47 protein-coding genes and 1 tRNA gene are annotated in these 57,671 nt (G+C 65.0%); 15 read left to right on the plus strand and 33 right to left on the minus strand.

The window, feature by feature from the left end:
• Positions 1-125 precede the first annotated feature (125 nt).
• Genes CKW39_RS11435 through CKW39_RS11450 form a run of 4 tightly spaced genes read left to right on the plus strand, consistent with a single transcriptional unit; the run spans position 126 to position 8,259 of the window.
• Positions 126-1,595 carry a pyridoxal-dependent decarboxylase gene (locus tag CKW39_RS11435; RefSeq protein ID WP_095798238.1) on the plus strand — a complete coding sequence of 490 codons (1,470 nt, stop codon included), beginning with the start codon at positions 126-128 and terminating at the stop codon, positions 1,593-1,595.
• Entirely contained in the window at positions 1,592-3,598 is a 2,007-nt protein-coding gene (locus tag CKW39_RS11440) for a GNAT family N-acetyltransferase (RefSeq protein ID WP_095798239.1), read from the plus strand. Before CKW39_RS11435 ends, CKW39_RS11440 begins: the two co-directional genes overlap by 4 nt.
• A 36-nt stretch (positions 3,599-3,634) precedes the next feature.
• Positions 3,635-5,458, plus strand: coding sequence for an IucA/IucC family siderophore biosynthesis protein (locus CKW39_RS11445; protein WP_095798240.1), 1,824 nt, complete (start codon positions 3,635-3,637; stop codon positions 5,456-5,458).
• On the plus strand, positions 5,455-8,259 hold the full coding sequence (locus tag CKW39_RS11450; protein WP_095798241.1) for a GNAT family N-acetyltransferase: 2,805 nt from the start codon (positions 5,455-5,457) through the stop codon (positions 8,257-8,259). The genes CKW39_RS11445 and CKW39_RS11450 overlap by 4 nt, the downstream gene beginning before the upstream one ends.
• 83 nt (positions 8,260-8,342) lie before the next feature.
• Here CKW39_RS11450 and ettA read toward each other — a convergent pair whose 3' ends face one another.
• On the minus strand, positions 8,343-10,025 hold the full coding sequence (ettA, locus tag CKW39_RS11455; protein ID WP_095798242.1) for an energy-dependent translational throttle protein EttA: 1,683 nt from the start codon (positions 10,023-10,025) through the stop codon (positions 8,343-8,345).
• A 146-nt stretch (positions 10,026-10,171) separates the two neighbouring features.
• Positions 10,172-10,777, minus strand: a complete 606-nt coding sequence (locus tag CKW39_RS11460; RefSeq protein WP_095798243.1) for a single-stranded DNA-binding protein — start codon at positions 10,775-10,777, stop codon at positions 10,172-10,174.
• A 299-nt stretch (positions 10,778-11,076) separates the two neighbouring features.
• Here CKW39_RS11460 and CKW39_RS11465 point away from each other — a divergent pair.
• Positions 11,077-11,152, plus strand: a tRNA-Arg gene (locus CKW39_RS11465).
• Between the two features lie 850 nt (positions 11,153-12,002).
• Here the strand turns inward: CKW39_RS11465 and CKW39_RS11470 are convergent.
• A complete protein-coding gene (locus tag CKW39_RS11470; RefSeq protein WP_095798317.1) occupies positions 12,003-15,074 on the minus strand; it encodes a bifunctional [glutamine synthetase] adenylyltransferase/[glutamine synthetase]-adenylyl-L-tyrosine phosphorylase in 3,072 nt (1,023 codons plus the stop codon).
• 11 nt (positions 15,075-15,085) lie between these two features.
• Positions 15,086-16,429 (minus strand): type I glutamate--ammonia ligase, encoded by a 1,344-nt coding sequence (gene glnA, locus CKW39_RS11475; RefSeq protein WP_095798244.1) that lies wholly within the window; start codon positions 16,427-16,429, stop codon positions 15,086-15,088.
• Positions 16,430-16,595: 166 nt separating this feature from the next.
• On the opposite strand from glnA, the gene panB reads away from it, so the two are divergent.
• Positions 16,596-17,450 carry a 3-methyl-2-oxobutanoate hydroxymethyltransferase gene (gene panB, locus CKW39_RS11480; protein ID WP_095798245.1) on the plus strand — a complete coding sequence of 285 codons (855 nt, stop codon included), beginning with the start codon at positions 16,596-16,598 and terminating at the stop codon, positions 17,448-17,450.
• 68 nt (positions 17,451-17,518) lie between these two features.
• On the opposite strand, the gene CKW39_RS15315 is transcribed toward panB, so the two are convergent.
• The gene (locus tag CKW39_RS15315; RefSeq protein WP_143469992.1) at positions 17,519-17,695 is read right to left on the minus strand and encodes an SPOR domain-containing protein; all 177 of its coding nucleotides are present in this window, start codon (positions 17,693-17,695) and stop codon (positions 17,519-17,521) included.
• A 188-nt stretch (positions 17,696-17,883) separates the two neighbouring features.
• Here CKW39_RS15315 and map point away from each other — a divergent pair, with 188 nt between their 5' ends.
• The gene (map, locus tag CKW39_RS11485; RefSeq protein WP_095798246.1) at positions 17,884-18,780 is read left to right on the plus strand and encodes a type I methionyl aminopeptidase; all 897 of its coding nucleotides are present in this window, start codon (positions 17,884-17,886) and stop codon (positions 18,778-18,780) included.
• A gap of 72 nt (positions 18,781-18,852) precedes the next feature.
• A complete protein-coding gene (gene ppgK, locus CKW39_RS11490; protein ID WP_095798247.1) occupies positions 18,853-19,689 on the plus strand; it encodes a polyphosphate--glucose phosphotransferase in 837 nt (278 codons plus the stop codon).
• A gap of 97 nt (positions 19,690-19,786) precedes the next feature.
• Here the strand turns inward: ppgK and CKW39_RS11495 are convergent, their stop codons facing one another.
• From CKW39_RS11495 to CKW39_RS11505, 3 genes are read right to left on the minus strand one after another with little or no spacing between them, the layout of a single operon-like run.
• A complete protein-coding gene (locus CKW39_RS11495; RefSeq protein ID WP_095798248.1) occupies positions 19,787-20,701 on the minus strand; it encodes a Sir2 family NAD-dependent protein deacetylase in 915 nt (304 codons plus the stop codon).
• Positions 20,701-21,162, minus strand: a complete 462-nt coding sequence (locus CKW39_RS11500) for a peroxiredoxin (protein ID WP_095798249.1) — start codon at positions 21,160-21,162, stop codon at positions 20,701-20,703. Before CKW39_RS11500 ends, CKW39_RS11495 begins: the two co-directional genes overlap by 1 nt.
• Before the next feature lie 43 nt (positions 21,163-21,205).
• Complete coding sequence (locus CKW39_RS11505; RefSeq protein WP_095798250.1) at positions 21,206-21,622, minus strand: DUF3052 domain-containing protein; 417 nt, start codon at positions 21,620-21,622, stop codon at positions 21,206-21,208.
• Positions 21,623-21,955: 333 nt separating this feature from the next.
• Between CKW39_RS11505 and aceE the strand changes: the two genes are divergently transcribed.
• The 6 genes from aceE to CKW39_RS11535 all read left to right on the plus strand — a co-directional run bounded on the left by aceE (position 21,956) and on the right by CKW39_RS11535 (position 29,983).
• Positions 21,956-24,694, plus strand: coding sequence for a pyruvate dehydrogenase (acetyl-transferring), homodimeric type (aceE, locus tag CKW39_RS11510; protein ID WP_095798251.1), 2,739 nt, complete (start codon positions 21,956-21,958; stop codon positions 24,692-24,694).
• Between the two features lie 127 nt (positions 24,695-24,821).
• The gene (locus tag CKW39_RS11515; protein ID WP_095798252.1) at positions 24,822-26,057 is read left to right on the plus strand and encodes a CdaR family transcriptional regulator; all 1,236 of its coding nucleotides are present in this window, start codon (positions 24,822-24,824) and stop codon (positions 26,055-26,057) included.
• A 91-nt stretch (positions 26,058-26,148) separates the two neighbouring features.
• A complete protein-coding gene (locus tag CKW39_RS11520; RefSeq protein ID WP_173674318.1) occupies positions 26,149-27,060 on the plus strand; it encodes an ACP S-malonyltransferase in 912 nt (303 codons plus the stop codon).
• Between the two features lie 63 nt (positions 27,061-27,123).
• Complete coding sequence (locus CKW39_RS11525) at positions 27,124-28,191, plus strand: beta-ketoacyl-ACP synthase III (RefSeq protein ID WP_095798254.1); 1,068 nt, start codon at positions 27,124-27,126, stop codon at positions 28,189-28,191.
• Between the two features lie 152 nt (positions 28,192-28,343).
• Positions 28,344-28,589, plus strand: a complete 246-nt coding sequence (locus CKW39_RS11530) for an acyl carrier protein (protein ID WP_016996935.1) — start codon at positions 28,344-28,346, stop codon at positions 28,587-28,589.
• A 131-nt stretch (positions 28,590-28,720) separates the two neighbouring features.
• A complete protein-coding gene (locus CKW39_RS11535; protein ID WP_095798255.1) occupies positions 28,721-29,983 on the plus strand; it encodes a beta-ketoacyl synthase in 1,263 nt (420 codons plus the stop codon).
• Positions 29,984-30,172: 189 nt separating this feature from the next.
• Here the strand turns inward: CKW39_RS11535 and CKW39_RS11540 are convergent, their stop codons facing one another.
• The 24 genes from CKW39_RS11540 to ftsY all read right to left on the minus strand — a co-directional run bounded on the left by CKW39_RS11540 (position 30,173) and on the right by ftsY (position 52,281).
• Positions 30,173-30,676, minus strand: a complete 504-nt coding sequence (locus CKW39_RS11540) for a DUF3145 domain-containing protein (protein ID WP_095798256.1) — start codon at positions 30,674-30,676, stop codon at positions 30,173-30,175.
• A gap of 211 nt (positions 30,677-30,887) precedes the next feature.
• Positions 30,888-31,859 carry a tyrosine recombinase XerC gene (locus tag CKW39_RS11545; protein ID WP_095798257.1) on the minus strand — a complete coding sequence of 324 codons (972 nt, stop codon included), beginning with the start codon at positions 31,857-31,859 and terminating at the stop codon, positions 30,888-30,890.
• Complete coding sequence (gene dprA / locus CKW39_RS11550) at positions 31,834-33,096, minus strand: DNA-processing protein DprA (protein ID WP_095798258.1); 1,263 nt, start codon at positions 33,094-33,096, stop codon at positions 31,834-31,836. The genes CKW39_RS11545 and dprA overlap by 26 nt, the downstream gene beginning before the upstream one ends.
• Entirely contained in the window at positions 33,093-34,637 is a 1,545-nt protein-coding gene (locus tag CKW39_RS11555) for a YifB family Mg chelatase-like AAA ATPase (RefSeq protein ID WP_095798259.1), read from the minus strand. The genes dprA and CKW39_RS11555 overlap by 4 nt, the downstream gene beginning before the upstream one ends.
• Before the next feature lie 266 nt (positions 34,638-34,903).
• A complete protein-coding gene (locus CKW39_RS11560; protein ID WP_143469993.1) occupies positions 34,904-35,851 on the minus strand; it encodes a hypothetical protein in 948 nt (315 codons plus the stop codon).
• A 155-nt stretch (positions 35,852-36,006) separates the two neighbouring features.
• Entirely contained in the window at positions 36,007-36,423 is a 417-nt protein-coding gene (locus CKW39_RS11565; protein ID WP_238663101.1) for a YraN family protein, read from the minus strand.
• 102 nt (positions 36,424-36,525) lie between these two features.
• Positions 36,526-37,212 (minus strand): ribonuclease HII, encoded by a 687-nt coding sequence (locus CKW39_RS11570; RefSeq protein ID WP_238663100.1) that lies wholly within the window; start codon positions 37,210-37,212, stop codon positions 36,526-36,528.
• Positions 37,213-37,214: 2 nt separating this feature from the next.
• Entirely contained in the window at positions 37,215-38,009 is a 795-nt protein-coding gene (gene lepB, locus CKW39_RS11575; protein ID WP_238663099.1) for a signal peptidase I, read from the minus strand.
• 49 nt (positions 38,010-38,058) lie between these two features.
• Positions 38,059-38,742 (minus strand): signal peptidase I, encoded by a 684-nt coding sequence (lepB, locus tag CKW39_RS11580; RefSeq protein ID WP_095798264.1) that lies wholly within the window; start codon positions 38,740-38,742, stop codon positions 38,059-38,061.
• Between the two features lie 11 nt (positions 38,743-38,753).
• Positions 38,754-39,116, minus strand: a complete 363-nt coding sequence (gene rplS / locus CKW39_RS11585; protein ID WP_095798265.1) for a 50S ribosomal protein L19 — start codon at positions 39,114-39,116, stop codon at positions 38,754-38,756.
• 199 nt (positions 39,117-39,315) lie between these two features.
• Positions 39,316-40,128: a tRNA (guanosine(37)-N1)-methyltransferase TrmD gene (gene trmD, locus CKW39_RS11590; protein WP_095798266.1), complete on the minus strand. Its 813-nt coding sequence runs from the start codon at positions 40,126-40,128 to the stop codon at positions 39,316-39,318.
• A 4-nt stretch (positions 40,129-40,132) separates the two neighbouring features.
• Positions 40,133-40,684, minus strand: coding sequence for a ribosome maturation factor RimM (gene rimM / locus CKW39_RS11595; RefSeq protein WP_095798267.1), 552 nt, complete (start codon positions 40,682-40,684; stop codon positions 40,133-40,135).
• 108 nt (positions 40,685-40,792) lie between these two features.
• Entirely contained in the window at positions 40,793-41,038 is a 246-nt protein-coding gene (locus tag CKW39_RS11600) for an RNA-binding protein (RefSeq protein ID WP_031273282.1), read from the minus strand.
• Between the two features lie 2 nt (positions 41,039-41,040).
• Positions 41,041-41,505: a 30S ribosomal protein S16 gene (gene rpsP / locus CKW39_RS11605; RefSeq protein WP_095798268.1), complete on the minus strand. Its 465-nt coding sequence runs from the start codon at positions 41,503-41,505 to the stop codon at positions 41,041-41,043.
• 178 nt (positions 41,506-41,683) lie between these two features.
• On the minus strand, positions 41,684-42,892 hold the full coding sequence (locus CKW39_RS11610) for an ABC transporter permease (protein ID WP_095798269.1): 1,209 nt from the start codon (positions 42,890-42,892) through the stop codon (positions 41,684-41,686).
• Positions 42,889-43,833 carry an ABC transporter ATP-binding protein gene (locus tag CKW39_RS11615; protein WP_095798270.1) on the minus strand — a complete coding sequence of 315 codons (945 nt, stop codon included), beginning with the start codon at positions 43,831-43,833 and terminating at the stop codon, positions 42,889-42,891. The genes CKW39_RS11610 and CKW39_RS11615 overlap by 4 nt, the downstream gene beginning before the upstream one ends.
• 235 nt (positions 43,834-44,068) lie before the next feature.
• Positions 44,069-44,788, minus strand: coding sequence for a response regulator transcription factor (locus CKW39_RS11620; protein WP_095798271.1), 720 nt, complete (start codon positions 44,786-44,788; stop codon positions 44,069-44,071).
• Positions 44,785-46,170 (minus strand): sensor histidine kinase, encoded by a 1,386-nt coding sequence (locus CKW39_RS11625; RefSeq protein ID WP_095798272.1) that lies wholly within the window; start codon positions 46,168-46,170, stop codon positions 44,785-44,787. Before CKW39_RS11625 ends, CKW39_RS11620 begins: the two co-directional genes overlap by 4 nt.
• A complete protein-coding gene (locus CKW39_RS11630) occupies positions 46,170-47,051 on the minus strand; it encodes a hypothetical protein (RefSeq protein WP_095798273.1) in 882 nt (293 codons plus the stop codon). The genes CKW39_RS11625 and CKW39_RS11630 overlap by 1 nt, the downstream gene beginning before the upstream one ends.
• Positions 47,048-47,542: an NUDIX hydrolase gene (locus CKW39_RS11635; RefSeq protein ID WP_095798274.1), complete on the minus strand. Its 495-nt coding sequence runs from the start codon at positions 47,540-47,542 to the stop codon at positions 47,048-47,050. The genes CKW39_RS11630 and CKW39_RS11635 overlap by 4 nt, the downstream gene beginning before the upstream one ends.
• 7 nt (positions 47,543-47,549) lie before the next feature.
• Positions 47,550-49,133, minus strand: coding sequence for a signal recognition particle protein (ffh, locus tag CKW39_RS11640; protein WP_095798275.1), 1,584 nt, complete (start codon positions 49,131-49,133; stop codon positions 47,550-47,552).
• 155 nt (positions 49,134-49,288) lie between these two features.
• Complete coding sequence (locus CKW39_RS11645) at positions 49,289-49,627, minus strand: P-II family nitrogen regulator (protein WP_095798276.1); 339 nt, start codon at positions 49,625-49,627, stop codon at positions 49,289-49,291.
• Positions 49,624-50,940 carry an ammonium transporter gene (locus CKW39_RS11650; RefSeq protein ID WP_095798277.1) on the minus strand — a complete coding sequence of 439 codons (1,317 nt, stop codon included), beginning with the start codon at positions 50,938-50,940 and terminating at the stop codon, positions 49,624-49,626. The genes CKW39_RS11645 and CKW39_RS11650 overlap by 4 nt, the downstream gene beginning before the upstream one ends.
• Before the next feature lie 273 nt (positions 50,941-51,213).
• A complete protein-coding gene (gene ftsY / locus CKW39_RS11655; RefSeq protein ID WP_095798318.1) occupies positions 51,214-52,281 on the minus strand; it encodes a signal recognition particle-docking protein FtsY in 1,068 nt (355 codons plus the stop codon).
• Between the two features lie 85 nt (positions 52,282-52,366).
• On the opposite strand from ftsY, the gene CKW39_RS11660 reads away from it, so the two are divergent.
• The gene (locus tag CKW39_RS11660) at positions 52,367-53,695 is read left to right on the plus strand and encodes an MFS transporter (protein WP_254049391.1); all 1,329 of its coding nucleotides are present in this window, start codon (positions 52,367-52,369) and stop codon (positions 53,693-53,695) included.
• A 168-nt stretch (positions 53,696-53,863) separates the two neighbouring features.
• On the opposite strand, the gene smc is transcribed toward CKW39_RS11660, so the two are convergent.
• Positions 53,864-57,517 (minus strand): chromosome segregation protein SMC, encoded by a 3,654-nt coding sequence (gene smc, locus CKW39_RS11665; RefSeq protein WP_095798279.1) that lies wholly within the window; start codon positions 57,515-57,517, stop codon positions 53,864-53,866.
• Between the last annotated feature and the right edge of the window lie 154 nt (positions 57,518-57,671).

The following is a 57,671-nucleotide window of genomic DNA, read 5'->3' on the forward strand; positions in this document are numbered from 1 at the left end:
GACTCCTTTAGTTCGTGTTCGACGGATCACACAAGCAATGTTAGGTTAGCCTAACCTATTCGATATTAGAGCATAGTCGTATGCCCTAATTCATGTTTTTGACCCCTACGGGAAGACGCACCTTCATGAGCTCACCGTTGCTGAATGGCTCAACCGTCCCTCACCTCATGCGGGCCGTCACCACGGCCACCGCCGCCGGCGCCGCCCGGTTGGCCGCAGCCGACATCCCCCACAGTCCGGCCGACCATGACCAGCTGCGCAGCATGTTCGACCGGGTTGACCTCAACGAACACCTGCGCGATTTGGATTCCGCCATCGACGAGATCGACCGGTTGTGGTTGCAGCACGCCGTGTGGTTCCACCACCCCCAAACCATCGCCCACCTGAACTGTCCCGTGGCCCTTCCGGCCGTCGCTGCCGACGCACTGGCCGCGACCGTCAACACCTCGATGGATACGTGGGACCAGTCCAAGGGAGCAACGTTGATCGAACGAAAAATTCTGGCGTGGACCGCAGAGCAGATCGGATTCCCCCGCGAGGCGGACGGAATGTTCACCCCCGGCGGCACCACGTCCAATTTGCAGGCGCTCATGCTGGCCCGGGACGAATCGCTGGAGGCGAGCGGGCGGATTCCCGGAGCGGCTCCCCGCCCCGTCCGCGCGGCCCGGCTGCGGATCCTGGCGAGCGCCGAGAGTCATTTCTCGGTGGTCACGGCCGCGCGCATCCTGGGTCTCGACGACGACGCCGTGGTCACCGTTCCCGTCGACGCGGACGGCCGCATGTGCGTTGCCGCGCTGAACGAGTTGGTCAACGGTCTCGAACAGCAAGGTCTCACTGCGCTGGCCGTGGTCGCCACGGCCGGTACCACGGACCGCGGTGTGGTGGATCCGCTCGATGAGATTGCCGCGCTGTGCCGCACCCACAAGGTGTGGTTGCACGTGGACGGGGCCTACGGCGGAGGGTTGCTCGCCAGTACCCGTCATCGCGGAAAGCTCGCGGGCATCCAGCACGCGGATTCGGTGACCATCGACTTCCACAAGACGTGGTTCCAACCGGTGAGCTGCTCGGTGGTGATGGTTCGGGAGGGCCGTACGCTGCGGCACTGCACCCACCACGCGGCATATCTCAACCCCGCGGACACCCCCGAGCCCAATCAGGTGGACCGTTCGCTGCAGACCACGCGCCGCTTCGACGCGCTCAAGATCTGGCTCACCCTGCGCACTCTGGGTGCCGAGGTGATCGGGGACATGCTCGATCAGGTCATCGAGTTGGCCCAGCAGGTCGCGGACACCTTGGAACAAGACCCGCGCTTCGAACTCGTGTGCCGTCCTTCATTGAGCACCGTGTTGTTCCGCTGGCTCCCATCGGACGGCACCCCGCCGGACGACCTGGTCCGCGCGATCAGGCGCCGGGTGTGGGAATCGGGCCACGCCACGATTGCCGAAACCGTGATCGAGGGCCGCCCGTGCCTGAAGATCACGCTGCTCAATCCTGAGGCAACCCATGCGGACGTCATGAGCGTCATGACACTCATCCACCGCGCCGGCCAATCCCTGCTCGCACCCTCCGCCACCTACCGGGAGGCCGCGGTATGACTTCGCAGCATTGTTCTCCCGCCACACCGACTGCGACGACTCACGGAGCGGAAGACGAACCGCTCGATATTCTGTGCGTTGGTATCGGGCCGTTCGGCCTGGGTCTCGCGTGTCTCGCGGACCCACTCGACAACCTGTCGGTCGCGTTCCTGGACCGGGCACCAGAATTCAACTGGCACCCCGGTCTGCTCTTCGACCGAGCGACCCTGCAGGTTCCGTTCCTTGCCGACCTGGTCACCATGGCGGACCCCACTTCGCGGTTCTCGTTCTTGGCCTGGCTCAAGGAGACGGGCAAGCTCTACCCGTTCTACGTGCGCGAATCCTTCTACCCATTGCGCCGCGAGTACAACGACTACTGCCGCTGGGCCGCCCATAACGTGCGCGGACTGCACTGGGGCCAGAACGTCGTGGCCGTCACCCGATCTGCCACCGGGGACCCGTGGCGAGTGACTTCTGATGGGCCGGACGGGCCCACCACGTGGTGGACCCGTCACCTGGTGATCGGCACCGGAACCAGTGCCACGGTGCCTCCTCAGCTCGACGGCGTCGGCCGGGCTGCCGTGCACGCCGGCGAGTACCTGACCCATCGCGAGCGCCTGGCCGCCGAGAACCACGTGACCGTCGTGGGTTCCGGTCAGTCGGCGGCGGAGGTCGTGCTGGACCTTCTCAACACCGAGGACGGACCCGCGGTCGACTGGATCACTCGGTCTCCGCGTTTCTTCCCCATGGAGTACTCCAAGCTGAGCTTGGAACTCACCTCGCCCGAGTACCTGGATCATTTCCGCGCCCTGCCGGAGCAGACGCGCGATCGTGTCAATGCCTGCCAACCACAACTGCACCGGGGCATTTCCGACGAGACCATCAGTGAGTTGCACGAGGCGTTGTACGTGCGCCGTAACTCCGGTTCGCACGCTCCGGTTCGGTTGCTCGCCGCCACGGAACTGACCCGGTCACAATCCCACGATGGCAGAGTGCTGCTGTCCTGGCGGAACACCGAGAACGGCCACGAGCGGGAGACGATCACGGACGCCGTGGTGGCCGGCACCGGGTACGCCCCGTCCTCACTGCCGTGGCTGGAAGAGGCGCGGGACCAGCTGTTCCTGGATTCTGCAGGTCGCATTTCGCCGGACCGCTACCACCGCGCCAGCGCGGACGGCACCGTGCACGTGCTCAACCACGGTGAACACACTCACGCTCTCACCGCTCCCGACCTGGGAATGGGACCGCTGCGCAACGCCCACATCCTCAATCGCATCGTTGGCTCGAAGCAGTACAGAACCGAGGAGCGCACCACCTTCCAGAGCTTCGGGAGGCTCCCCCAAGCGCGACCAGTGCCGTGTCTGGACGGGGCGCCCGGTGCCGTCGGTAATGGTGACGATATTCGGTTCACGACCGAGTGCCAGGGGCGGCGCTTCGAGTTCCGGCATGTGGCCGTCGACCGTGACCTTCCGGTGCTGCATGACTGGTTGAGCCAGCCGCGCGCGGCCGCGTGGCACCTGGTGGACGCATCGCAGCAAGCAGTGGCCACCGAGTATCGCCGCATGGCCGAAGCCCCCTCGGAAACAGCGTGGTTGGTCCACGAAAATGGTCACCCGTTGGCGCTCGTAGAAACCTACGACCCGGCATGCAGTCCGTTGACTGAGGTGTTCCCCGTGCGCGACGGAGACGCCGGACTGCACCTGTTCCTGGCACCCACCTCCGAACCGGTGAGTGGCACGACCGGCGCGGTCATGGCCGCCGCCCTGGACCTGCTGTGGGCGGACCCGGTGGTTCAGCGAGTGCTCGTGGAACCCGATGTACACAATCACGCGGTGCGAGCGGTCAACCGCAAAGCAGGATTCCGGGAGCTGGAGCACGTGGTCCTCCCGGACAAGACAGCGTGTCTGTCCGTGCTGGAACGGCCGCTTGCGTCCCAAAACTCTTGGCGCGACGTCGGCGGAGCGAACACCACGCGATGGGAACCCGCCGAGCAGCGGCCCGCCGTCCTGGACTCATCGATCTGAACCCGTCGTACTGACCTCGACACACCAAGGATTCTCATGACTTTCGATCACACAACCGACAGCATTACGTCACCTGTCGATCCGTGGGTCACGCCCACGGCCCCGCCGGAACTCACCGCTGCGGCAACGGACGCTCTGCACCGAGCCGTGCTGGCCAAATTGTTCTCCGAATTCACCCACGAACGCATGCTCAGCCCCCAACCCGATGGCGACGGCTGGTCCGTCAGCGATGACAGTGGGCGCATCCGGTGGTGGTTCCGGGCAACTCGACATCCCCTGAACCACTGGGAGGTTGAACCGGAATCGATTCGGCGGCTGCCCGCCGGTGAGAACCGGGACCCGCAGCAGGCCATCCTGGACCTGCGCAGCACGCTGGGTATCGCGGACGCCGTTCTTCCGCTGTACCTGGAGGATCTCTCGGCCACCATGCTCACGATGGCCCGCCGACGGGCCGGCCGGGCGCCGTCGTCGTGGGAACTGGCTCATAGCCCGCTGGCCGAGGTGGAGCGGTACCTGGACCGGGGACACCCAGGTTTCGTCGCCAGTTCCGGGCGCGTGGGCATGGGCGCGAACGAACAGGAGGCGTGGTCCCCAGAGGCTGCAAACCCCACGCGGCTCGTGTGGCTCGCGGCTCGTAAATCCTTGTGCACCGTGTCCCTGTCGAGCGAACTGACCGAGCGCGAACACCTCGATCTGCACCTGCTGCCGACCGAACAGGAACAGGTCGACCGCGCGGTGCGCGCCGCGGGTGAAAATCCCCGTGAGTACACGCCGATCCCCGTGCACCCGTGGCAGTGGGAACATCGCATCCTGCCGGGAATGCTTCCCGACGTACTGCGGCACGACCTGATCCTGGCCGGTCCGAGCGCGCACGGCTGGCGGGCCCAGCAATCGTTGCGCACGTTCCTGGACGTGGACGACCCCTCTCGGGACTACGCCAAGACCGCGCTGGGCGTGCACAGCATGGGGTTTTTGCGCGGGCTCTCCCCTGCGTACATGCGCACCATGCCCGCGATCAGCGACTGGCTGCACCAGACCGTGACCTCGGACCCGTTTCTGATGGAATCCGGGATCCGGGTGCTGCGAGAACGATCGTCGGTCGGGTGGACCGGGGATGCGCATCACCGATCGGGAGTCTCTTCCGATCACACGAAACAGCTCGCGGCGCTGTGGCGGGAATCGACGATTTCGCTGCTGCGCATCGACGAACACGCGGCCAGCCTGGCCGGGGTGCTGCACACCGATCCGTTCGGTGGCACGTTGATCGGGGCCTGGATCGAGCGTTCGGGGGCCACCGCTCACGACTGGGTTCGAGCCCTCCTGAACGTGTACCTCGTGCCGGTCTCGCACCTGCTGCTGGCCCACGACATAGCGCTCATGCCACACGGCGAGAACGTGATTCTGCGGCTACGCAACGGATTCCCGGTCGGAGTGTTCTGGAAGGACCTGGGCGAGGAACTCGCCGTGCTCAGTGACCGCCCGGTGCCCGAGGAGCTTGAGCGGATTCGCACGGTGGTTCCGCCCGAGACGCGCGAGTTGTCCATTCATACGGACGTCGTCGACGGCGTGTTGCGTCACCTGGCCGTGCTCCTGGATGGCCACGGGCTGCTGCCAGAAGCCGAGTTCTGGTCACTGGCCGCAGAGGTCCTGGATGAGCACCGCGATCGTTTTCCCGGCCACTGGCGTGAGCTGGACTTGTTCCGAGACCGCTTTGTGCATTCGTGCCTCAACCGGTTGCAGCTTCGCAATCCGCAGCACATGGTGGACCTCACGGATCCGGCCGGGTCATTGGCCCTCGCGGGTCGTTTGGAGAACCCCTTGGCGCGCTACCGGACGGCCCGAGTGGGTGGCACCCCATGACACCAGAACTGTCAGGAGCCGGGTGGCGGGTGTTCCGCGACCCGGCCGGTGTGCCCCACGTCCAAGGTTCGGACCTCAAGAGCTTGGCCACGGGCCACGGGGCGATCACAGCGGTGGATCGGCCGTGGCAGCTGGAGGTACTGCGGCGTCGGGCGGAAGGGCGATCGGCGGAACTGTTGGGCCCCGATCAGGTGGACGCCGATCACCTGTCCCTGGCCATGGAGATCGAGCTCACGGCACTGCGGTGGTGGAAGGCCGCTGGCACGGAGGACCAGCAATTTCTCGCGGCCTACGCGGACGGGGTCAACGGCTCGATCGGGTCCGCATGGGCCGAGTGCCCGGAAGCGCTGGAGCTCGGGTTGGCCGATCTGGAACCGCGACCGTGGCAGCCGTGGACGCCTCTGGCCGTGCACCTTGATGCGCATCTGCTGTCCGGTTCACTGCCGGAGCAGGTATGGCGGCACCGGGTACGAACCACGCTGGGTGACGAGTGGGTGGCCGTGCTCGATGCGGAAACTCCACGCGGTTCCGGTTCCAATGCATGGCTCGTGCCCGCGGACCTCTCGGTGTCAGGAGCGCCGTTGATCGCCGCGGATCCCCACCGCGTGGTCGAGGAATCCGGACCGTACCAGCCCGTGTGTTTCTCGGCTCCCGGTCTGCGGGTCCGTGGCCTGGCGCTCGTGGGACTGCCCGGCGTGCCGCATTTCGGACGCACCGAGTCCGCCGCCTGGGCGATCACCGCGGCCATGACCACCACCGAAACCCTGTGTGAGGTGACGGTGCAACGCCGTACCGACGGGCTCGTCGCGGTGGATACCGGCGAGTCTTTGGATGAGCGCGCCGTCGATCTGAGGTCAGCGCATTGCGGCACCCAGACGCGCTGGGTGCGCCGGTGCTCGGGCGGGTTTGTGCTCCCCGGGGACGCCGGCGCCGAGCAACGGCTTCTCGCGCTTGCCGAGGGCGAGTGCGCCCGGGTTCTCGTAGTTCGCCCGGCTGTACCGTGCGCGCCCGAACGAGCCGTTTCTGCATGTCGGGAACTATTGGGCGCGATATCCGTGGCGGACGTTGCGGCCGCGTGGCAGGGCTGGGTGGTCCCCGTCAACGATGTGATCACCGCCGACCGCACCGGCGCGTGCCTACACACGGTCGCGGGCAGCTACCTGCCTGCGCCGTGCAACGACGACGCCGCCGCGCCTGTGGGTGCCTTTGGTTCCGTTGGATCCCGGGAGCCGTCCGGGGCCACTCATGCACGTGGCTCTCGTGGCTCTTGTGGCTCTCGTGGCTCTCGTGGCTCTCGTGGCGAGCATCTCGACCACGTCATGGTCAGGGCCAATCAGCGGCCGGCCGATGAGCATGAGTCCGCGGCGAGGCTCGGCTGCGCTCCCCCGCACCGAGCGCGACGGGCAACCCAGCTGCTCGAGCAAGCCATTGCGGAGCGTGGCGTCGTGAGCCATGAGGATCTGCTGGCCGCGCAAGTGGACACCCACCTGGGCACTTGGCCGGGGCTGTTGGCGCAGCTTTTGGGAGACCGCGGACCTGTCGCGAAGACTCTCCGCGACTGGTTATTGGCCTGGGACGGCGACATGTCCGCCGATTCCGAAGTCGCGGCGCTGTTTGCTCGGTGGCGTGATGCCTTCGCCCGGGAACTGGCCGCCTCGGAGGTCCTCACACCGCTGCTTGCCTCCAGCCGACTACCCGCCCTGTGGCAACCGTTCCTCGACCCGGTGGCTCGGGTGGGACTGGCGCTGGAGAGCATCGTGGTGCGCGGTCAACGGGTTGGCTTTGATCCGCGAGTCGCGGCCGTCAGGGCCTTGGACAGTGTGGCGGCCGAACACCCCGAAGCAATGGACGCCGCCGGTAGTCGCTCGGTTGAGAACCAGCCGAGTTGGGGTCTTTTGCACGCCTTCGCACCCCACCGCGCCCACCCGGACCTTCCACCCTTCACTGCTGTTCCGGTCGGTGGAGATACCGATTGTCTACTGTCCGCGGGAACCATCCCCGGCTGGGGTCCGGCGTGTGCCCGTGTCCCGGCGGCCAGGGTGTTGTGGGATCTGGCCGACCCGGCGGCGTCGTGGTGGATCACACCGGACCCCGTGGATCGTGGCTCACTCGGGTCCGCGCCGGTACTTCGCTGGGCCGCGGGCGAAATGGACCACGCCCTTCCCTGGGTTCCCGCCGGCGGACTTGAGCCGACCGATGCGCCTCTGGGCCTCGGAAGGCTGTCGGACGGTCTCGCGGCGGTGGGGCGGCCCTTCGTGCCCGTGGTCGGTTCCGCCCAGGATGTGAACGATGTGGTGAGCGGTCACCTCTCGCTGCGCCCGGTGGATGCCGCCCGGGACTGCGAATTGATCTACTCATGGGTCCAGGAGGAACGTGCCCGGTTCTGGGGCATGAACGATCTCACGTTCGAGCAGGTCCGCGACCTCTACGCGTTCCTTTCCACCACGACCACGCACCACGCGTGGCTCATCGAACTCAACCAACGACCGCTCGGACTGTTCCAGACCTACGAACCGCACGCTGACATCACCGGCGCGTTCTACACGGTGGAGCCGGGAGATCTGGGAATTCACGTGCTCCTGGCGCCGGTCCGGAACCGGGTCCCCGGCATGACCGACGCGATCAGCGCACTGATCCAATGCGAAATCATCAAGCAGGGCCGCACGCGCCGGATCGTGGCGGAACCCGATGCGTCCAACGACCTCGCGCTCGCGCGACTGCAGGCCATCGGATTCACCCTCGGCCCGGTCATCGACCTTCCCCACAAGACCGGGCGGCTCGCGTTCTTCACGCTGCCCTAGAACACCCGCGAGAACGACGACGCCGCCCCGGCACCTTTCGTGCGAAAGGTGCCGGGGCGGCGTCGTCGAACTGGTGCTCGCCCTTAGTCGCGAGTGAGGCGACGGTGGGTGAGGCGACGGGGACGTGCGGCCTCCGGGCCGAGACGCTCCATCTTGTTCTCCTCGTAGGATTCGAAGTTGCCCTCGAACCAGTACCAGTTGTCCGGGTTCTCCTCGGTACCTTCCCAGGCGAGGATGTGGGTGGCCACGCGGTCCAGGAACCAACGATCGTGAGAGACCACCACGGCGCAGCCGGGGAATTCCAGCAACGCGTTCTCCAGGGAACCGAGGGTTTCCACGTCCAGATCGTTGGTGGGCTCATCCAGCAGCAACAGGTTGCCGCCCTGCTTGAGGGTCAGCGCCAGGTTGAGGCGGTTGCGCTCACCACCGGAGAGCACACCGGCCTTCTTCTGCTGATCCGGGCCCTTGAAGCCGAACGCGGAGACGTACGCGCGGGACGGCATTTCGACCTTGCCCACGTTAATGTAGTCCAGGCCGTCCGAGACGACCTCCCACAGGGTCTTCTCCGGGTCGAGATTCTCGCGGTTCTGGTCAACGTAGGAGATCTGGACCGAGTCGCCCACCTTGAGCTCGCCGTCGTCGAGTGGTTCCAGGCCCACGATGGTCTTGAACAGCGTGGACTTACCGACACCGTTGGGGCCGATCACGCCCACGATGCCGTTGCGCGGCAGGGAGAACGAGAGATCCTTGATGAGCGATCGATCGCCGAAGCCCTTCACCAGGTCCTCGGCCTCGATCACCAGGTTGCCCAGGCGGGGTCCCGGCGGGATCTGGATTTCCTCGAAGTCCAACTTGCGGGTCTTCTCGGCTTCCGAGGCCATTTCCTCGTAGCGCGCCAGACGCGCCTTGGACTTGGCCTGACGACCCTTGGCGTTGGAGCGCACCCAGTCGAGTTCTTCCTTCAGACGCTTGGCCTGCTTGGCGTCCTTCTTGCCCTGGACTTCCATGCGCTTGGCCTTGGTGTCCAGGTAGGTGGAGTAGTTGCCCTCGTAGGGGTACAGGCGACCGCGGTCGACCTCACAGATCCACTCGGCCACGTGATCCAGGAAGTACCGGTCGTGGGTCACGGCCAGGACGGCACCGTGGTAAGCAGCCAGGTGCTGCTCGAGCCACAGCACGGACTCTGCGTCCAGGTGGTTGGTGGGCTCATCGAGGAGCAGCAGGTCGGGCTTCTGCAGCAGCAGCTTGCACAGCGCGACACGACGACGCTCACCACCGGAAAGGACCTTCACGTCCGTTTCGGGCGGCGGGCAGCGCAGCGCATCCATGGCCTGCTCGAGCTGGGAGTCGAGGTCCCACGCGTTCGCGGCGTCGATCTCTTCCTGGAGCTTGCCCATTTCTTCCATGAGCGCGTCGAAGTCAGCGTCGGGCTCGGCCATTTCGGCGGAGATCTCGTTGAAGCGATCGAGCTTGCCCTTGATCTCGCCAACGCCTTCCTCGACGTTGCCCAGAACGGTCTTCTCTTCGTTCAGCGGCGGCTCCTGCAGCAGGATGCCCACGGAGTAACCGGGGGTCAGCCGCGCCTCGCCGTTGGAGGGCTGGTCGATGCCAGCCATGATCTTCAGGATGGTCGATTTACCAGCACCGTTGGGACCCACAACGCCGATCTTGGCGCCGGGGTAGAACGACATGGTGACATCGTCCAGAATGACTTTGTCGCCCACTTTCTTGCGGGCTTTGGACATGGTGTAAATGAATTCCGCCATACCCTCCAGGCTACCGCGCCCGCGCGCCTCTTCCAGCCACGTTCAACTCCCAGCGCGCAGCTCCCCCGACGACGCCGCTCCGTTGCGTTACCGGGGTCACACGTGGGCCCCGGTAACGCGCGGCTGATGTCTTGGGTGGTTCGTTTTCAGTCGCTCCCCACTCCGACCGGGGTGCGCTCCTCGGAATCCTCCTCCACGGAGTCCTCATCGGCGTCCAGGCCCTGGGTCAGATCACTCAAGGGTGTGAAGGTGTCGTCGGGATCGGATTGGATGATTTCTCCGTGACCGTGCGCGTCCAGTCGCTCGTTGTCCTCGAGTCCCGCGATCTTGGCGCCGATTTCATCCTGGGTGGCTTCATCTGCTCCGCCGGCTGCATTATGCGGACGTTGGCCCTGACCACCAATGCGGGAGAAGTTGGCCGTACCGAAGTTGAGGTCATGGCCGATGGCTGTGGCGTCGACCTGCACGGTGGTGCGCGGGCCGTTGTCCGACATCCATTCCTGAATCTGAAGCTTTCCGGTCACGATGACCGGTTGCCCGCAGCGCACGCTGTTCATCACGTGCATGGCCAATCCGCGGAAGCACCGTACGGAATACCAGTTGGTGCTGATATCCACCCACGTGTTCTTCTCCGCGTCGAAACGGCGTGTGGTGGTGGCCAAGCGGAAGCGCGCGGCAACGGTGCCGTCGTCGAACAGATGGGACTCGGGGTCTTTGCCGACGAATCCTCGGAGGGTGATGTGCTCAGGCATGGGATGCTCCTTCGGGTGAGCCATCCCCGCGGCTCGTGGAACGGCGAGGACGGAACCGGTGCCCCAGAAATGAGGGGTGTCTCCACCGTGCCTCTCGTGATGCGCTGCCGATCCAGCAGATCCCCCAAATGTGGATGAACGGGGTGATGGAGCTCTTGGGCGCCAGCTGTGCAGTGCAAGCGCCGTGGCTGATGTCCCCAGGCCAGGACATAACCGCCCAACGACATGGTCCGAGCCGGTCTCTGACGTGAGCCAGCGGCCCAAGCGTTGCTACACTGTATTGGCGCTTCACGCGCTCCGCCTCGGTAGCTCAGTGGATAGAGCAGGAGCCTTCTAATCTCTTGGTCGGGGGTTCGATTCCCTCTCGGGGCACCAAAAACCTGCCGATACATCTGAGGGGCCGTTGGAACCTTTTTTCCCAGTGGGAAGGGATCCAGCGGCCCCCCGGATGTGGTTGGCGGTCCTGGTAACGCCTAGCGTGCGTCCGGACCCCAAGCCCAATATCTCGCGCCTTGTGCTCAGTGCCCAGTGCGTTTCGGTCTGTGTCCTTTGACTTGAGTCTTGTGTCTTGTGTCTTCTGTCTTGTGCCAGCCACCTGGGTCCACGTACCCCGGGTGTCGCCCACCCTGCGATTCCGCTGCCCGAGCCGCGTGTCTGCATTCTGATTGACGTCGGGACCACGATGACTGATCCCCCGCATTCTGATCGACGCCGAAACCACGATGACTGATCCCCCGCATTCTGATCGACGCCGAAACCACGATGACTGATCCCACGCATTCTGATTGACCGTGGAGCCAAGAATCGAAAGAGTTGAGGCTTTATTGTCGATCAGTTTGCACCGATGTCTTCGGCCCGGGTCCTACCGTCGACCGAAATGCACCGGCTGCCCGGGCCAGGGTCTCACCGTCGACTCGTGTCGGCACCTCCGGCCGCCAAGCGCCGAAAAATCCTGCAGATACGTCTGAGGGGCCGGTGGAACCCTTTTTCCCAGTGGGAAGGGTTCCACCGGCCCCTCAGGTGTTGCAGATGGTTCTATCAGCCCCCGGCGTGCGCGCGCTACGTTGCCACAGACCTCATCGCCTCTTGCCTCTTGCCTCTTGCCTCTTGCCTCTTGCCTCTTGCCTCTGCGAGTGTCCACGCCTATTGCCAATGCGACTGCCCATGCCAATCCCAACGTCAATGGCAATCGCAATCGCAATCGCAATGCCAAGAGAGCACACGCCTAGTGCCCGTAGAACACCCGCTCGAACACGGTGCGGGACTGCCGGGTGATCCGTAGGTAATCCTCTTCCAGCTGTGATGCCGAACCGGGTTCGTACCCGATCCACCGGGCCACGGCTTCCAGGTCCACACGACGCGACGGCACGGAGTCCGAGGAACGGCCCGAGCGCAATACGTTGCCGTTTCTGATGGCCGTCGCCAGTGTCCACGCGCTCTTGAGCACCTGGGCGTCCTGGGGTGCCAAGAGATCGGCCTCGACCGCAGCTTCCAGCGCAGCCAGGGTCGATGTGGTGCGCAGGCCCTCGACCTTGTGACCGTGCTGCAACTGCAGCAGTTGAACCAGCCACTCGACATCCGAGAGCCCGCCACGACCGAGCTTCAGCTGGCGATTGGGGTCTGCACCGCGCGGCATGCGTTCACTCTCCACGCGGGCCTTCATACGGCGCACGTCGATGAGCTGACGGTCGGTGAAATCCGCCGGATACCGGAAACGGTCGAACACTCGAACGAGCGCCGTGGCGACGTCCTCGTTGCCCGCCATGTATCGAGCCCGCGTGAGCGCCTGGAACTCCCAGGTCTGACCCCACCGGTCGTAGTACTGGGCGAAGGACTCCACCGAGCGAGCCATGGGACCCTGCTTGCCCTCGGGCCGCAGATCGTTGTCGATCTCCAACGTGCGCTCGGCAATGATGGGCGGCTTGCACGGCATCTTGAGCAGCTGCACCATGCGCGCGAAAATCTTCTCGGCCTGGGAACGTGCATCGCTGGATTCGGCTCCGTCGCGCGGCTCGAAGGCGTACATCACGTCCGCATCCGACCCGTATCCGATCTCCCGGCCACCTTGACGACCCATGGCCACGACCATCAGATCGGCCAGGTTCTCCTTGTCATCGCCCTCGCAGAGCTCTCGCTGCGCAATGTACAGAGCCCCCATCACGGTGGCCTGATCCACGTTGGACAGCCCGGTCACGACCGATTCGACCGAAGCCAAACCGCTGGTGTCCGCGAGCGCAATGCGCAACTGTTCGCGGCGTCGAATTTGCCGGATGGCGCGAATGGCCTCCTCGGGCTCGGGGTGCCGTTGCAACTGGGTGCGCATTTCCTTGGCGAGTTCATCCAGGGCGCGCGGTCGCAACTGCGGATCATCACCCAGCCAGGCAATTGCCTGCGGCGAGGTTTCCAGCAGGTCCGAGACGTACCGGGAGCTGGACAGGATCTGGCACAGTCGCTCGGCTGCGGCGTTCGAGTCGCGCAGCAGGCGCAGGAACCATGGGGTGTTGCCCATGGCCTCGGAGATTTTCCGGAAGTTGAGCAGACCGGCGTCCGGGTCCACACCCTGCGCGATCCAGTCCAACAACACCGGCAGCAGAGTTCGTAGGATCTCCGCACGTCGGCTGACCCCACGGGACAGCGCCTCGATGTGACGCATGGCCGCCTTGGTGTCCTGATAACCCAGGGCCGCCAAGCGGTCCAGCGCGGATTCGGTGGTGAGCGTCGTATCCGTGGGTGCGTTGGCCAGCGCAGCCAGCATGGGGCGGTAGAAAATCCGCTCGTGCATGGTGCGCACGGTGCGTTTGACCTTGGTCCAGTCCTCCGTGAGTACCTTGCCCGTCGGGTGACGGTTCTCCCCCGCGCCATCCACGGAGCGCGCGACCACGGACAGTTCCCGTTCGTCCCGCGGCATGAGGTGGGTACGGCGCATCCGGAACAGTTGGATGCGATGCTCGAGCAGGCGCAGCCACCGGTAGCTGCGGTGGAATTCCTCACCGTCGCTGCGGGAAATGTACCCACCGGCGGAGAGCGCCACGAGCGAATCGGTGGTGGCCTTGGTGCGCACGGTTTCATCGCTGCGACCGTGCACGAGCTGCAGCAACTGCACGGTGAATTCGACATCGCGCAAACCACCCGGGCCAAGCTTGATCTGGCGGTCCCGGTCTGCTTCGGGAATATTGTCGGTGACTCGTCGTCGCATGGCTTGGACGGATTCCACGAATCCCTCGCGCTCGGCAGAGGACCACACGAACGGTGCAATGGCGTCCTCGTAGCGCTCCCCCAGCTCGCTGTCGCCGGCAATGGCTCGGGCCTTGAGTAATGCTTGGAACTCCCACGACTTGGCCCAGCGCTTGTAGTAGCGCACGTGCGAATCCAGCGTGCGGACGAGTGGCCCGTCCTTGCCCTCGGGCCGGAGGTTGGCGTCCACTTCCCACAGCGCCGGCTCCGGACCGGACGTCATGATTGCGCGTGCCATGCCGGAGGCCAGACTCGTGGCAATCTCCGTAGCCAGCTGTTCGTCCGGCGCCTCGCCCTGGTCAGCGGCCTTGACGTCGACGACGTACACCACGTCCACGTCGGAAATATAGTTCAGCTCGCGGGCACCACACTTGCCCATTCCGATCACGGCCAAGCGCACCTGATCAACCAGGGATTGATCCCATTGTTCATTGGCCTCCGCGCGGGCCACGGCCAAACCCGCCTCTATGGCGGCTCCGGCCAGATCTGCGAGCTGTCGGCCCACGGACGGCATGTAGTCCACGGGATCCAGCGCGCCGACGTCGCGAATGGCCACCTTGGTGATGCCCCGCCGGTACGCGACCCGCAGCGCCTTGTAGGCTTCTGCGCCGGTTTCGGTGGCGGTGGGAATTTCGGACTCGGGATCCGCGCCGACCGATTCCAGTAGGGCGTCCCGGAAGACGTCCGCGTTGTCATGACCGGGTTTGTCCTGGGGTTCGATATCCAGCAGATCCAGGTTGTGCGGGGCCCGCAGCAAGAATTCACCGAGGGCTTCGGAGGCACCCAATAAGCGGAACATGGTTTCGGACTTCCGCGGATCACCGTTGACCCGTTTCGCGATCTCCGGATGCTGTTCGATCAAACGCACGATCAACTGCAACGCCGCATCCGGTGACGCGGCATGGGCCAGCCCGTCGAGCAGCAGCTCCAGATCGACGTCGTCGAGTTCACGGAAGCCCAGCCAGCGCCTGGCGTTGGTGACGTCCGCGAACCCGATGGAGATCAGCCGCTTGGCCGAGATCTTCTCCGCGCGTTCCTTGGCAGTTCCTTCCGTTGCCCCCATGGCCCCCACGCCTACAGGATTCCCAGGTTGGTACGCAGCTCGTAGGGGCTGACCTCCACCCGGTAGTTGTCCCAATCGCGGCGCTTGTTCCGCAGGAAGTAGTCGAAGACCTGCTCGCCCAGCAGCTCCGCCATGAATTCCGATTCCTCGGTCTGGCGGATGGCTTCGTGCAGGCTCGTGGGCAACGGCTGGTGGCCCACTGCACGGCGTTCGGCACTGCTCATGGCGAAGACGTCGTCCATTTCAACCGGTGGCAGCTCGTACTCGTTCTCGATGCCTTTGAGACCGGCACCCAGTAGCGCGGCGTAAGACAGGTACGGGTTGGTCGCGGAGTCGATGCCGCGGTACTCGATGCGGGAGGACTGCACCTTGTCCGGCTTGTACAGCGGTACGCGCACCAGGGCCGAGCGGTTGTTGTGTCCCCAGGACATGTAGGACGGTGCTTCGTCACCGGCCCAGAGTCGCTTGTAGGAGTTCACGAACTGATTGGTCACGGAGGTGAACTCGGGTGCGTGGCGCAACAAGCCGGCGATGAAGTGCCGGCCGGTCTTGGACAGTCGGAACTCCGCGCCGGCCTCGTAGAACGCGTTGGTGTCACCCTCGAAGAGGGAGAAGTGGGTGTGCATGCCCGAACCGGGCTGGCGGGAGAACGGTTTAGGCATGAAGGTCGCGTAGATGCCCTGGGACAACGCCACTTCTTTGACGATCGTGCGGAACGTCATGATGTTGTCCGCGGTCTGCAGCGCATCCGCGTAGCGCAGGTCGATTTCGTTCTGGCCGGGCCCGGCCTCGTGGTGGGAGAACTCCACGGAGATCCCCACGGACTCGAGCATATTCACCGCGGTGCGGCGGAAATCCTGTACAACGCCGCCGGGGACGTGATCGAAATAGCCTTCGTAGTCCACGGGGGTGGGTTCACCGGTCTTGGGATCCAGCTCCGAGGATCGCAGCAGGTAGAACTCGATCTCCGGGGCGGTGTAACACGTGAAGCCCATGTCCGCGGCCTTGTTCAGGACTCGCCGGAGCACGCCACGCGGATCGGAGGCGGAGGGCTCACCGTCAGGGGTCTTGAGGTCGCAGAACATACGGGAGGTGGGTTCATCGTCCCCGCGCCACGGCAGCAACTGGAACGTGGAGGGGTCCGGCTGCAGCAGCATGTCGGATTCGTAGACGCGTGAGAGTCCCTCGATCGACGAGCCGTCAAAGCCCAAGCCCTCATCGAACGCGGCTTCGACCTCGGCGGGAGCCAGCGCGACAGACTTCAACGTTCCCACGACATCCGTGAACCACAGACGCACGAATCGCACGTCACGATCCTCAATGGTTCGCAAAACGAATTCTTGCTGCCGATCCATGTGGAGCCACCTCGGGTATCTCGACCGTGTTGCGGATGTGGTCGCGGCACCGTGACGTCCCCGTCACAGGTGAGCCGCTACCCCAACTCTAACGGCAGGTACCCACACGCAGACGCGACGCACGAGCTCCCGGGGCGTGCGGCGTCGCCGGCGGTACCCTGGAGCAATGACCGCTACGCCCCAGTCAGACCAGGCCTCGACGACCCCCTCGCTGAGTGAGGTGACCCGCGTGCGCACGGTGCATTTGCAGCGTGCCAAGGCGCAGGGTGAGAAATTCGCGATGCTCACCAGCTACGACTCCCTGACGGCAGCCATTTTCGACGGCGCCGGCGTGGACGTCCTGCTCGTGGGAGACTCCGCAGGTAACAACGTGCTGGGTTACGAAACCACCATCCCGGTCACCGTCGACCAGATGATCCCCTTGGCCGCCGCCGTGGCTCGCGCAACTCAGCGCGCTCTTGTGGTCGTGGATCTGCCCTTCGGTTCCTACGAGGAATCCCCCGAACAAGCGGTTCGCACCTCGGTGCGCATCATGAAAGAAACCGGCGCGCACGCCGTGAAACTTGAGGCCGGCGAGGAATTGGCCGATCACGTGGCCGCCGTGGTGCGGGCGGGCATTCCCGTGATGGGCCACGTGGGATTCACGCCCCAGTCCGAACACGCGCTGGGTGGCTACCGGGTCCAGGGCAAGGGCGACGCCGCCGCCAAGCTGATTGCCGATGCTCAAGCCGTGCAGGCGGCCGGGGCCTTCGCCGTGGTCCTTGAAATGGTCTCCGCGGACGCCGCGGAGGAGGTCGAGGACATCCTCTCGATTCCCACCGTGGGCATCGGTGCCGGCAACTCCACCACGGGTCAGGTGCTCGTGTGGCAAGACATGTTGGGGCTGAGGACCGGACGCATGCCGCGATTCGTCAAGCAGTACGCCCAGCTGTCCGAGACCATCGGTGACGCCGTGGGCAGCTACGTGGCCGAGGTGAAGTCCGGCACGTTCCCCGCCGAGGAGCACAGCTTCCGCGGCTGACCTCGATCCAGACAATGCAATGGCCCGGACGTTGACGTCCGGGCCATTGGCATGTGCGGAAGGTGGCGTCACTCGCCCTTGTAGGCGGCGTCCTCATCGTCCCAGCGCTTGGTGTTCTCCGCGGCAGTCTTCAGCGCACGCGAAGCTTCCTCACGAGTGGCATACGGCCCCATGAGCTGGCGATAGTCGTCCTTAGGCCCCTCCTCGACCTGCTTGGTGTACAGGTTGTACCAGTACTCAGCCATGACATTCCCTCACTCTCACGGCGCTGCGCGCCCTTCGACAGTTCAATCCACGGGACGTGAAACCCAGGACCTCTGCCCGGCTCTGCTCCGAGCGTCTAAGGATTAGGCTAGTGCCAAGACCCGCGCAGTGCCCGCATACCGCCCGGCAGCTGCCCTTCGTTTCAACCCGTTGGAGGCAACGACCCACCGTGACATCGCACAACCTGGCCCCAGCTCCCGGATCCACCGCTCCCGTCGGGGACCTCAAACCGGGGATCATCGGACCCTCACGGACGGTCCCCGCCTCGATCACCCGCCCCGAATATGTGGGCCGCATGGATGCCAATGAAGGCAATGACTCCAACATGTACACCCCGGAGGAGATCGAGCTGGTCCGCGAAGCCGGTCGCATTGCGGCCCGCGCCCTCGAACTGGCCGGTGCCGCGGCGCAGCCGGGAGTCACCACGGACGAGCTGGACCGCATCGCCCACGAGTACATGTGCGATCATGGTGCCTACCCCTCGTGCCTGGACTACCGCGGTTTCCGCAAGTCGATCTGCACCTCTCTCAATGAGGTCATCTGTCATGGAATCCCGGACTCCACCGTGCTCGAGGACGGGGACATCGTGAACCTGGATGTCACCGCGTACAAGAACGGGATGCACGGCGACACCAACGCCACCTTCCTGGTGGGCGACGTGGACGAGGACTCCCGGCTCCTGGTGGAACGCACCCGCGAAGCCACCAACCGCGCGATCAAGGCCGTCCGCCCGGGCCGCGAGATCAACGTGATCGGTCGGGTCATCGAGAAGTACGCCAAGCGCTTCAACTACGGCGTGGTCCGCGACTTCACCGGTCACGGCGTAGGGCGCGAGTTCCACTCCGGGCTGATCATCCCGCATTACGACGCCGCCCCCGGCTACAGCACCGAGATGAAGCCGGGCATGATCTTCACGATCGAGCCCATGCTCACCCTGGGATCGATTGCGTGGGACCAGTGGGAGGACGACTGGACCATCACCACGTCCGACAAGCGCCGCACCGCCCAATTCGAACACACCATGGCTGTGACAGAAGACGGCGTGGACGTACTCACCCTGCCGTAAACTAACCGCACATTCGGGGGTAGAACACTGCCCCTGACCACCTGGTTTCACCGTGAACCGAGAGGACCGTTCATGAGCCCCACCAACCCTTCGAAGGCCCCTTCGACGCTCGGCATCGGAGTTGATATCGGCGGTACCGGCACCAAGGGCGGGATCGTCGATCTCAGGACCGGGGAGCTCGTGGGCGACCGGTTCCGCATCCCCACGCCCAAGCCGGCCACCCCGGAGGCCGTGGCCACCGTGGTCAAGCAGATCGTGGACGAACTGCAGTCCCGCCCCGACGCCCCGGCTCCGGACTCGCACGTGGGCATCGTGTTCCCGGCCATCATCAAGGACGGCGTGGCGCTCTCGGCCGCCAACGTGGACAAGTCATGGATCAACACCAACGTGGATGCGCTCATGACCGAAACCCTGGGCCGTGAAGTGGAGGCTCTCAATGACGCCGACGGCGCCGGGTTGGCGGAGGCGTACTACGGCGCGGGCCGCGACAAGACCGGTTTGGTCATGGTCATCACCCTGGGCACCGGCATCGGATCCGCAATGATCCTCAACGGCCAGCTGGTTCCCAACGCCGAGCTAGGCCACCTGGAAATCGACGGCCACGACGCCGAGACCCAGGCATCGGCGGCGGCTCGCGAACGCGAGGATCTACCATGGAAGAAATGGGCCAAGAAGCGACTGCAGCGGTATTTCTCCCACGTGGAGTTCCTGTTCTCCCCGTCCCTGTTCATCATAGGCGGCGGTGTGTCCAAGAACTCCGAGAAGTTCGTGCCGTACCTGGACCTGAAGACCCCGGTAGAGATTGCCTCACTGCGCAATAACGCGGGAATCGTGGGTGCTGCCCTGTGGGCCCAGCAGTGCCGTGATGCACAGGCGGCCAAGGCAGTGATCGACCCCGAGAAGAAGTAGCACGAACCCCGAACGCAAAGAATCCCGTTGGTACCGCGGCTTCCCCTCCGCAGTCCCAACGGGATCTTCGTGTTCTAGTTTATGTAGCTCTGGCGATTCAATCAACACCACGGAGCAGTTCATCTGTGAGCGATCGCAGGAACCCGCCCACGAACGCGTCCACCTTGACCGTGGCCAGGTGATCGGAGCCCGTGACCCCGTGATTGACGATGACCACGGGAATCCCGTTGCTCACCGCCCGACGCACATACCGTTTGCCGGAATTGACTGTCAATGACGTGCCCGCGACAAGAAGTGCCTCGGCCCTGTCGACCACCAGTTTTGCGTAACGCACCCGCTCCGCCGGCGCGTTCTCGCCGAAGAACACCACGTCGGGTTTGAGGATCCCGCTGCACACCGGGCAGTCCAGGATGTTGAAGTGCTCGGTGTGTTCAATGGTGGCGTCCGCGTCCGGCGCGTATTCGATGTCGTGGCGCGTGGCGACGTCGTCGTAGAACCCGGGATTCAACGCATCCAAGCGATCCGACAACACCGCACGGGGAATGGTGGAGCGGCAACGGGTGCAGATCACCCGTTGATGGGTGCCGTGCAGGTCCAGGACGTCGATACATCCGGCTTTTTGATGCAACCGGTCGATGTTCTGGGTGATGATTCCGCAGAGCGAGCCCCGGTGTTCCAATTCCGCCAGGGCCGCGTGCGCCTCGGAAGGTTTAGCCTGGGCGACGAAGTGCCATCCGAACTGGTTACGCGCCCAGTAATGACGACGCATCCGTTTCGAGCCCATAAATTGCTGGTAGGTCATGGGCGTTCGTGGTTTCGCCCCGGGGCCCCGATAGTCCGGGATACCGGAATCGGTGCTGACGCCCGCGCCCGTGAGGACCGCCAACCGCCGTCCCGACAACGCGGAAACCGCCGCTGGCAGTCCAGCGGCGGCATCGAGGGCATGAGGATCCGGAAACTGTGTCGCGTCCAGGGGCGCCCCGTAGCCGGCGCGAATCACCCGAACGGGCATCAGTGCTGCTCGAGTTGGGCCAGCGCCTGTTCGAGGCGCTCCAATTGCCGGGGTTCCGTGACCTCGGACTCGATAGCGTCCACGATCACGCCCTGGGAATCAAGGACAAACGTCTGCCGCTTGGCGTAACCGCCGTCCTCGGACAGAACGCCGAAGCGCCGGCTGACATTACCGTGGGGCCAGAAATCTGACAGCAACTCGAAGTCATAGGATTCCTGGCGTGCGAAAGCGTCCAGGGTGAAAGAACTGTCGGTGGAGATCCCCAGCACCTTGGCGTTGCTCATCTCGAACACCTCGGGGTGGTCCTGCAGATAGCACAGCTCACTGGTGCACACGGGTGAGAACGCGAACGGGAAGAAGATCAACACCGCGGGGTTGCCGCGCAGCTGTGAGAGCGTCGCCGCGGTGCCGCGCTGGTTGGGCAGGGTGAAATCCGGTGCGGAAGACCCGACGGAGATCATGGGAGCAGCTCCTGGCGTGGCTGGTGGGTGATCGCGCACATGGTCAGAAATTGCGCTTGGGTGCCAACCGGGTGACGGACCAGTCCGCGGAAACCCGCGCGGTGGTGGTCACGTGCAACCCCGCGGTGGGGGCAGCATCTTGCACGTCGGCCGGGGAAACGTGGCCTTCGCGGCCGGCCTTGGGGGTCAGCAGCCAGACCACACCGCCCTCGTCAAGGGTCGTCTGGACGTCCACGAGTTCGTCCACCAGGTCTCCGTCGCCGTCGCGCCACCACAGAATGACGGCGTCCACCACTTCCTGGGCCTCGTCATCGAACAGCTCAGAGCCGATGGTGGCTTCGATCTGGTCCCGCAACTGAGCGTCGACGTCGTCGTCGTAACCGAACTCCTGGACGTAGTCGCCGTCCTTAAAATTGAGCTGGTCCACCGCGGACTCGTCGGGGGCCTTTGCCTCGCTCACCGTATATACTCCTTCTCGATGTAGACGTGCAACCGCCCACAGTGCCGATGCACTGACGGATGTCGTGGCCGACGGGTGCCGGACCGAACATATAAACGGTGCGATACAAGACAACACCGGATTCGAGTCTCGTTCAAGCTCCACCGCATGGAAAGCGCGGATTCAAATTGTTGTGACGACTTCTATGTGACGCGCGGAACCAGAGCCTGCCGGTATGATCACTGACCATTTATGACACGATATAGAGCAAAGCGGTACGTCCCACAGCGGGCACCGATGACGCTCCTCGCCGGGCCACCCCCGATTCACGGAGCCGATGATAGAGAGGTTGAAGTGTCTTCATCCAGCAACCACCACATTCTCAGTGGCTTGACCAATAATCTGGAGGACGCCAACTCCGAGGAAACCCAAGAGTGGATCGAATCCTTCAAGGGTCTGATCGAGACTCAGGGCACCGAACGCGCGCAGTACATCATGCGCGCCATGTTGCAGTACGCGGGTGCGCATTCGGTCGGTGTGCCCATGGTGACTACCTCGGACTACGTGAACACCATCCCCGTGGACCAGGAACCGGAATTCCCCGGCGACGAGGAGATCGAGCGCCGGTACCGCGCGTTCATTCGCTGGAACGCCGCCGTGATGGTCCACCGCGCGCAGCGCCCCGAAATCGGGGTGGGTGGCCATATTTCCTCCTACGCCGGCGTGGCCACCCTCTACGAAGTGGGCTTGAACCACTTCTTCCGCGGACCCGAGCACCCGGGTGGTGGTGACCAGATCTTCTGGCAGGGCCACTCCTCCCCCGGTAACTACGCTCGCGCCTACTTGGAAGGGCGCCTGACCGAGGAACAGCTGGATGCCTTCCGCCAGGAGAAGACCAAGGCTCCCGAGGGGCTGCCCTCGTACCCGCACCCGCGGTGCCTCCCCGATTTCTGGCAGTTCCCCACCGTATCCATGGGTATCGGTCCGATGAACGCCATTTATCAGGCGCAGTTCAACCGCTACCTGCACAACCGCGGCATCAAGGACACCTCCGACCAGCACGTGTGGGCCTTCTTGGGCGACGGCGAGATGGACGAGCCAGAGAGCCGCGGTCTGCTGCAGCTGGCCGCCAACGACAAGTTGGACAATCTCACGTTCGTGGTCAACTGCAACCTGCAGCGACTCGACGGCCCGGTGCGCGGTAACGGCAAGATCATCCAGGAGCTCGAAGCGTTCTTCCGTGGCGCGGGCTGGAACGTCATCAAGGTCGTGTGGGGCCGCGAGTGGGATTCCCTGCTTGAGAAGGACAAGACCGGCGACCTCGTTCGGATCATGAACGAAACGCTCGATGGTGATTACCAGACGTACAAGGCCGAGTCCGGTGGATTCGTGCGCGATCACTTCTTCGGCAAGTCCCCGGAGACCAAGGAATTGGTGGCCGATCTCTCCGATGACGAGATCTGGAACCTGAAGCGCGGCGCTCACGACTACAACAAGGTCTATGCCGCGTATAAGGCAGCACTGGAGCATAAGGGCCAGCCCACGGTGATTCTGGCCCAGGCCATCAAGGGTTACGGACTGGGATCGCACTTCGAGGCGCGTAACGCAACGCACCAGATGAAGAAGTTGACCCTGGACGACCTCAAGGCCTTCCGCGATCGCATGCGCATCCCGATCAGCGACGAAGAGCTCGAAAAGGATCTGTACGGCGCGCCGTACTACCACCCGGGTGCCGATTCGCCGGAGATCAAGTACATGCTCGAGCGGCGTAAGGAACTGGGTGGCTTCACCCCCGACCGCCCGCACGAGCAGAAGGAGATCACCCTTCCCTCGGACAAGGCGTTCAAGTCCGCGAAGAAGGGCTCCGGTAAGCAGCTCGCCGCGACCACCATGGCGTTCGTGCGCATCCTCAAGGATCTGATGCGTGAGAAGGACTTCGGTCAGCGCATCGTGCCGATCGTGCCCGACGAAGCCCGTACGTTCGGTATGGACTCGTTCTTCCCGACGTCCAAGATCTACAACCCGAACGGGCAGAACTACCTGTCCGTGGACCGCGAACTGATGCTGGCCTACAAGGAGTCCGAGCAGGGCGTCATCCTGCACCCGGGTATCAACGAGGACGGCGCAGTGGCCGCGTTCACCGCGGCGGGCACCTCCTACGCCACCCAGGGCGAACCGATGATCCCGTTCTACATCTTCTACTCGATGTTCGGCTTCCAGCGCACCGGTGACGTGTTCTGGGCCGCAGCGGACCAGTTGGCGCGTGGCTTCATCATCGGCGCGACCGCCGGTCGCACCACGCTGGCCGGTGAAGGTCTCCAGCACATGGACGGCCACTCGCCCTTGTTGGCCGCGACCAACCCCGCCGTGATCCACTACGACCCCGCCTACGGCTACGAAATCGCGCACATCATCAAGCGCGGCATCGAGCAGATGTACGGCACGGCCGACGAGGACCACAACGTCATGTACTACCTCACGGTGTACAACGAGCCCATCCACCAGCCTGCCGAGCCGGAGAACGTGGATGTCGAGGGCATCGTCAAGGGCATCTACCTGCTCAAGCCGGCCGAGAACGAGGGTCCCCGTGCGCAGTTGCTCGCCTCCGGTGTGGGTGTGCCGTGGGCCATCGAAGCTCAGAAGATCCTCGCGGAGGACTGGGGTGTTTCCGCCGATGTGTGGTCGGTAACCTCGTGGATCAACCTGCGTCGCGACGCGCAGGCCGCCGAGGAAGAAGCGTTCCTCAACCCCAACGAGGGTGCCCGCACCCCGTACGTGGCCCAGGCTCTGGCGGGTGCCACCGGTCCCGTCGTCGCCACGAGCGACTTCGCCTCGGACCTGCCGGACATGATCCGGCAGTACGTGCCCAACGACTGGGCATCCCTGGGTGCGGACGGGTTCGGATTCTCTGACACCCGCGCCGGCGCTCGTCGCTTCTTCAACATCGACGCTCACTCGATGGTGGTGCGCACTCTGGAGATGCTGGCCAAGCGCGGTGAGGTCGACTGGTCCGCTCCGGCCCAGGCGATCGACAAGTACGACCTGCTCAACCCGAACGCCGGTACCTCCGGCAACGCCGGCGGCGAGGCCTGATCTCGCCGACCGCACGGTGACGGTTCCCGGGACACGCTCCCGGTAACCGTCACCCGGAATCGACCCTGACGCCCGCTCACGAAACCGTGGGCGGGCGTCAGGGTTTTGGATGCACTAACCTCATTCCATGGCTTCCGATTCCAAGGGCACGGCTCCCGCACGACAACGCTCCTCTCGACGTGTGACGTGGCCCCTGCGTAATCGACCTGCCGGAAGCCCCCATCCGCGCACCCTGGACAATCTCAAGGCCAATCTGGGCCAGGTTTCCACCGTGGCCGTCCAACGGCTGAGCACTACGTTGCCGTGGTTCTCCCAGCTGCGCGCCGATGAACGCTCCGAGCTCGGGCTCCTGGCTCAGCGCGGTATCTCCTCCTTCGTGCGCTGGTACGAGGACCCGCAAGAGCCGGTCTGGGTGCTCACGGAAGTCTTCAAGCAGGCGCCCACCGAACTCACCCGTTCCATTTCCCTGCAGAACGCGCTGCAGGTCCTGCGCATTGTGGTGGACGTCGTGGAGGAAAAAGTTCCCGAGCTCGCGCAGCCCAGTGACGAGAGCGCATTGCGCGAGGCCGTGCTGCGCTTCTCGCGTGAAGTCGCCTTTGCAGCCGCGGACGTCTATGCCAAGGCCGCCGAGAACCGCGGCTCGTGGGACGCCCGGTTGGAGTCACTCGTGGTGGACGGGATCCTGCGCGGGGACCGCTCGGATTCCATCCGTTCCCGGGTCGCCGCGCTCGGGTGGACGGATCAGGGTCAGGTCACAGTCATGGTGGGTACGGCACCGGCCACCACCGGGCCGGGCAGTGTGGACAAGATCCGCCGTTCCGCGACCCGCCATGCCGCGGAGTGCTTGGTCTCGATCCAGACCGATCGCCTGGTGCTTGTCCTGGGTGACGTCGAGGACCCCCGACGCGCTCTTCCCAGACTCGCGTCCGTGTTCGGTGAGGGGACCGTGGTCTTCGGCCCCGCCGTCGACACGGTGTTCGATGCGAAATACTCCGCCGACCGCGCGTCGGCAGGGTTCCGAGCGACGTCGGCGTGGCCCCAGGCCCCGAGGCCGGTGGACTCCGAGGACGTGTGGCCCGAACGCGCCATGTCCGGCGATCCACTGGCCCTGCGAGCGATGGTCGACGCCGTGTGGGAACCGCTGTCCAGCTCCTCTACCGGACTGGTGGACACCCTCAGCACCTACTTCAGTGTGGGTAATTCTCTCGAGGCCACGTCTCGCGAACTGTTCGTCCACGCCAACACCGTGCGCTATCGGCTGCGCAGGGTCTGCGACATCACCGGGTGGGACCCCTTGATCCCCAGAGATGCCTTCGTGCTGCACTGTGCCATGGTCGCGGGTCGCCTGAACTCGCCCCAATAGGGGTGGGTTTGTAGGACTCGCACAAAGCAGCACACACCACTTGGTGGCCGAGAACACCCCCGATCCGGTCACGATTTGGTGAAATAGGATGGTGATTGCCGTAGTTTGCCCGGGTCAGGGCTCCCAGAAACCAGGTTTCCTCCGCGAATGGCTGACCGTGGACGGTGTGCCAGAGCATGTAGCGCAACTGTCCGAGGCCGCCGGGCTGGATCTCGCCCATTACGGCACCAAAGCGGACGAGGAAACGATCAAGGACACTGCCGTCGCACAGCCGCTCATCGTGGCGGCAGGACTCATCGCCGGACGGCTGCTGGCCAGCTCCTACAAGGACCGCGATGACATCGTCTTCGCGGGTCACTCCGTGGGCGAGATAACCGCCGCCGCTCTGTCGGGCGTACTGAGCGAGGCGGACGCCATGCGATTCGTCCGGGTTCGCGCCACCGAAATGGCCAAGGCCGCCGCGGCAACGCCCACGGGCATGGCCGCAGTTCTCGGCGGCAAGGCCGACGACGTCGCCGAGGCCATCGCAGCAGCCGGCACCTCCCCCGCCAACGCCAATGGTGGTGGCCAGGTCGTTGCGGCCGGCACCCTGGAGCAGTTGGCTGCGTTGAAGGAGAATCCCCCGGCCCGCGCCAAGGTGATCCCCCTCAAGGTGGCCGGGGCCTTCCACACCGAGCACATGGCTCCCGCGCTGGAACCGCTGCGTGAGCTGGCTCCGCAGCTGTCCCCGCAGGACCCCGCCCACACGTTGTTGACCAACTTCGACGGCTCGGTCATCGCCTCGGGAACCGACGTTCTCGAATCCCTCGTGGAGCAGGTCTGTCGCCCCGTGCGCTGGGACGCCTGCATGGACACCATGGCCGAGCTGGACGTGGAGCAGCTCATCGAGCTTCCGCCGGCCGGCACTCTGGCGGGGCTGGCCAAGCGTGGCCTGAAATCTGCACAAGCAACCGCGGTTAACACACCCGAAGATCTTGAAGCGGTCCGGAGTATTCTGAGCTGACAACGGTGCCTCGCCATCGAGCAGCACGCAACGGATTTGCACCAAGTAAGGAGTCAGCCTCTCGTGGCGACCATTAAGCAGAACACCCCGAACGCCCATTCCAAGATCTTGGGTATGGGTGCCTACCGTCCTTCCGTGACGGTCACCAATGACGACGTGTGCCAGTGGATCGAGTCCTCGGACGAGTGGATCGTCAAGCGCACCGGTATTCACACCCGAAAGCGTGCTCCCAAGGAAGTCTCCGTGCTGGAGATGGCCGAGCACGCCGCGCGTGAAGCCCTGGAGAACGCCGGACTCACGGGCGAGCAGTTGAGCACGATCATCGTCTCGACCGTGACGTTCCCGTACATGACGCCCTCGTTGGCGGCCAAGCTCGCGGATCGCATTGGTGCGACCCCGGCGGCTGCCTACGACGTCTCGGCGGCCTGCGCCGGTTACTGCTACGGCATCGCCCAGGCGGACGCGCTCGTGCGTTCCGGTGCGGCCACCAACGTTCTGGTGATCGGTGCCGAGAAGCTCTCGGACGTGATCGATAACGGTGAGCGTTCCATTTCGTTCCTGCTCGGCGACGGCGCCGGAGCTGCGGTCATCGGCCCCTCGGACGAGCCCGGCATTGGTCCCTCCGTCTGGGGTTCGGACGGTTCCAAGTGGGACGCCATTCGCATGACTCACCCGCTCACCGACATCCTGACGGTGGAGCAGGGCGGCGAACGCACCTTCTCCAAGGACCTCACGGACCCGGAGACCGGCGAAATGCGCCCGGACGCCACCCTGTGGCCCACGCTGCGCCAGGACGGCCAGACGGTCTTCCGTTGGGCCTCGTGGGAAGGCGCGCGCGTCGCTCAGGAAGCGCTCGACGCCGCAGGTTTGGCTCCCGAGGAATTGGCCGCTTTCGTGCCCCACCAGGCGAACATGCGGATCATCGATCAGATGGCCAAGGTGCTCAAGCTGCCCGAGTCGGTCATCATCGCCCGCGACATTGCGGACGCGGGTAACACCTCTGCCGCATCCATCCCCTTGGCCACACACCGCCTGCTCGCGGAGCACCCGGAACTGTCCGGAAAGCCCTCGTTGCAAATCGGTTTCGGTGCGGGTCTGGTTTACGGCGCCCAAGTGGTGCTGCTGCCCTAAACCCGCCAGTGAGGTGTCGTAGGGTTAGACCGCACACCTTATGTTCTTGGATCGTTCCGGTTGAATCGGTGCGAACCACAGCGACAGCTCACCAGAGCGTCGTCGTTCAATAGCAAGGTCGCGTGATGCGACCCCAGAGAAAGGAAGCCACCATGGCGAGCAAAGACGAAATCCTGGCCGGCCTGGCAGAAATCGTGAACGAAGAGACCGGCCTGGAGACCGAAGCTGTCCAGCTCGACAAGTCCTTCACCGACGATCTCGACATCGACTCGATCTCGATGATGACCATCGTGGTCAACGCCGAGGAGAAGTTCGACGTGACCATTCCTGACGAAGAGGTCAAGAACCTCAAGACCGTCGAGGACGCCGTCAACTTCATCGACAACGCTCAGGCCTGAGCCTTCGATGAAGCGCGGCGTGCTGGGCGGCCCTTCACGGGTCATCCGCACGCCGCGCTTCGTCTACCGGACCCCTGGCCACCGCCAGCCTCCGGAACCCATGCGATCCCGGACACGAGGAAGTGCAGATAATGTCCCGCAAAGTAGTTGTCACCGGCTTGGGAGCCATCACCCCCATCGGTGAAAACGTCCAGGAAACCTGGGCCAACGCTCTCAAGGGCGTCTCCGGTGTTCACGCCCTGGAAAATGACTGGGTCGAACAATACGACTTGGCGGTCCGCATCGGCGCGACCGCCCCCGCCCCGTCGGAAGACGTGGTTTCCCGCGTCCAGGCCAAACGTCTGGACCCCTCAGGACAGTTTTCCGTGGCTGCCGCACGTGAAGCCTGGAACGATGCCGGTTTCTCCGGCGACACCGCGGACACCAGCGACGAACTGGATCCCACCCGCGTGGGCGTGGCCTTCGGCACAGGTATCGGTGGCGTGTGGACCCTCTTGGATGCTTGGGACACCATGCAGGCCAAGGGTGCGCGCCGCGTCAAGCCCATGACCGTTCCCATGCTCATGCCCAACGGCAATGCCTCGTCCGTGAGTATGGAGTTCAAGGCCCGTGCGTGCGCCATCACCCCGGTGTCGGCGTGCGCCTCAGGCACCGAGGCCTTCTACCAGGGTCTCAACTTGATCCGCGAGGGCAAGGCGGACGTGGTCATCGTGGGCGGCGCAGAAAGTGCGATCCACCCCGTGACCATCGCGGCCTTCAACTCGATGCAGGCCCTGTCTCGTCGCAACGACGATCCGCAGGCTGCATCGCGCCCCTTCGACATCGACCGTGACGGCTTCGTCATGGGCGAGGGCGCCGGAGCATGCATCCTGGAATCAGAGGAACATGCCAAGGCCCGCGGCGCCAAGATCTATGCCGAGCTTGCCGGTGCAGGTCTCAGCGCGGACGCGCACCACATTACCTCCCCGGCCATCGGCGACGAAGGTGGCCCCGCGCGCGCACTGCGGGAGTCCATGGTCTCAGGTGGTTTCGAGCCCTCCGAGATCAAGCACGTCAACGCACACGCGACCTCCACGCCCGTGGGTGACATCCCGGAGGCCGGTGCCCTCCGCGCCGCGTTCGGCTCCGAGGTGGACAGCATGGCTGTCTCGGCCACCAAGTCCATGACCGGTCACCTGCTGGGTGGCTCCGGTGCCGTGGAAGGTGTGCTCACCATCCTGGCGCTCAAGAACCGGATTGCGCCGTGCACCATCAACCTGGACAACCAGGACCCGAAGATCGATCTGGACGTGGTGACCACGGCCCGCGATTTGCCCTCGGGTGACATTGTGGCCATTTCCAACTCGTTCGGTTTTGGCGGTCACAACTCCGTGGCGGCCTTCCGCTCCGTCTAGGAGTCGGCTACCGACTGAGAAACAAAGAGCCCCGGCTCGCACCGCTGACGGAAAGCGGTGCGAGCCGGGGCTCTTTGTCGTGGGGCGTTGACGTACGTTACTGGTGCGGGCGCCATCGGGAACTCCCGAGCATCATCGACTCAGGCGTTGTCTCCGGGCGCTGCGGGACGTGTTTCCTGTGAACGTGTCCTAGCTGACGCGGTGCAACCAGCGAACGGGAGCGCCCTCGGCCGCGTGGCGGAACGGTTCGAGTTCCTCGTCCCAGGCTTCACCCAGGGCCACCGACAGTTCCGTGAGGAGCAGGGTGGGATCTCCGGCGGCGGCCTCGTAGGCGTAGCGGATTCTGTCCTCGCAGACCACGATATTGCCGGCTACGTCCGTGGTGGCATGGAAAATTCCCAAATCGGGCGTGAACGACCAACGCGAGCCATCGTTGCCGCGGCTGGGGTTCTCGGTGACCTCGAAGCGCACGCGGCCCAGGGTGCGCAGGGCGGAAGCCAAGAGGGCACCTGTACCGGCGACCCCGGACCACTCGAGTTCGGTGCGCATGGCACCGGGTTCGGCGTTCTGAGGGGTCCACTCAAGATCCGTTCGATGTCGCGAAACGGACTCCAGAGCCCACTGGATGTGGGGGCACAGCGCCTGGGGTGCGGAGTGCACATACAGCACACCGCGGGTGGTTGGTGAAGACATAGCCTGTTCCTCCGTCATGTAGGTACGTCTTCCCCAACGCCCTGCACGGAGTTCTTCGGTTCACCACCGCAGACACATTTAGTTGTTTCACAGCCACCATGAGTCCTTCTCGCGGATTCGAGGCCGGTGGATCAACTCGCGTGGCTGCTGGCACCCATTGTTCAGGAGGGACGTGTGCGGGTCAACCTAAAGCCGTTGCGCCGCCAACATGTCAGGCTCTGGGATGCGCCTGAGCATAGGCATTCTTGAGTCGTTCGACCGAGACGTGGGTGTAGATCTGGGTGGTGGCCACGGTGGAATGTCCCAGGAGTTCCTGCACGCTCCGCAGGTCCGCTCCCCCGTCCAGAAGGTGCGTGGCCGCGCTGTGCCGGAGGCTGTGCGGACCGCTCGCGTGCGTGTCCGGCACGGCCTGCAGGGCATCGGCGACCACCCGTCGCGCAACCCGGGCGTCGATTCTTCCGCCGCGTGCACCCAGGAACATTGCGGCACCCGACTTCTCCGTGGCCACGACCTCACGACGACGCCGCCACACCTCCAGAGCCTGCTCTGCCCGGTCGCCGAAGGGCACTCTCCGTTGCTTGTTTCCCTTGCCGGTCACGGTGATCACTTTGATGCTTCGATCTACGTCCGAATCGTTGAGGTTGACGACTTCGCTGATGCGGGCCCCCGTGGCGTAAAGCAGTTCGACGAGCGCCCAATCCCGGGCCGCCATGGCCGCGGAGCGATCATCCTCAGCGGGTTGTTCTGCCGCGGCGGCCAAGCCGTCGAGCATGTCGGACAACGCGGTCGAGTTGACCACCTCGGGGAGGTGTTGACCTGTTTTGGGCCCTTTCACGGACGCGGCCGGGTCATGGTCCAGCCGACCGTTGTCCACCGCCCACCGACAGAACGTGTGAACCGAAGCGATCCCCCGTGACACCGAACTGCGGGCCAATCCCCGTTGATGCCGCTGCGCGAGCCAGCCTCGGAGGGATTCACGGTCAAGATCCTCGAGTCCCTTGAGCCGGCGGGCCGTCATCCATGCGGACAACTCCTCCAGGTCCCCCACGTACGAGCGGATGGTGTGTTCGCTCCTGGCTTTCTCATGTCGCAGGTGCCGGGCAAACAACGCGATCTCCTCCGAGAGGGCCGTTGCCGTCTCGTGGTCCTGTTCCGGTTCATGCGCGGGATGTTCCTGGGGCATTCTTCGAGCCTACTCGGCGCCATCCCAACAGGGAGTCTGCTGCCAGTCCCCGGGAGCGCAACGTGGACAAGCCGGTCATGACTTCCGTCGGTGACAGCCCGGACACTCGGCACAGATTGGACGGATCGGCATCCTGTCTCAGCGGCAGGGCGTCGTAGAGGCGTAGCAAATGCGGCTCCAGCGAATCCTCGGGCCGCTGCGCCACGTCGTCCTGCTCGGCCTGGATGCCCAGGGCTGCGTCATTGCCGAGGGGGCCGAGCAGTTCCAAGACTTCGGCACCGTTGTTGACCAGGATGGCGTGATCTTCTCTGATCAGTTTGTGACAACCGGCCGAACCCCCGCTCAGGACATCACCGGGTACGGCCGCGACCTCCCGCGACAGGGATTCGGCGTGGTGAGCGGTGTTGAGTGATCCGGACCGCCAGGCGGCCTCCGTGACCACCGTGGCCCGGGACAGCGCAGCGATGAGCCGATTACGTTGCAGAAACCGATATCGCGTGGGTGAGCAACCCAGTGGAACTTCGCTGAGCAGCATCCCGTGTTCCTCGATACGACTCAGCAGGCCCGCGTTGGCGCTCGGATAGAACCTGTCCACCCCGCAGGCTAGGACTGCGACCGTGGGTGGCTCCGCAGTGCCCGCGGTGAGCGCCGCGGAGTGCGCGGCGGCATCGATCCCGTAGGCCCCGCCCGAGATCACGCACCACCCCTCGCCACTGACGTGATGCGTGATGTCCCGAGTTACGGCCGCGCCGTAAGCACTAGCATTACGAGATCCGACCACGGCCACGCTGTGCGCGAGACCGGGGAGTTTGCTGCGATCCCCGCGCCCCCAGAGCGCAATGGGTCTGTTCAGACCCAGGTCATCGAGTGGTTCGGGCCAGTCAGGATCCTCCGGAATCACCACCCATGCGCCCAGGGAGTGAGCATGGCGAGCATCCGTGTCAGGGTCGACCACCGGCAGTCGGGAGCGCCAGGCCTCGAAACGGTCCCCCAGGTCGGCGGGCTTACTGCGAAGTCCCCACGTGGCCATTGCGGTCTGGACTTTTTGGAGCAGCCACCCCGGCGGCCTCTGATGAGAGGTGATGGTGTCCCGCAGGGTGATGGGCCCCAGACAGTGCAACAGGGCCATGCCCGCGCGATCGGCCGGTTCGATCATGCGGGCGAGTTGGGTTCTGGCTCCGCGCAGTTCATCGCTGTACGTCGCGGGGGATTCGTGGTCTGCCATTGGCTGGTTCATGAGGTCACCGTGGTCTTGAAGAAGAGTGCGAGTTGCACGTGCTCTGAGCTGGGAGATCCGGCACCGGCCAAGTCAGCGAGGGTCCATGCGACACGGAGCACCCGGATGTAGCCGCGCGCGGTCAGGGTGTGGTTGTCCATGGCTTTCTTCAGTGACTGAACAGTGTGCCGTTCGGGAGACAACGCTTTGCGCAGAAGAGAACCGGGGACATCGCTGTTGAGCTGCAGTCCGTAGCGAGCTAACCGTTCGCGTTGCGCAGCCCTTGCCGCACCGACCCGTTCGGCCACACTCGCGCTGTCCTCCGGAGGCTCACCCCGCGCGGAGTTCAGCTCGTGATAGGTCACGGCGGGCACCCGCAGTTGTAGGTCCACGCGGTCGATAAGTGGCCCGGACAGCTTGTTGAAATACCGGTGCCTTTTGTGAGCGGTACAGGTACATCGATTCCCGACTCCCTCTGCTTGACCACACGGGCACGGATTCGCAGCGAGAACCAGTTGGAACTTGGCGGGATATCGGGACACGTTCTGCGAGCGCGCAATGGTCACTGTTCCGGACTCGAGGGGCTGACGGAGCGTGTCCAACACCCGCCGTTCAAACTCCGGTGCTTCGTCCAGGAACAACACACCCCGGTGGGCCAGTGAGATGGCGCCCGGTCTAGGGATTCCACTGCCCCCGCCACACAGTGCGGGCGTCGTAATGCTGTGGTGGGGGGCCTGCAAGGGTGGCCTGCGGATCAGTTCGGAACAGCGCGAGTCACCGCGCAGGGAATGGATCGAGGTCACCTCGAGTGACTGGTGGTCGTCCAGATCCGGGAGGATTCCGGGCAGCCGTTCGGCGAGCATTGTCTTCCCGGCACCCGGTGGTCCCACCATCATCAGGTGATGGCCCCCGGCGGCTGCGATTTCCAACGCCTGCCGCCCTTCGATCTGCCCCACCACATCCCGAAGATCCGGAGCTTCCGTATTCTCAGCCGTGTCCGTGCAGCCGTCCGGTGACTTGCTACCCCCGGGCACCCTGTTCAACAGCTGCGGGTCGGCGCCGTGCATCACGAGCAGTTCCGCCAAATGCGAGACGGCGGTGACCTCGGCACCGGACACCAGCCGCGCCTCTTCGTAATTTTCCCTGGCTACGACAACCGTGGAATGCCCGTGCAGTACCGCCGCGTGCACCGCGGGCAACACGCCCCGCACGGGACGCAATGACCCGTCCAAACCCAGTTCGGCGAGGTACACAGTGTCTGAAGCAGCCCGAATGGCACCGTGCGCCGTGAGCACCGCCATGACCACAGCGACGTCGAAATGTGAACCGCGCTTGGGAAGCGTGGCCGGCGACAGGTTGACGGTGATCTTCCGCGCGGGAAGCTTGATCCCGGCATTGCGCGCGGCCGCACGAATACGCTCCCGTGACTCGTTCACCGCCTGGTCCGGGAGCCCGATGATGCTGAAGGCTGGCAACGATTGGCCGATATCAGCCTCAACGTCAACCACGTGACCGTCCAACCCGACCAACGCCACGGACTTGGTCCGTGCGAAGCCGGTCATCGCGCATCACTTCGCAGGTACGGGCGGCGGACGTGTCGCTGGGGGCGACGAACAAGCTGTGAATGCGAGTGTCTGGGCATGACACCACCATGACGGCGCGGGCCCACACGGCACAGAGCCTACCGCCCGCTGTGCAGTTCTGGAGTGGGCTCCGCACGGCGACCGGAGAACGCAATCAGCAATCCATGGATAACGAGCCATGGCCCACAGGCCCAGCTCAGTGAGCCGCCGACTAAAAGGTCCATCAGTGAGTGGAGTTCAGGCCGTCACGGCTGCACAGGTTGCTGCTCCCCCACCGCCTGAGCGGGAACAGATGGCGCGACAGGGGGCACCGATGCTCCCGCCTCGGGCGCGGTGGTGGGCTGAGTACCGGGTTCGGATGGCACCGGTTCCTGCGGCGGCGCAGGGGCATCCGTGGGCTCTTCGGGAACGGGATCGGTGGTCGACTCGGAACCGCCGCCATCGGCGGGAGGTTCCTCTTCCGCGGTCTCATCCCCCGGATCCCCCGGAGGGGGGTCTTCCTCCGGAGCTTCCGGTTCGGCTGGATCCGCCGGGGACGCGGGGCGCGGCGCGGCAGGTTCGTTGCGGCTGTCCGGGCTGGGTCTGACAGCTCGTTCCTCGGAGTCGCCCATGGACGGAATCAGTTCCATGCTCGCGAACGTCGCCGGCAAACGACTCAGGTCTCCCACCAGAATTTCATCGCCTCGGCCACCCACCGGCACGTCGCCGGTGTACTTGGCCACGGTGTCATCCACGCGACGGTCGATGTCCCGTGCCTTTTCTTCGGAGACCCGATCACCACCGGCATTCGTCCATTCCCCGTTATCGCCCCGCTCGGATGTCCATTCGGGCGCTACCTTGGGAAGAGCGTCGAGTCGGTAAATGGAACCGTCCTCGGCGGTCAACACCAGCCTGCTCACGGAGACCGGCTGACGGCCGTTCCGATTGTCGATGCTGATTTTCGCGTACAACGCTCGCTCTACCCCGGCGTCCTTGCGGAGCTTGTCGACATCCTCGTCGGGCGGCGGCGTTGCGGGGAGGGTGATCCGCACGGATGCGCCCGAGGGCAAACGGGCATTGAACGTTCCGCCACGCAGACCGGCGCTCGACGTTTCGGCCGAGACCGACGGCGATTCCTCCGGGACTTGCTCGTCCCCGTCGTTACAGCCGGTCAGGAGGGACACGGAAAGTCCCGCGGCTATCAACACACCCATGGCGCGCCTGCGTGGCAGAAAGAATGTCACCAAGCGACCCCCACTGATCATCGACTGTTCAGGGTGCCGTTCTCGACCCCCGACCTACCGTGGCACGTTGGGCTGCGGATGTCACTCAGCACGCCGGGAGTCCATCAAATTGTGACCTTTGGATATCAGTGCCAGCTCAGCGACCCCATGTGTTCGACGCGCGGGGCATCCCCGGCCGGCCAGTGCACCGACACCACGTCCACACTGGGGATCTCTGACCAACCGTGTTCCCGAGCCCATGCGCGGGCCAACCGATGGAGACGTTGCAGCTTCTCGGGTCCCACGGCCTCAGCCGGGTGACCGAAGCCGGACCCTGTTCGGGTCTTGACCTCGAAGATCGTGACCGCGCCCGCGCGTTCCGCCACGATGTCCAATTCACCGCGCACCGGGTGATCTGCTGGGGTGGCTCGCCAGTTGCGATCCAACACATGCCATCCGGCGCGGGTCAGCAGATCGGCAATCAGATCTTCCCCGGAGCGGCCCGTACTGATGTGGGTCGCGGGCGGATCCGGAGCGGCTGGGGACACGCGAGAAATACTCATGGAACCATCGTGACGATCCAGCGCTCCCATGAACATGGCTAACGTGTGCCTGTGGAGTGCGCATGCTCGATTGACCCGGACATTGCCACGACCCGAACGGAGCTAAATGCCCAAGTTCCAACTCACCCGATGCAGCGGGGTCGCGCCGTGCTCCACTATCGCGGCCCGGTGGACCGCACTCCCGTAGCCCTTGTTCGACTCCCAGCCGTACGCCGGGTACTCCCCCGCGTAGTTGCGCATGATTGCGTCGCGCTCCACCTTGGCGGCAATCGATGCGGCCGCCACAGAGACGCAGTGGGCGTCGGCCTTGACCAGGGTGCGCACCACCGCGGGCACGCCCCACGGGTCGGTTTCCTGGCCCAGCACTGGTTCGGTGCGCAACCAGTTGTAGGACCCGTCCAGGATCAGCCCGTCCACGCTGATCCCCGACGACGCCGCTTGGGCCAGTGCCCTGAGTCCGGCCAGTCGAAGGGCGGCGCTGATTCCCAGTCGGTCGATTTCGAAGGGTTGAGCGTGGCCCACGGTGCAGGCTGCGGCCCACGAATCGATGGCCGGGGCCAGTGCTTCGCGGCGCTTGGCCGTCAGTGCCTTGGAATCCCGTACCCCGTGCCAAACGGAAGGATCGGCGCTATCGAGGGCGGCGGCGTCGAACACCACGAGCCCGACGCTCGCGGGACCGGCCAGTGCGCCGCGACCCACCTCGTCCATGCCGCCCACGTACCGCAGACCCTGCGCGGCGAGTTCGCGCTCCAGATCGATGCCGGGATCACTCGTGACTCGTGAGCCCACGATCAGTCGTCGGAAGAGCCGGTGGCCGGAACGTCCGCGAAGACCTGTTCCGGGTGGTGCAAGATCTGGAAGCGATCCAGCGGCCATGCGATCACGAACGCGGTGCCAATGATGTCTTCCTTGTGGATGAACGCGTTGTTGTTGGCCAGGTGCACGCGGGAGTCGGCGGAGGCGTTGCGATGATCGCCGAGCACGAAGAAATGATTGTCCGGAACGATCACGTCGAACGGGATCTCGGACGGCACGGCACCCGGGTACACGTAGGTCTCGTCCAGCGGCGTGCCGTTCACGCTGATCTTGCCGTCAGCGTCGCAGCAGACCACATGGTCACCGCCCTGACCGATCACGCGTTTGACGAGGGCCTGATCACCGCTGTCCGGGAGGATTCCCACGAAGGACAGGGCGCTCTGGATGGCTCCGCCCAGGCCCTCGCTACCCTGCGGCTGGGAGGGGAGCCAGTTCTTGGTGTCATCGAAGACCACGATGTCGCCGCGGTCGATGTTCCCCAGATTGGCGCTCATGACGTTCACGAAGATTCGGTCATCCAACTCCAGAGTGTTCTCCATGGAGCCGGAAGGAATGTAGAAACCCCGCACGAACAGGGTCTTGACGATGAAGGCGATCAGGATGGCCAGGACCACCACGATCAGGATTTCCTTGACGGAGCTCCAGGCCGAATTGGCCTTCTTGGCGCTCCGCGAGGCCAAGGAACGGGACGAACGCGAGGACCGGCGGGGCCGCAACGGCTCCTGCTCCGGCTGCTCCCCCGCGGAATCTGATGGACGTTCTTCAGTCACTACGCCGTGTTCCTTCCTGACATGGTGGGTGTCTGCACCCATGGGCAGACTACAAGTCCCGGGCTCGGTCCAGGGGCCACAACACCCATTCTGCGGTTCCGATGATGCGTTCCGTGCGGATCAGCCCACCGCCGGGTGCACCCAACAGAGAACGCGAATCCACAGATTCACTGCGGTGGTCCCCCATGAGCCAAACGCGATCAGCGGGAACGTGCACGGCAAAGGGAATGTCCGAGGGCCGGTCGCCAGCGTACAGATACTCCTCCTCGAGAGGCTGGCCGTTGACCGTGATCTTGCCCTGAGCGTCACAGCATTCGATGGAGTCTCCGGGCACCGCCATCACACGCTTCACGTACGCGGTGGACGATCCGTTCAGACCCAGCCAGCGACCCACACCGTTGACCGCCTGGGTGTACCAGGGGTCCGTGGAATGCAACGGGTCCAGGGAACCGCGACCGTCGAAAACCACGAGTTCTCCGCGCTGCAGCTCATCCGTGTCGGCGAGCTTGCTGACCAGCACCCGATCCCCGCCCTGCAGCGTGGGCTCCATCGAGTTGGAACCCACCCAGTAGACATCCACCACGAATGCACGTACCACGGCGGCGATGAGCAGAGCCGACAGTACGGCAAGGGTGACGACCCGCAGCCACCAGCGCCGCGGGGAAAGGGGTGCACGTACAGCGGAGGACCCGGCAGATGCCGGGCCCTCCGTGCGTTCCGAGTGCAGATGCACGTGGAAAATGCTTACTTGCTCGAAGCGCTCGAATCACGCTTCTCGCGGATACGAGCGGCCTTACCGTGACGATCGCGCATGTAGTAGAGCTTGGCACGACGCACGTCACCGCGGCTCACGAGCTCGATCTTGTCGATGATCGGGGAGTGCACCGGGAAGGTACGCTCCACGCCAACACCGAAGCTGACCTTGCGAACGGTGAAGGTCTCGCGCACGCCGGAGCCCTGACGGCCCATGACGTAGCCCTTGAAGACCTGGACACGCGAACGGCTGCCTTCAATGATGTTCACGTGGACATTCAGGGTGTCGCCGGGGCGGAAATCCGGAATGTCGTTACGCAGGGACTTGGCATCAAGCTGATCGATAAGGTTCATGCTTTTTCTCCTCGCGACTGCCGCAGGTCGATCGCGTGTGGTCCGCGCGGCTCAGCCGTGAAGGTTTGAGCCAACGCGCAGAAGTATGTCGAAATCGGGCCGGTGTGGTGATTTCGAATGCGTGGTTGTTGGTCGCTCTCCCCCCTGCGGCAGGGGCGTGCCCAACTCACGCACAGCGACCCATTATGCCATATTTCGGCTAGCCCTGTGCGCCGTCAGCGGGGGCGGGGGCACAGACCTGGAACGACCCGTTGACCACCTGGAATCCGTGCTCGCGCAGGATGGCCAGATCAGCCTTGTTCAGGTCCGCCGGGTTGAGCTGTTCGATCATGTCCGGGCGGCGCTGAGCAGTGCGGTGCAGTTGCTGGTCACGGCGCCAGCGGGCAATGTTCCCGTGGTGACCGGACAACAGCATGTCCGGGATGGCGCGTTCTCGCCACATGGCCGGTTTGGTGTACACGGGGTATTCGAGCAGCCCGCCGGTGTGGGATTCTTCGGCGAGGGATTCCGGGTTGCCGATCACCCCGGGGATCAGCCGGGTCACGGCCTCGACCATGGCCAGCACGGCCACTTCTCCCCCGTTGAGCACGTAGTCACCCAGGCTCATGGGACGCACCACGGCGTGTTCGGAGGCCCAGTCGATGAAGCGTTCGTCGATTCCTTCGTAGCGGCCGCACGCGAACACCAGGTGCTCCTCGTCGGCCAGTTCGTACGCGACGTCCTGGGTGAAGACTTCGCCGGCCGGTGAGGGCACGACCAGCACGGGCTTCCGGAACGACGGCGACGCCGCGGTCACGGACTCGAGCGCCTGTGCCCACGGTTCGGGTTTCATCACCATTCCGGCACCACCGCCGTACGGGGTGTCATCCACCGTGCGGTGCCGGTCCGTGGCAAAGGTCCGTGGATCCGTCACAGACAGGTCCAGCACGCCGTCCGTCATGGCCTTACCGATCAACGACAGTTCCAACGGCGCCAGGTACTCGGGGAAGATGCTCAGCACATCGATGCGCACGGTGCTACTCCTCCGAGCCCAGGTCCAGCAGACCGGCGGGCGGGGTCAACAGCACGCGGCCGGTTTCCAGATCCACCTCCGGCACGATTTCTTCGACGAACGGGATCAGAATACGACGCCGCTCCCCCACGATTTCGAGTTCCAACAGGTCCTGAGCCGCTCCGGAGATCAGGGCGGTGACCTTTCCGACCTCGCGATCGTCCCGGGTGGTGTCCACGGCCATGAGACCGAGCAGATCGTCCTGGCGCCATTCGTCGTCCTCGAGCTCCACCTCGTGGGCCTCGGCATACAGCTGTGCCCCGCGCATCTCTTCTGCGCGGTTGCGGTCGGTGATCTCCTCGAAGCGGGCAATCAGCACCTTTTTGTTCCAGCGAAAACCCGCGGTCGTGAGGGTCTCGGGAAGTCCCGCGGCGGCGTCGGCCTGCCCCTGAGGCCACTGGACGCTCAGGTTCGACCCGGGCGCAAAACGCGACTCGGGATCGTCGGTGAACAATTGCACCGTGACTTCCCCGCGCACGCCGTGGGGCTTTCCGATGCGTGCAATCCGAACGCTCATGAGATCTCCTTTGCCGGATCTGGACCAGTGTGATGTTTTTACCAAATGATGACGGCCCCCGTCTCCCGCGTCTGCAGGAAACAGGGGCCGTTCACGTACGCGCGGTCTTTAGCGACGACGACGGTCGGTATCGACCACGTCTACGCGCACATTTTCGCCGGGTGCCAGGGCCGTCACGACGGTGCGCAAGGCCTTGGCGGTGCGTCCGGAACGCCCGATCACGCGGCCGAGGTCATCGGGGTGAACCCGAACCTCGAGGATCTGCCCGCGGCGTCCTTCGCGTGAGCGAACGGTGACGTCCTCGGGGCTGTCCACAATGCCGCGAACCAGGTGTTCCAGAGCCTCGGCGAGCATGCTCACTCTGCCTTCTCGGCGTTGTCCTCCGTGGAGTCCTCAGCCGCACCCTCGGTGGAAGCTTCCTCGGCGGGCACTTCGGCCTGCTCGGAAGCCTCGGCCTTGTCAGCCTTGGGGGTGATGGCCTCGGGGATGATCACGGAACCCTTGTCGGGTGCCACGAACTCAGCCTTGGTCTCGGGGGCCTTGTAGGTACCCTCGGCACCGGGCTCACCCTTGAACTTCTGCCAGTCACCGGTGATCTTCAGCAGTGCTGCCACGGCGTCAGAGGGCTGTGCGCCCACGCCGAGCCAGTACTGGATCCGGTCGGAAACCAGGTTGATGTAGGAGGGGTGCTCGGTCGGCTGGTAGACGCCGACCTCCTCGATGACACGACCATCGCGCTTCTTGCGGGAGTCGACGATGACAACGCGGTAACGGGGATCGCGCATTTTACCCATGCGCTTGAGACGAATCTTAACTGCCACTTGAGTGGTTACTCCTGTTTCGAATGTGGTCGGAAATGCACACACTTGCACCCGTGGGGCGGGCCTTGGTGGGATTTCCTGTGGACGCGACACACGTGCGGTGAGAGGGTCCGCACGGTTCGAGTACCCGTCTATTCTGCCACACGTGTCAAACCTGTGAGTGCAGATGGAACGTGGTCTACCTCTCGAGCCTGAGAGCCTTGCGCCACGTGAGCGCCTGACCACCCTGGAACACCGCGCGCTTGTAGACCCGCTCCCCCACACGGAACATGATCAGTCCGAACACGGCACACAGCCCCAGGGCGAGCCACGGTTCCCACCACTGCACGGTATCGGTCAACATCCGCACGGGCATGGCCACCGATGAAACCAGCGGAACGTAGGAGGCCACGGTGAGCCAGGTTCCCTTGGCGAACAACCCCACGAGCAGGGCCGCGATCAACACGGACATGATGGGGCCGGTGTTGGACTGCAGGTCCTCCGTGCGAGAGGCCAGCGAACCCAGCACCGCCCAGATGCTCGCCTGGGCGGCAAAGCCCACCACGAAGAACCCGATGAACCATCCGGAGGCCTGCAGGATCCACCCGATCGATTCCGCCCGGCCGAGCAGATTCACGCCCAGTAACCCCACGGCCCCGTACAGAATGATCTGCGCGTATGCCAGCAGGCAGTTACCGGCCACCTTGCCGTAGAGGATGTGGCGCACCGGGATGGCGGTGGCCAGGATCTCCACGACCCGGTTCTGCTTCTCCTCGAGCACCGAGTTGGCAATGGCCATGCCGAAGATGATGGCGGCGGTGTAGAACAGCATGGCGAAGACGAAGCCCAGTACGTTGGCCGCCACGCCGCGATCCGGTTCGTCCGAGAGGGTGCGCGTCTGCACCTCTGAACCGGCCGTCAGCTGTTCCGTGGTGGTTCCGGCGTCCGCCGCGTTCTGCTGCGCGGTCACGTCCTTGGCTGCGTCCGAGAGCATTCCGCTCAGGGAAGCATCCATGGAGTTGCGGGCCGTCAGGACCCATTCGTTGTCACTGCGCGACACGGCGGCATCGATGTCTTCGTTCTGCAGGAGCTCACGAGCCTCCTCGGGCGAGGCGGATTGCACCTCGAGCGTGGTCTTGTCCTCGGCCGAGTCCCGGGCCGCCTCCGCCACCGTGACCGATTGCGGGTCCGTGGCGGCCACGGTGTAGCTGGTGGTGCGCTCACCCATGAAGAACATGAACGCGGTGAATCCGATGATGCCCAGGACCGTGAGCACAGTGGACAGCACGAAAGCGCGGTCCCGCAGTTTGACGCCGATCTCGCGATTCATGACGGTGAGCCACGGGGCGGACACCTGTGTGGTCCGTTCCTCTTCTGCGGCCGCTGTGGTGGTCGTGTCGTGGCTCATGAGATGGCCTCCCGATAGAGATCTCCCAGCGAAGGACGCAGCCGAGCGAATTCCACCATTCCGCGGTCCGCCGCTTGTCTGGTCAGCTGATTGCGGGCTTCCGCGTCCGCCGGCGTAACGATGGCCGTATTGCCGTCGAGGTCCACGACCTCCACCCCGGGTTGGCCACGGGTCCAGCCCGCATCAGCGGTGCACACCAACCGATATTGTTCGGGCCGCGCACCGCGTAATTGCTCGACGGGCCCGGCCAGGCGCACCGTGCCACTGTCCAGGACCACCAGCGCGTCGCACAGTCGGTCGATCAAATCCAGTTGGTGGGAGGAAAACAGCACCGGTACCCCGCGAGCCATGTATTCGCGCAGCAGCCCCACCATGGCATCGACAGCGGTCGGGTCCAGCCCGGAGAACGGTTCGTCCAGGACCAGGGCCACGGGATCGTGAAGCAGGGCCGCGGCGACCTGGACGCGCTGCTGATTACCCAGCGACAGTGTCTCGAGCCGGTCCTTGGCTCGCTCCCCCAGGCCGAAGCGGTCCAGCAGTCGGTGGGCCTCCGTGAGGGCCCGGGAGCGTTCCATGCCGTGGAGTTGCCCCAGGTAACCCAGCTGATCGGCAATCCGTTGCTTGGGGTACAGACCTCGCTCCTCGGGCATGTACCCGAACCGCGAGCGCGCGCGGGCGTCAATCGGTCGGCCGTTCCACAGCACGGTGCCGCCGTGCTGGTTGAGTACGCCCATAATCATTCGCATGGTGGTGGTCTTGCCCGCACCATTGGCGCCCACGAACCCCGTCATCTGCCCGGGCTCCACGCGAAACGACACCTCGTCCACCACTGTCCGGTCCCCGAACCGTCGCGTCAGGTCCAGCGCCTCCAGCGTGCCGCCGGCGCGCGGTGGTGAGTAGTGGACGGAGCTGTACGCGGCCCCCGGTTCTTTCAACCTCATGCTGCCTCCTCGGATCTATGCCGTTCGCGCAGCCATAGCGTGTGCGCGACGCGGCGCGGCTGGCTGATTCCAGCCTAGGAGGACCGGCAGTCGAAGAGATCAGCCCGGCGGCGGAACTTGAGCTCCACCCTGCGGTGTATGTGGGGTGTCGCTGTCCCGGTTGTCGTCCGGACGAGAGCCGGCTTGGGGGCCAGTCGACTCGTGGCAGACGTGGCGCAGTGGGACCAGTGACGGGTCAGGACACCATGCCTGATCGATAGGCGAAAACCACCGCTTGCACGCGGTCCCGGGCACCCACCTTGGCCAGCACATTGGAGATGTGGGTCTTGACCGTGGCCTGTCCCACGACCAACGTGTCGCAGATCTCCCCGTTGGACAGCCCCTCCGCCGCGAGGGTGAGTACCTCTCGCTCGCGAGCCGTGAGCGAGTCGATGATGCGCTGTTGCTCTCCTGTTCGCTCGGGAGTTCCGGTTGACGACGCCGCTGTCAGTCCGCCCGCGGGCCCGGCCGGTTCCGCGCGTGGTCCCCGAACGGCGTCGTGCTGGGCGAGTTGCTGGACCACTCGCAGGGTGGCCTCGGGCGCGAGGAGTGCGTGGCCATCGACCACCGCGAGGACCGCCGCGACAAGGTCCTCCGGCGAGGCGTTCTTGAGCAGGAAACCGCTGGCCCCGGCGCGCAAGGCGTCGAAGAGGTAGTCGTCGCGGTCGAAGGTCGTGAGGATGATGACCTTGGTGTCCGTGGCTTCAGTGATCAAGCGCGTGGCTTCAATGCCGTCCATCACGGGCATCTGGACGTCCATGAGCACCACGTCCACCGGTTCGGCGAGCACTTGGGCCACGGCGTCCTTGCCGTTGGCGACCTGCCCGACCACCTCAACGTTCTCTTCGACGGTGAGCATGAGCGCGAAACCGGATCGCACCAGCTCGTGATCGTCGGCCAACAGAACTCGGATCACGGGGTGACCTCCTGGGTAGCGCGGGTGAGGGGACGGGGAATGCGCACGCGAACGCGCCAGCCCGGGCCGGGCGTGCGTGGGCCGATCTCGGTAACGCCGTTGTACAGCCGCGCACGCTCGGTGATGCCTTTGAGTCCGAACCCCGAACCCTCCGTGCCCGGCTTGGACTGCCCGTGATCGGTGACTTCCAGTTCAACCCAAGCTTCGGTTCGAGGTTCCTCGGCATCGACCGTTGTGGATCCGGTGCGGACCACGGCCGTTGCTTCACGGGCTGTGGAGTGTCGCGTGACGTTGGCCAGGGCCTCCTGCAGGCACCGGTAAACGGTCAGCTGAAGAGAGCCGGGCAGCTGGGTGAGATCGTCGGGTTGTTCCAGTGAAGTGTTGAACGTGACCGCCAGTCCATGTTTGGCGTGGGAAGCCACCAGATCGTCCAGCTCACTCAATCCCGGTTCGGGTGTGCGGGACTGGGAGGGCAGCACGCTGCCGTCCTCGGCGCGCAACACGCCTAACAACTCACGCATTTCCGTCACAGCTTGCCTGCTGGAGGCTTCCACGGTCGTCAGCGCGGCCGCCGCGGCCTCCGGGTTCTTGGTCATCACGGTGCGAGCAGCACCGGCCTGGATTCCGATCGCGGAGACGTGATGAGCGACCACGTCGTGGAGTTCGCGCGCAATGCGCAACCGCTCCTCGACCACCGCACGATTGGCCAGCTGCTCGGACTGATGGGCGATCCGCCAGGCCTGCTCGCGGAGCCTGCGGCGGTCCAGTGCACGACGCCACGAGGCCCTGCCCATGATGACGGCGCCGCCGAAGTAGACGACGTTCATGATCACGGAGTACCCCATGATGCCCACTGCGGGTGAGAACGGACCGGAAGTCTCCTCGATATCGTCCAGAAGTTCAGCGTAGGAGTTCGTGATCGTCCAGTCGATCATGAGCCATCCCACGGTGAAGACCGCGATCGCCACCACCATGAGGGTCACGAGCTGCCGGGAACGGGCCCAAGCGACCATCGAGTACAGGCTCGCGAAACACGCGATCTGGAAGAACAACTGAATGTTGACGTGGGGCGCAACGTAATAGGCCCACACGAACACGGCCGTGGCCGCCAAGACCCCGGCCACCGGGTAGCGGCGCCGGAAGGCCAGCGGCACAGCGATCAGGACCGACACGAGATAGCCCAGCCACCAGGGCTGGTCTGAGGAGAACGACGTGTAGCTTTCGATCAGCGCCAAGGAAAGCACGGAGGCGGCGGCCACCGCCGCCGCCAACCACACGTCCCGGACGAGTTCGTGGGATGTGGGACGCGGCCGCTGCCAATCCGGTTCGTCCGGATCCGACAGCGCCGCAACCCACCCGCGGGCCCAGGGGAACCGAGCCACTAGGATTTCTTACGCGCCCGCACCGCCGCCCACAGTGCGGCCTGCCCCGCGGCGTCGGCCAGCAGCACCGCGGATGCCGTTCCGAGAACCCGCGAACCTCGACCACCACGACGGGCGAGGGCGGCCAACGTGGAGCCCGCGACCAGTTCGGCACCGCCCACTGCCAACAGGATCTCGGGGTGGCGGAAGTACGCACGCTGAACCCGAGAGACCACATCATTGCCGGAGGGCTCGGTGGTCATGGCATCCACCAAGGACAACCCGAGGGACTTGGGCTCGTAATGGTGGGCGTCGTCCATGTCTTCCACGGAACGTTCGGATTCCACCAGCTTCGCGGCCACCACCGGCACGCCCAGCAGCTGCAGAACCGATTCCAACAGCAAGCCCGAGCTGGGCGTGGCTGCGTAGTTTTCCAGACGAGCGGTTGCTGCGGCGTCCAGGGAGCAGATCGAGGCGATGGCCTCCACGGCGACCTTGGTGTCCCGTTCGACGTCCGTGCTCACCTGCGGTTGCGACGCAGAATCGCCCTCGCCGCCCAGGATGTCGGCGATGTCACTGTGCTCGGCTTCCCAGCGCAGCGTCGCAATGCGTCCCATCTCGATCTGATGGTTGAGCTCTGCCTCTTCGTCACGGTCAGGATCCGTACGCGAGTACACGGTGAGGCTGCGCTCGGCACCGTCTGAGGAGATCGCAATGCACATCTCGCCCGGGTGGACGGCTGCGATGAATGCGGGATCGGTGTTCTCGTCCGGCAGCACCACTGCCCACCCGTTGCGGGTGACCGCGGTGAAACTCGCGTCCAGGAGGTTGGCCAGGAACGGCAATTCGGGCGCGTCAGCGTGCACCAGGACCGCCACCCGATTGAGTTGTTGGTCTGTCATGAACGCTTTCCTCCGTCAATTACGTGTTCGACCACGGTGCCCTGCTCCAGGGCCTCCAGTGCGTCGCGGATTCGCTGTGCCATGCCGGCCGAGAGCACGGTCTCCAGATCCTGCGGAGCAACCCAGCGGTAGGACAGCAGTTCTTCCTCCTGGACCGTGATCTGCGAGTCGGAGGGAATCTGACCGCCGTCGTAGAGGAATGCGACCGAGTCCCCCCACATGCCCATGTTGAGTCCGTGCATGATCAACAGCATGCGACCCTCGGGCAGGTGCAGCCCTACTTCCTCGACCACTTCGCGGAAGCACGCGCTGCGGGGGTCCTCCCCCGCCTCTACCGTGCCGCCGGGCAGGGTCCACTCGGACTTGTAGTTGGGTTCCACCGTGAGCACGCGACCGTTCTCGTCACGAATGACGGCCGACGCCGCTAGCCGTCGCGTGGGGAGCGTGCCGATGAACTCTCGCAGTTCTTGGTCTGAAAGGTATGAACCCACTACCGACTCACTTTCTGAGGAATTTTTCAAAGCCCTTGGGAAGGTTCAAGGACTCCAGATCCGGCTGATCCTGCTGTGCCCCAAAGGCACTGCCCTTGGCCGCGGGCTTCTGACCGCTGGCAATCGCGGCATTCTCCTGAGCGCGCTTGGCGGGGTTACCCGAACGCGAGCCCTTGGCCCCCTTCTTCTTGGCCTTGCTCTTCTTACCCGCGCCGCCTCCGGCGCCGCCACCCATACCGGGGATACCCCCGGGCATACCGGGAACTCCCTTGCCCTGGGCCAGGCGCTTCATCATCTTCTGTGCCTGGGCGAAACGCTCCATGAGCTGGTTGACCTCGGACACGGACACGCCGGAACCGCGGGCGATACGGGCGCGGCGTGAGCCGTTGATGATCTTGGGTGCCACACGCTCGTGCGGGGTCATGGACCGCACGATGGCTTCTACACGGTCGATCTCGCGCTCGTCGAAGTTCTCGAGCTGCTCACGCATACCGGCTGCGCCGGGCATCATGGACAGCATCTTCTTCATCGAGCCCATCTTGCGCAGCTGCTGCATTTGCGCGAGGAAGTCCTCGAAGGTGAAGTCCTCCTGATCGGTGAACTTCTTGGCCATGCGCTCGGCCTCGGTCTTGTCCCACTGCTTCTCTGCCTGCTCGATCAGCGTGAGGACGTCACCCATGTCCAGGATGCGCGAGGCCATGCGGTCCGGGTGGAACTGCTCGAAGTCGCGCACGCCCTCGCCCGTGGAGGCGAACATGATGGGCTTGCCCGTGACCGAGCGAACGGAGAGTGCGGCACCGCCGCGGGCGTCGCCGTCGAGCTTGGAGAGCACCACGCCGGTGAAGTCCACGCCGTCGTCGAAGGCCTTGGCGGTGTTGACAGCGTCCTGGCCGACCATGGCGTCGATGACGAAAAGGACTTCGTCCGGGTTCACGGCGTTGCGGATGTCTCGGGCCTGGCGCATGAGGGCTTCATCGATGCCCAGGCGGCCGGCGGTGTCAACGATGACCACGTCGTAGAGCTTGGCGCGCGCGTGCGCCACGCCGTCGCGGGCAACCGCCACGGGATCACCGGTGGGGTCGTCGAATTCCGAGGTGGCACCGGGCTCGGGGGCGAACACCGGAACGCCCGCGCGCTGACCGACCACCTGGAGCTGGGTCACGGCGTTGGGGCGCTGAAGGTCAGAGGCCACGAGAACGGGCTTGTGCCCCTGGTCCGTGAGCCACTTACCGAGCTTGCCCGCCAAGGTGGTCTTACCGGCACCCTGCAGACCGGCCAGCATGATCACGGTGGGACCGGATTTGGCCAGGTTGATGCGACGGGTTTCGCCACCCAGAACGTTCTGAAGTTCCTCGTTGACGATCTTGACCACTTGCTGGCCGGGGTTCAGCGCCTCGGAGACCTCGGAACCCAGAGCGCGTTCCTTGATGATGGCCGTGAATTCCCGGACCACGGGAACGGCGACGTCCGCTTCGAGAAGGGCGCGCCGGATTTCCCGAACGGTGGCGTCCACATCCGCTTCGGACAACCTACCCTTGTCGCGCAGGTTCTTGAAGGTCGCTGTAAGCCGGTCGGACAGTGAGTTGAACACGGGGCAGTCGCTGCTTTCGTCGGTCAACGGATGGGGTCAGTGTCCCAGGTTATCAAGCCGAGCCCGGTCCCCGGAACGAGGCGAACGCACCGCGGGGCTCCTTGCTTGCCCCGCGGTGCGTTCGCTCTTCTTCGGTTGTCGACGCCGCCGCGCCGCTAGAGCGCGGACTCCCCACGTTCGCCGGTGCGCACGCGCACCATCTCGTCCACCGAGGTGACCCACACCTTGCCGTCACCGGCGGATCCGGAGTGGGCGGAAGAGACGATCACGTTGACCACGTCCGCGGCGATGTCGTCCGCCACGAGTGTTTCGATGCGCACCTTCTCCAACAGGTCCACGGTGTACTCGGCTCCGCGGTAGACCTCGGTGTGGCCGCGCTGCCTGCCGTAGCCGTGCACGGTCAGCACTGTCATTCCTTGGATTCCGAAGGCCTCCAGTGCGTCCTTGACGTCGCTGAACTTGTCGGGCCGTACAACGGCGGTGATGAGTTTCACAGGGAAGATCCTTCCTTGGCGTGGACGGGGGCCTCAGCGGTACCCGGGAGGGGGCGCGCCGGGGAGGTTCCGGCGAAGTAGCCGGTCGCTTCGTCCTTGAGGGAGTACGCGGATTCCGCGTGCTGGGTGACGTCGATGCCGTCCACTTCGTCCTGGCTGGAGATACGCAGACCCATCGTGACCTTGATGAGCATTCCGATGATCAGCGTGAGCACACCCGTGTAGAGCACAGCGAACACGGTGGAGGTCACTTGGGCACCCATGAGCGCCCAGCCGCCACCGTAGAACAGTCCGGCCTCGCCCTCGGACGGAATCGCCAGGAAACCGAGCGCCACGGTACCGACGATGCCCGAGACCAGGTGTACGCCGATCACGTCCAGTGAGTCGTCCAAGCCGATCTTGTACTTCATGCCGACCGCGAGCGCGGACAGCACACCGGCCACCGCGGCCAGCGCGATCGCACCCAGTGGTGAGACGTTGGCGCACGCGGGCGTGATGGCCACCAGACCGGCCACCACGCCGGAGGCTGCGCCCAGGGAGGTCGCGTGACCATCGCGAATCTTCTCGGTCAGCAACCAGGTCAGCATGGCGGCAGCAGGTGCGACCAGGGTGTTGGTCCAGATCAACGCCGCTTGTTCAGCGGTTGCAGCCGCACCCACGTTGAAGCCGAACCACCCGAACCACAGGATCGCCGCGCCCAGCATCACCAGGGGCAGATTGTGGGGTCGCTGGCCGGAGTCCTGGCCGAAGCCCTTGCGGGCCCCGATGAGCAGGATCAGCACGAGTGCTGCCACGCCGGCGTTGATGTGCACCACCAAGCCACCCGCGAAGTCGATGGGTTCGCCGAACATCTCCGCCAGGGCGCCGCCCTCGGACCACAGGCCACCGCCCCACACCATGAAGGACAGGGGGAAGTACACCGCGGTGATCCACACCAGGGTGAACACGACCCAGCTGCCGAACTTGGTGCGGTCGGCAATCGCACCGGAGATCAGCGCCACGGTGATGATCGCGAAGGTGATGCCGAAGGCACTGCCCAGCAGGTCTTCGGATCCGACCAGGCCGTTCAGGCCGAAGCTGGCGGTGGGATCAGCCACCAGTCCGCCCAGGATCGCGTCTCCGGAAGACATGGACGCTCCCCACAACACCCACACCACGGCCACGATCGCAATGGAGATGAAGCTCATCATCATCATGTTCAGCACACCCTTGGCCCGGGTCATGCCTCCGTAGAAAAGCGCGAGCCCCGGTGTCATGAAGAACACCAGCCCCGCCGCCACCAAAGTCCACACGTGTCCCGCCGTTAATTCCACGCGAGCTCACCTCGTCTCAATCTCAAAGTTCCGTACAACGGTTGTCCGTTGGTAATGAGTAAAGAGCGCGCGTGTTTCGGTTGTGGTTCAGGGTTGGTTTCGCACGTGTTTCATTTGTCCACGGTTCGTGACAACCGTGTTACAGATCACGGTTCAAACTCCCGCGGTTACGCGGCGCCGCCCGAACGAACATCCGCGTGACAAGCGCGGGCACGAAAAGGCGCCCACCCCGAAACGGGGCGGGTGCCGAGAACTAACGCAGCGGCGTCGTCCTCAGTCGAGCAGCGCGTCCACGAACTGCTCGGCATCGAAGGGAGCGAGATCATCGGGACCCTCGCCCAAGCCGATGAGCTTGACCGGCACGCCCAGCGCACGCTGAATGGCGACCACGATGCCGCCCTTGGCGGTGCCGTCGAGCTTGGTCAACACGATGCCGGTGATGTTCACGGCCTCGGCGAAGACCTTGGCCTGGGTCATCCCGTTCTGACCGGTGGTCGCGTCGATCACGAGCAGGACCTCGTCCACCTCGGCGGCCTTGGTCACCACACGCTTGATCTTGCCCAGCTGGTCCATCAGACCGGCCTTGTTCTGCAGGCGACCGGCGGTGTCGATGAGCACCACGTCCGATTCCTGATCGACACCGGCCTGCACCGCGTCGAAGGCGACCGACGCCGGGTCCGCGCCTTCCTGTTCGGAACGCACCGTGGCAACGCCCACCCGGGCGCCCCAGGTCTCGAGCTGATCGGCAGCCGCTGCGCGGAACGTATCCGCTGCACCTAACAGCACGTCTTTGTCCTCGGCCACCAGAACGCGAGCGAGCTTGCCCACAGTGGTGGTCTTGCCCACCCCGTTGACTCCCACGACCAGAACCACCGCGGGCTTGCCCGGGGCGCCCACCGAGTTGATGGAGCGGTCCATGGTGGGATCCACGAGCTTGAGCAGCTCTTCGCGCAGCATGGCCTTGACGTGTGCAGGGTCCTGAGTGCCTTCGATGCGCACGCGCTTCTGCAGGTTCTCGACCAGTTCCAGGGACGCGTCCGTACCGAGGTCCGCCATGAGCAGCGTGTCCTCGATCTCGTCCCAAACATCTTGATCAATGCGCTCGCGGGACAACAGGGCCAGCAGACCCTTGCCCAGCACGTTGTTCGATTTGGAGAGGCGGCCGCGCAATCGGGCCAGGCGGCCCAGCGCCGACTCGGGCCGTTCGATCGTGGTGCCCGGGCGCTCCTCGACGAGCACGTCGCCTTCGGCCGGTGGGATGTCATCAACGTCCCGAGTTGTTTGGTAGCCGCCCTTGGGAGCCTTGGGCTTGCGGAGCAGCATGGTGCCGAAGATCACCATGAGCGCCACCGCTATGACGGCTATAACGAGTATCCAAATCCATTGAGTCGTGGTCACCCTTCTAATGTTCCATAAACTGTTCGACGTGTCCCGCCCATACGAAGATCCGACGCCCACCGATCCCTCCGATCTGCCCGCCACGGGACCACAACCAACGGTCCCCCCGGCGGACGCAGCGGGCGATACCTCGGGCGGCAGCTCGGGCGCTCCGAAGGAGAAGGTGCCGCCGCAGATCAAAGTGTTGATCGCAGCGGCGTTCGTGATCGCGATCGGCTACGGAATCGTGGCTCCGGTGCTGCCGCAGTTCGCGTCGAGCTTCGGGGTGGGGGTTGCCGCGGCCTCCGCCGTGGTGAGTGCCTTCGCGCTGTGCCGGTTGTTGTTCGCACCGGCCAGTGGCGCGGTCGTGAACAAACTGGGTGAACGGCCCACGTACTTGATCGGCCTGTTGGTCGTGGCGGTGTCCTCGGCAGCCACGGCGTTCGCGGAAACGTACTGGCAGTTGCTGCTGTTCCGCGGCCTGGGTGGTGTGGGTTCCACCATGTTCACCGTGTCGGCCATGGGGTTGATCGTGCGCCTGGCACCGCCGCGGATGCGCGGTCGGATCTCCGGTTACTACGCCACAGCCTTCCTGCTCGGTGGCATCCTGGGTCCCGTGGTGGGCGGATTGCTCGCGGGATTCGGCATGCAGGCGCCCTTCATCATTTACGCGGTGGCCCTGCTGGTTGCCTCCGCCGTGGTGTACTTCCGGCTCAAGGACGAGACCTTGGCCGCTCGCAAGGCGAAGAATCCGCAGCCGCCCATGAAATTCCGTGAAGCCTTCGAGTTCGGCGCCTATCGCTCCGCCCTGGTCTCCAGTTTCGCCACGGGGTGGACCGCCTACGGTGTGCGCGTAGCGCTGATCCCGCTGCTGGCCGTGCAGCTCGTGGGCGAGGGTCCGCAGGTCGCCGGTCTGGCGCTGGCCGTGTTCGCGGCCGGCAATGCCCTGGCCCTGACTTTCACCGGGCGACTGACCGACAAACTGGGGCGCAAGCCACTGATTCTCATCGGCTTGGTCGTGTGCGCCTTGGCGACCATCGGCGTGGGGCTGGTGTCATCCGTGCCCCTTTTCGTCCTCCTGTCCCTGATCTCGGGGATGGGATCCGGCACGCTCAACCCCGGCCAGCAGGCAGCGGTCGCGGACGTGATCGGCCCCGAGCGGGCCGGTGGCAAGGTGCTCTCGCGCTACCAGATGAGCGCGGACGCCGGTCAGATCCTGGGCCCCATCCTGGCCGGGGCGTTGGCAGACGCCGCCGGGTTCGGGTGGGCCTTCGGTGTCTCCGGTGGGCTCATGCTCCTGGCTGCGCTCGCGTGGTTGCCCGCCAAAGAGACCATGCCCCCGGAAGAGAATCCTGAGAACAATAAACAGGCCGCCTGATTCGGGGCAGCCTGGCCCGCGGTGGTCTGGCCCTGATCCTCCTGGTCCAGGTCAACCAGGCTCAGGGGCACCGGGCTCGCGGTCTCCTGGTCGAGATCAGCCGGGCGTTCTCCCGGTCGAGATCAAACGGACTCAATCCAGCCGGGCCCAGGCCAGCGGGGACTTGTCTCAGCGCAGTTCCGCGAGCTTCTGCCCCACGACCAGACTGACGCCGTCCCCGCGCATCGACACACCGTAAAGTGCGTCCGCGATCTCCATGGTGCGCTTCTGGTGCGTCACGATGATCAGCTGCGAACTCTCCTGGAGCTGCTGGAAGATGGTCAGCAAGCGTCCAAGGTTGCGGTCGTCCAACGCGGCCTCGACCTCGTCCATCACGTAGAACGGTGAGGGCCGGGCCTTGAAAATGGCCACGAGCAACGCCAACGCGGTCAGCGAGCGCTCGCCACCGGACAGCAGCGACAACCGCTTGATCTTCTTGCCCGCTGGTCGCGCCTCCACGTCCACACCGGTGGTGAGCATGTCGTCCGGGTCCGTGAGTCGCAGCCGCCCCTCGCCTCCGGGGAACAGGGTCGCGAAGACCTGCACGAACTGCTCTGCAGTGTCCTGGTAGGCCTCGGTGAACACGCGTTCCACGTGTTCGTCGACCTGCCGAATGATGTTGCGCAGATCCGCGCGGGAGTTCTTGACGTCCTCGAGCTGCTCGACCAGGAAGCTGTGGCGTTCCTCCAGCGCCGCGAATTCTTCGAGCGCCAGCGGGTTGACCTTGCCCAGTGCCTTGAGCTGCTTCTCCGCCCGCCGCAGCCGGGTCTCCTGCTCGTCACGCCGGAACGGTGCACCCGGGTCAGTCATGGTCGGCATGCGATCCACGTCCTGGGCCTCGTCGCGTTCCTCGGCCTCCTGTGCGGCCTCCAATACGGCATCGGCGTCCGGCACGGGCAAGTGGGGTCCGAAACGGTCCACCAAATAGTCGGGCGTCATGCCGAGTTCTTCGAGCGAGGCCTTCTCGAGTGCCTCCAGCTTGGCCTGCCGCTGGGCCAGGTCGAGCTCCTCGCGGTGCAGTTGCTCGGTGACCGCGTTGAGCTGTTTGGCCAGTTCGTCCCGTTCGGCGCGCAGCCGTCCTGCGGCCTCGTCCAGACCGGCTCGTTCGGTGTCCGCGGCGTCCCGGATTCGGGCGGCCTCGGTCACGGACTCCTCCGCACGCAGCCGCAGGTAATCGGCGGCTTGGGCCACGGCCTGCGCGATGCTGGCCTGTACGCGGCGTCGTTCGGCGCGCCGCGCGGCTTCGGCCTGGGCCACCCGCTCTGCCTGAGCGGCGCGCGCCTGAGACTGGGCCCGGGACTGGACCGATCGGTGTTGTTCTTCCAACCCGCGCAGGGCCAGTCGGGCTTGGGTCTCGGTTTCGCGCGCTTCACGGGCCGCGCGCTCGGCACGGTCCTTCGCCGACGCCGCTTCCAACTGATCTCGCTCGAGGGTTTCCTCGTCGCCGCTCTCCACGGCCTCGGCGCGGGCCACCGCGTCCTGAAGTTGCGCCTCGCGCTCACCCAGCCGCTGCTCCGCGGTTGCCACGGCCTCACGACGGCGCTGCAGTTCCGCATCCGCGGACGCCAAGACAGCTTCAGCACGGCTCAACGCATTCGCGGCCTCCGAGGCGGCCTTCTGCTGATCACGTGCCACGCCACCGGCCTCGCGAGCCTTCGTGGTTGCCTCTACCCGCAGGGCTTCGGCATCCTTCGCCGCGGCCGAGACGGTGTCCAGTTCACGTGACCAGCGCGCGGATTCCGTGCGGGCCTTGTCGATCTGCGCGTGAATCTCCAGACTGCCGGCTGCCTCCGCGGCACCGCCCTGGGCCCGATGAGCGCCGAAGACGTCACCGTTGGTGGTGACCGCTCGAATGCCGGTGGTCCCCGCCTCCGAGGCCGCGTCCAACACGGCGACGGCCGCGGCGGCGTCGGGAACCAGGATCGTGGTGGCGAGCAATCCGCGCACCGCGGTGAGAATGGCTTGCGCCGCAGAATCGGTCGAGGTGTCAGGCGATCCGGAGAGCACCTCGACCGCCCGCACCGCCCCGTCAGGCAGGTTCAATGCGGTCGGCTCCCCAGCGCCGTCGGCCCCGGAGGCGACCAGGACATTGACGCGACCGAGGTCCTCGGAGCGCAGGGAGGAAAAGATGTCCGCAGCACGGGTGTGGGAACGGACCGCGAGCGCCTCGGACCACGGCCCCAACGCGGCGCCCACCGCACGTTCCCAGCCTTCGGCCACGCGCACCGCGTCCGAGACCGCACCCAGCACGGAATCTCCGTGGCTCGCCGAGACGGCCTGCGAACCGTCGGGTTGCGGCATCGACTGCTGCAGGGTGTCCAAGCGAACGGTCACGGAATGGTGTTCGCGCAGCACGCGCTGGCGTTCGGCCTCGGCCTGGCGAGCCGCTGTTTCCGCCTGATCGGCGTTCTCGCGGGCCTGTTCCGCGAGTTCCGCACTGCGCGCGGCGGCCGCGCGGAGTGTTTCGGCTCGTTCGTGGAGTTGGGCGTGCTCGCCGCGAGCGCCTTCGGAGCGGGTAATGACATCGTTGATTTCAACGCGCAGCCGCTCGATGTCGGCTTCCGCGGAGGACAAACCGGACCGCGCCGATGACACTGCGGCGGCCAACTTGGCTTGCCCAGCGCGGCGGTCTGCGGCCTCGCGCACAAGTTGAGCGGTGCGCTGCTCGGCGGCCCGTGCAACCTCCTCGGCCTCCTGCCGGGCGGTCTCCACCGACGCCAGGTGCTCCCGGGATTCGACAACGCGTTCTTCGAGCCCGGCGGCTTCAGCCCGGCTGCGCTCGGCCTGTTCCTCCAGCCGATTCGCGTCCTTGCCCGTGTCCTGTTCCGGTTCGGCGGACCCCAGGAGCCGACGCCGCTCCCCCGCCAGCGAGGACAGCGCACGGAACTGATCACGCACGGTACTGAGTTCATACCAGCTCGAGCGGGCGGCATTGAGGACTGGAGCCGTGCGGGCGGCCTGGGCCTCGGTCTCCTGCAAGCGTGCCGCAATCTGGTCCACCAGTTGTTCCAGGCGTTGCTTTTCGGTTCGCGTCCTCTCGCTGGAAGCACTGTCGGTCTGTAGCGCGGCGCGAGCCTGCACCACGTCATCGGCGAGCAAACGGGATTTGGCGTCGCGCACGTCGTACTGGATGCGCTGGGCCTTGCGCGCGGTGCGTGCCTGCCGTCCGAGGGGCGTCAACTGCCGCTGGATCTCCCCCACCAGGTCCTCCAGGCGGTCCAAATTGGACTGCAGGGAATCGAGTTTGCGGAGCGTCTTCTCCTTGCGGCGGCGGTGTTTCAGAATGCCCGAGGCTTCTTCAATGAAGCCTCGGCGGTCCTCGGGAGTGGCCTGCAGGATCCGGTCCAGCTGACCCTGCCCCACGATCACATGCATCTCGCGGCCCAGACCCGAGTCGGAGAGTAGTTCCTGGATGTCCAGCAGGCGGCACGAGCGGCCGTTGATTGCGTATTCGGAACCGCCCGTCCTGAAGAGCGTGCGAGAAATGGTGACTTCGCTGTATTCGATCGGCAGGGCGCCGTCGGCGTTGTCGATGGTCAGCGATACGTGTGCGCGCCCGAGTGCGGAACGACCCGAGGTCCCGGCGAAGATGACGTCTTCCATCTTGCCGCCGCGCAGTGACTTGGCTCCCTGCTCGCCCATGACCCACGAGAGTGCGTCCACCACGTTGGATTTGCCGGAGCCGTTGGGGCCCACCACCGCGGTCACACCGGGCTCGAAATTAAAGGTGGTTGCCGAAGCGAAAGACTTGAAACCGCGCACGGTGAGGGTCTTCAAGTGCACGTTTACGGCTCCTAGCGTGAGATGTTCACCACCGCGCGGCCCTCGTCCGGGGGTGAGCGGGCCCGCGCAACCACACCACTGTACCCGTGCGGGCCTGCGGTTCTGGGACTCGTCAATAGTCAGCCTGCAGAGAAACGGCCGAGAACCGCTGGCT

It is taken from the genome of Kocuria sp. WRN011, assembly GCF_002295155.1.
In the GTDB taxonomy this organism is placed as follows: Bacteria; Actinomycetota; Actinomycetes; order Actinomycetales; family Micrococcaceae; genus Kocuria; species Kocuria carniphila.

What these genes read in the sequence shown, in the direction of transcription:
- CKW39_RS11435 (WP_095798238.1), top strand. Translation starts at nt 126, where the DNA reads ATGAGCTCACCGTTGCTGAATGGCTCAACCGTCCCTCACCTCATGCGG.
- CKW39_RS11440 (WP_095798239.1), top strand. Translation starts at nt 1,592, where the DNA reads ATGACTTCGCAGCATTGTTCTCCCGCCACACCGACTGCGACGACTCAC.
- CKW39_RS11445 (WP_095798240.1), top strand. Translation starts at nt 3,635, where the DNA reads ATGACTTTCGATCACACAACCGACAGCATTACGTCACCTGTCGATCCG.
- CKW39_RS11450 (WP_095798241.1), top strand. Translation starts at nt 5,455, where the DNA reads ATGACACCAGAACTGTCAGGAGCCGGGTGGCGGGTGTTCCGCGACCCG.
- ettA (WP_095798242.1), bottom strand. Translation starts at nt 10,025, where the DNA reads ATGGCGGAATTCATTTACACCATGTCCAAAGCCCGCAAGAAAGTGGGC.
- CKW39_RS11460 (WP_095798243.1), bottom strand. Translation starts at nt 10,777, where the DNA reads ATGCCTGAGCACATCACCCTCCGAGGATTCGTCGGCAAAGACCCCGAG.
- CKW39_RS11470 (WP_095798317.1), bottom strand. Translation starts at nt 15,074, where the DNA reads ATGGGGGCAACGGAAGGAACTGCCAAGGAACGCGCGGAGAAGATCTCG.
- glnA (WP_095798244.1), bottom strand. Translation starts at nt 16,429, where the DNA reads ATGGATCGGCAGCAAGAATTCGTTTTGCGAACCATTGAGGATCGTGAC.
- panB (WP_095798245.1), top strand. Translation starts at nt 16,596, where the DNA reads ATGACCGCTACGCCCCAGTCAGACCAGGCCTCGACGACCCCCTCGCTG.
- CKW39_RS15315 (WP_143469992.1), bottom strand. Translation starts at nt 17,695, where the DNA reads ATGGCTGAGTACTGGTACAACCTGTACACCAAGCAGGTCGAGGAGGGG.
- ppgK (WP_095798247.1), top strand. Translation starts at nt 18,853, where the DNA reads ATGAGCCCCACCAACCCTTCGAAGGCCCCTTCGACGCTCGGCATCGGA.
- CKW39_RS11495 (WP_095798248.1), bottom strand. Translation starts at nt 20,701, where the DNA reads ATGCCCGTTCGGGTGATTCGCGCCGGCTACGGGGCGCCCCTGGACGCG.
- CKW39_RS11500 (WP_095798249.1), bottom strand. Translation starts at nt 21,162, where the DNA reads ATGATCTCCGTCGGGTCTTCCGCACCGGATTTCACCCTGCCCAACCAG.
- CKW39_RS11515 (WP_095798252.1), top strand. Translation starts at nt 24,822, where the DNA reads ATGGCTTCCGATTCCAAGGGCACGGCTCCCGCACGACAACGCTCCTCT.
- CKW39_RS11530 (WP_016996935.1), top strand. Translation starts at nt 28,344, where the DNA reads ATGGCGAGCAAAGACGAAATCCTGGCCGGCCTGGCAGAAATCGTGAAC.
- CKW39_RS11535 (WP_095798255.1), top strand. Translation starts at nt 28,721, where the DNA reads ATGTCCCGCAAAGTAGTTGTCACCGGCTTGGGAGCCATCACCCCCATC.
- CKW39_RS11540 (WP_095798256.1), bottom strand. Translation starts at nt 30,676, where the DNA reads ATGTCTTCACCAACCACCCGCGGTGTGCTGTATGTGCACTCCGCACCC.
- CKW39_RS11545 (WP_095798257.1), bottom strand. Translation starts at nt 31,859, where the DNA reads ATGCCCCAGGAACATCCCGCGCATGAACCGGAACAGGACCACGAGACG.
- dprA (WP_095798258.1), bottom strand. Translation starts at nt 33,096, where the DNA reads ATGAACCAGCCAATGGCAGACCACGAATCCCCCGCGACGTACAGCGAT.
- CKW39_RS11555 (WP_095798259.1), bottom strand. Translation starts at nt 34,637, where the DNA reads ATGACCGGCTTCGCACGGACCAAGTCCGTGGCGTTGGTCGGGTTGGAC.
- CKW39_RS11560 (WP_143469993.1), bottom strand. Translation starts at nt 35,851, where the DNA reads ATGGGTGTGTTGATAGCCGCGGGACTTTCCGTGTCCCTCCTGACCGGC.
- CKW39_RS11565 (WP_238663101.1), bottom strand. Translation starts at nt 36,423, where the DNA reads ATGAGTATTTCTCGCGTGTCCCCAGCCGCTCCGGATCCGCCCGCGACC.
- rplS (WP_095798265.1), bottom strand. Translation starts at nt 39,116, where the DNA reads ATGAACCTTATCGATCAGCTTGATGCCAAGTCCCTGCGTAACGACATT.
- rimM (WP_095798267.1), bottom strand. Translation starts at nt 40,684, where the DNA reads ATGAGCGTTCGGATTGCACGCATCGGAAAGCCCCACGGCGTGCGCGGG.
- CKW39_RS11600 (WP_031273282.1), bottom strand. Translation starts at nt 41,038, where the DNA reads ATGCTCGCCGAGGCTCTGGAACACCTGGTTCGCGGCATTGTGGACAGC.
- CKW39_RS11610 (WP_095798269.1), bottom strand. Translation starts at nt 42,892, where the DNA reads ATGAGCCACGACACGACCACCACAGCGGCCGCAGAAGAGGAACGGACC.
- CKW39_RS11615 (WP_095798270.1), bottom strand. Translation starts at nt 43,833, where the DNA reads ATGAGGTTGAAAGAACCGGGGGCCGCGTACAGCTCCGTCCACTACTCA.
- CKW39_RS11630 (WP_095798273.1), bottom strand. Translation starts at nt 47,051, where the DNA reads ATGACAGACCAACAACTCAATCGGGTGGCGGTCCTGGTGCACGCTGAC.
- ftsY (WP_095798318.1), bottom strand. Translation starts at nt 52,281, where the DNA reads ATGGTGATCTTCGGCACCATGCTGCTCCGCAAGCCCAAGGCTCCCAAG.